Below are 51,420 nucleotides of genomic sequence, written 5' to 3'. Positions count from 1 at the left end.
CTGCTCGCGAATGCGGTATCTCAGTCACTATTGTGGCGACTGATTCACCGCATTCGCGAGCAGGCTCGCTCCCACATTTTTTTGTCTTGCGTAAAGGCTCAACCCGCCGAGCGACTGATCCGAATACGCTTGCGCGCACTGCGCGTCAGTCGGATCGACAGCATCAGTGCCGCACAGCTCAGGCCAACGATCAGCCCCTGCCACAAGCCGCTCGGGCCACGTGGTTCACCGAGCCAGTCAGTCAGGCCGAGGGCATAACCCACCGGCAAACCAATGCCCCAGTAGGCGAACAGGGTCAGGATCATGGTCACCCGCGTGTCCTGATAACCGCGCAGTGCGCCGGCAGCGGTTACCTGAATCGCGTCGGAAAACTGGAACAGCGCCGAGTACACAATCAGCATCGCCGCGATGTGAATCACCGTCGGGTCAGCGGTGTAGATCGCCGCAATCGGCTCACGCAGCATCAGCATCATGCTCGCCGACAGGCAGGCGTAGGCCAGCGCGGTGCCCATGCCGACGCCCGCAGCAAATCGTGCCTCGCGCGGTTCTTCACGGCCCAGTGCCTGACCGACGCGTACGGTAACGGCCATGCCCAGCGAGTAGGGAATCATGAACACCAGCGAGCTGACGTTGAGCGCAATCTGGTGCCCGGCCACTACGGTGGCGCCAAGGCTGCCGATCAGCAGGGCGATCACGGCAAAAATGCTCGACTCGGCAAACACGGCGATGCCGATTGGCAGACCAATCGCCAACAGACGCTTGATCACCGCCCATTGCGGCCAATCGAAGCGGCTGAAGATTTCACTCGAACGATACGCTGGCGCCCAGCGTTCATAACCGGCCAGCCCCAGTGCCATCACCCACATCACGATGGCCGTGGCCCATCCGCAGCCAACGCCGCCCATCGCCGGCACACCGAAGTGGCCATAGATGAAGATGTAGTTCAGCGGTATGTTCAGCGCCAGACCGCACAGGCCCAGCACCATGGCCGGGCGGGTACGGCCGATGCCGTCACTGGTGCAGCGCAGCACGTGATAGAACGCCACCGCCGGCAGACCGCTGGCGATACCGTGCAGGTACTGCATGCATGGGCCGATCAGCTCGGGATCGACTTTCATCAGGTGCAGCACCGGTTCGGCGGCCATCAGCATTGCCGTCGCGATCAGTCCGACCACCAGTGCCAGCCACAGCGCCTGCCGTACGAGCGGGCCGATCTCACTGTGGGTCCCGGCGCCAAAACGCTGGGCGACTTTCGGCGTAGTTGCCAGCAGGGTGCCGGTCATCAGCAGAAACACCGGCACCCAGATCGAGTTGCCCAGTGCCACGGCTGCCAGATCCTTTGGCCCGACGCGACCAGCCATCACCGCATCGACGAAGCCCATGGCCGTGGTCGCCAGTTGCGCGATGATGATCGGCAACGCCAAAGCGAGCAGGTTCTTGAACTCCAGGCGAATCCGCGCGGGGCGGGTGAGGGAGACGGCGACAGGTTGATCAGTTACAGAATTCACGGGCAAAACGTCCACAGGTGTTGATGCGCAAGGCGCCGCATTCTACGCCGCTGACGCCTTGGTCAGGAAAAATCCTCTGTTGCGGATTTGTAAGCGCAAAGCTTGCTGGCCCGGCGACCGATCTGCACCTAAACTGCCGATCCGCCAAAGGAGCCCGCCATGCTGATTGTTGCCGACGAAAATATCCCGCTGCTCGATGCCTTTTTTGCCGGTTTCGGCGAGATCCGCCGGGTGTCGGGCCGTTCCATCGACCGTGCGACGGTCGAGCAGGCCGATGTATTACTCGTGCGTTCGGTGACCAACGTCAACCACGCGTTGCTTGAGGGCAGCAAGGTGCGCTTTGTCGGTACCTGCACGATCGGCACCGATCATCTGGATCTCGACTACTTCAATGAGGCCGGCATCACCTGGTCGAGTGCCCCCGGCTGCAATGCCCGGGGCGTGGTCGATTATGTGTTGGGCAGCCTGATGACCCTCGCCGAAATCGAAGGTGTCGATCTCACTCAGCGGACCTACGGTGTCGTCGGCGCCGGTGAGGTGGGGGGGCGCCTGATCGAGGTTCTGAAAGGGTTGGGCTGGAACGTCAAAGTCTGCGATCCGCCGTGTCAGGCTGCCGAGGGCGGCGATTACGTGAGCCTCGAGCAAATCATCGAGCAATGTGACGTGATCAGTTTGCACACACCGCTGACACGCAGCGGCGCTGGTGCGACCTGGCATCTGTTCGATCAGCAGCGTTTGCAGCAACTCAAGCCTGGTGCATGGCTGATCAACGCGGCGCGTGGTCCGGTGGTGGATAACGCCGCGCTGCGCGAAGTGCTGCTGGAGCGTGAAGACCTGCAGGCCGTTCTCGATGTCTGGGAGGCCGAGCCCGAGGTTGACGTGGCACTGGCCGAACTCTGCGTGCTGGCCACCCCGCACATTGCCGGTTACAGCCTTGACGGTAAACAGCGCGGAACGGCGCAGATTTATCAGGCTTACTGCGCATTCATCGGCCAGCCATCAAGCATTCAACTCAGTGAGCTGCTACCAGCGCCGTGGTTGTCGCAAGTGACCTTGCATGGCGACAGCGATCCGGCCTGGGCGCTGGCGATGTTGTGCCGTGGCGTGTACGACCCGCGCCGTGATGATGCGGATTTTCGCCGCAGCCTTGTAGGTAATGTCGGTGAGCAGCGCGCGGCGTTCGATGTGTTGCGCAAGCAGTATCCGGTGCGGCGCGAGATTGAAGGGTTGAAGGTGCGGATTGAAGGGGAGTCGCCGGCGTTGCGGCAGATTGTGGCTGCACTCGGGGCGGTGGCTGTTTAGAGACCGAGATGGATTCATCGCTGGCAAGCCAGCTCCCACAGGTTTCTCGGGTGTACTCAAGTTTTGAGTACGACGAAAATTTTGTGGGAGCTGGCTTGCCAGCGATTGTTTCAACACGAATTTTAATTGTTTAGGCAGAAAAAACCCGGCCAAAGGGGCCGGGTCAGGAAGACGGTGGCTATATCACTTTTGTTCGGCAGGCTTGACCAATCGCTTGTCCAGCTCGCGGCACGCGTCCTGGATCATGTCTTCAGTGATCGGTACTTCACGCCCATCCTTATCGATAATCGAGCAACCCAGAGGTTGGCCGGGCTTGGTGCGGATCACTTCAATCTTGTCTTCGCTGCGGTGTTGCAAGGACATGGCCTGTCTCCTCATCAGGTTGTTTACCCAGATTAAAACCGCCACGTGACCAGGCTGTGACAGCGCCTTTCGATCCGTCATGAGCGGCCATTCCAGTCCAACAGAAATGACCGTTCGTCTCAACCTTGACGTTAGACCGATAGCAACTATGGCCTAGTCTTTGGGGGCATATTTAACCTGACTCATTGTGATTTACAGAGTTCCACCCCAAAGAAGGTTTACGCTAGCCCTTTCATCAACACGGATGTGTACCTGAATGACCCCGAAGCTTTCTTCACGACACCGTCGCGCGCTGCGTCTGACCAGTCGATTTCTGGCCCCTTACCGCTGGCAAGTGATCGCTGCGCTGCTGGCGTTGATCGTCACCGCCGCCGTCACGTTGTCGATGGGGCAGGGGATCAAGCTGTTGGTCGACCGGGGCTTCATGACTCAGTCGCCGCATCAGCTCAACCAGAGCATCGGCATCTTCATGCTGATGGTGCTGGGGCTGGCGGTCGGTACGTTTGCCCGGTTCTACTGGGTGTCGTGGATCGGCGAGCGCTGCGTGGCCGACATCCGCCGTGAGGTGTTCAACCATCTGGTTTATCTGCATCCCGGCTTCTATGAGAACAACCGCAGCTCGGAGATCCAGTCGCGGCTGACCGCCGACACGACGCTGCTGCAATCGGTGATCGGCTCGTCGCTGTCGATGTTCCTGCGCAACCTGTTGATGGTGATTGGCGGTGTCATCCTGCTGTTTGTCACCAATGCCAAACTCACCAGCATCGTGGTGATTGCCTTGCCGTTCGTGGTCGCGCCGATCCTGATTTTCGGCCGGCGCGTGCGCAATCTGTCACGGCTGAGCCAGGATCGGGTCGCCGATATCGGTAGCTACGTGTCGGAAACCCTCGGCCAGATCAAAACCGTGCAGGCCTACAACCACCAGGTCCAGGATGAGCGCCGTTTTGCGACAACGGTCGAAGACGCGTTCGACACCGCACGCAAACGCATCTTTCAGCGCTCATGGATGATCACCCTGGTGATCGTGCTGGTGCTCGGCGCGGTGGCAGTGATGTTGTGGGTCGGTGGCATGGACGTGATCGCCGGGCGCATCACCGGGGGCGAACTGGCGGCGTTTGTCTTTTACAGCCTGATCGTCGGCAGTGCCATTGGCACCTTGAGCGAAGTGATTGGCGAACTGCAGCGCGCGGCCGGGGCCGCCGAGCGCATCGCTGAATTGTTGGGCTCGGAAAATATCATCCAGCCGCCGGTCACCGGGCTGGTGACCTTGCCGGAGCGCGTGCGGGGTGAATTGCAATTGCAAGACGTGCGTTTTTCCTACCCTTCGCGTCCTGAAAACTACGCGGTCAATGGCTTGAATCTGACCATTCGCGCCGGCGAGACGCTGGCGCTGGTGGGGCCGTCCGGCGCCGGCAAGTCCACGGTGTATGACTTGCTGTTGCGCTTTTATGACCCGCTGGAAGGACAGATCCTCATCGATGGTGTGCCGCTGACCAGCCTCGATCCGCTGGACCTGCGTCGTCACTTTGCTCTGGTATCACAATCGCCGGCGCTGTTTTTCGGCAGTGTTGAAGAGAACATTCGTTACGGCAATCCGGGGGCGACGCTTGCGCAAGTCAAGGACGCGGCAAAAATTGCTCACGCCCACGACTTCATCGAAAAAATGCCCAACGGTTACCAGACCCATCTCGGCGACGGTGGTCTCGGTCTTTCCGGTGGTCAGCGTCAACGTCTGGCGATCGCCCGGGCGTTGCTGGTCGACGCGCCGATCCTGCTGCTGGACGAAGCCACCAGTGCCCTTGATGCGCAGAGTGAGCATCTGATTCAGGAAGCGCTGCCGAGCCTGATGCAGAACCGTACCACGCTGGTGATCGCGCATCGACTGGCCACGGTGAAAAACGCTGACCGGATTGCGGTGATGGATCAGGGCAAGCTTGTGGCCATTGGTACCCATCAGGAACTGATTGCCAGCAATCCGCTGTATGCGCGGTTGGCGGCGTTGCAGTTCAATGATGGTCACGCGGTGGCTGTGTAGGAGCTGCCGGAGGCTGCGATCTTTTGATGTAAAAATGCCCGCATGAAAATGCGGGCATTTTTGTTTGAATCAGAATCAAAAGATCGTCCGAACGCGGCCCGAACCTTCGGCAGCTCCTACTTAACCGGCGTTACCGGTTACTGATCATCAAAATACCGCTCATGCCAATCCACCAGCGGCTGTGGCGAGTTGAGCTTCTGGCCGTAGATCACCGAGTACGACAGCACGTTCTGCACGTACTGACGGGTTTCGTCGAAGGGGATGCTTTCCACCCAGACGTCGAAGCTCAGGTGATCGGCGCCACGCAGCCATTGACGCACGCGTCCCGGGCCGGCGTTGTAGGCGGCGGAGGCGAGAACGCGGTTGCCGTTGAACTGGCTGTGCACCTGGCTCAGGTAAGCGGCGCCGAGCTGGATGTTCTTGTCCGGATCGAGCACCTGCTGCGGTGAAGCCAACGGGATGCTGAACTTGCGTGCGGTTTCCTTGGCGGTGCCGGGCATCAATTGCATCAGGCCACTGGCGCCGACGCCGGAGCGGGCGTCGTCCATGAAGGCACTTTCCTGGCGAGTAATGGCAAACACCCAGCTCGAATGCAGGCCACGCACCTTGGCTTCACGCACGAGCGTATCGCGATGGGCCATCGGGAAGCGGATATCCAGATCGTCCCAGTACTGCGCCTGACTGATGGTGCGAATGGCCGGGAAGTACCATTTCAGGTCGTAAGCGAGTTTGGCCTGGGCAACCATTTCATCGCGATTGAAATGGCGGCTGACGTGATACCACTCGCGGCGACCGTCGACGATCTGCCCACGGGCATGGAATTCCAGCGCGCGGCGCACGCCCGGCGTGTTGCGCACTTTGTTGATCAGCGCTTGGCTCAGCATCAATGGCTTGTTGTTCAGCGAGTAAGGCGATTGCGAGCGATCGGCGGCGAGGAAACCGTAGAAATCGCGCTCGCGGGCGAGGTTTTTGTACAGGGTTTGCGCTTGCGGGTTCTGCGGCTGGGCCAGTTCAAGGCTACGCGCCTGCCAGTAGCGCCAGCGGTTGGTGGTGGCCAGGTCTTGCGGGAGACGCTTGGTCAGTTCGTATGCGTCGTCCCAGCGAGCGAGGCGCAGCAATAGGCGCAAACGCCATTCCGAGACGGTGTTGTCGCGCAACTCCGGGTCGTATTTGGTCATCACGTCCAGCGCGCGGCTGTCGAAACGGCGAGCGAGGGTCAGACCGATTTCCCGGGCAATCGCGACTTTTTCATCGCGGGAGAAATGCATGCTGCTGGCATAACCGTCGAGCAACGCCATGGCCTTGTCCGGATCCTGACGGGCCAGTCGGCGCAAGCCGAGGCTGACCACATCGGCCATCGGCTCATCGGCCGGGGAGAAGCGCGAAGGCTGATTGAGCAGCTCCGGTTTCTGTGCCACATCCACCAGTAAACGGCCGCGCGGGGCGAGGGTGGTCAGGCCGTTGACCAGACTGTTGGCCAGTGGATAGTTGCGTGCCTGGGCGGCGAGCTTGGTGCGCTCCCAGCGTTTCTGTTCGGTGAGCTGGCCGTCGGCGGCCCAGATGCCGAACAGCGCGTCACATGCCGCAGGTTGCGATTTTCCGGTTAGCCAGAGCTTGTCGGCGTTGGCGTAACCCTCGGCTTTCTTTCCGTGAGTGATCTGGTATTGCGCATTGAGGCAATCCAGTTCGGTGAAGTTGAGTTTCGGGTCGTAATATTTGACGAAGGTTGCCCAGTCGCCACGGTCGGCGAGCCAACGCAACCAGCGCAGTTTCATCCAGTTGGCCTGGGGCAGGTCACCGTGTTCGGCGAGGAACTTCTCGATTTCCGCGTTGCTCGCGGTTTTCAGCCGCGCGGTGAGTTCGTCGTAGGCCAGGTACGGTTCCAGCGGGTAATCGGCCAAGGCCTGGCTGTAACGGAAATACGGGCCGGTATCGCCTTTGGCCAGGGCGCGCTTGGCTTCATCGTAATACTGGCGTTGGGTGGACAGGTCCACCGCCTGGGCGGATTGAGCGGCAGCGGCGGTAAGTAGCAAACAGGACAAGACACTGAAAAGGCGACTGCGCATGAGACATCCGGGCAGAGAAATCATGACAAGTGCCGACATCAATCAGCACTGAATTGTCTGTAGCTTAGCCTTTTGCCAGCAAGCGGCGAAAGCTTTGCGGGCCTCGCAGCACAAGTTCGCAACAAATGTTGTGCAGAGTGCTTCGACAGACAAATTGCCGGCCTGTTGAAGCCCTAACTCAGGTAGAATGCGCGCCCGGTTTTTGGAGAAGCTCATGACCCTGCTCAAATTCAGCGATGTGTCCCTTGCGTTCGGCGCTATGCCGTTGTTGGACAAGGTGTCCTGGCAGATCGCCCGTGGTGAGCGGGTGTGCATCATCGGCCGCAACGGCACTGGCAAGTCCAGCATGATGAAACTGGTCAAGGGCGACCAGAAGCCCGATGACGGCTCGGTGTGGCGTGCCCCCGGTCTGAAAATCGGCGAATTGCCGCAAGAACTGCCGGTGGCCGACGAGCGGACCGTGTTCGACGTGGTGGCTGAAGGCCTCGACGGCGTCGGTGCCTTGCTCGCCGAATACCATCACCTGAGCCAGAACATCGTCACCGATGCCGATCTGGACAAGCTGATGCACGTTCAGCACGACCTCGAAGCCCGTGACGGCTGGCGCTTGCAGACCCTCGTCGACAGCACTCTGAGCCGTCTGCAACTGCCGGCAGACAAGACCCTCGCCGAACTGTCCGGCGGCTGGCGTCGTCGCGTCCTGCTGGCGCAGGCGCTGGTGTCAGAGCCGGATCTGCTGCTGCTCGACGAACCGACCAACCACCTGGACATCGGTGCAATTGCCTGGCTCGAAGAAGCCCTGAAAGATTTCCAGGGCGCCGTGCTGTTCATCACGCACGACCGTTCTTTCCTGCAAAACCTGGCCACGCGCATCCTTGAGCTGGATCGCGGCGGCCTGATCGACTGGAACGGCGACTACGCCAGTTTCCTTGTGCACAAAGAAGCCGCGCTGGCCGCTGAAGAGACCGCCAACGCGCTGTTCGACAAGCGTCTGGCCCAGGAAGAAGTGTGGATCCGCCAGGGCATCAAGGCACGTCGTACCCGTAACGAGGGCCGCGTCCGCGCCCTGAAAGCCCTGCGCGTTGAGCGCAGCGAGCGTCGCGAGCGCACCGGCAAGGCCAACATTCAGCTGGAAACCGCTGACAAGTCCGGCAAGCAGGTGATGGTCCTCGAAAATGTCAGCTTTGCGCATCCGGGCGGGCCGTTCCTGATCAAGGACTTCTCGATGGTCCTGCAGCGAGGCGACCGTATCGGCCTGCTTGGCGCCAACGGTACCGGCAAGACCACCCTGCTGAAACTGATGCTCAGCGGTCTGCAACCGACCAGCGGCAAAGTGGAAGAGGGCACGCGGATCGACGTGGCGTACTTCGACCAGTTGCGCCATCAGCTGGATCTGGAAAAGACCGTGATCGACAACGTCGCCGAAGGTCGCGATTTCATCGATATCGATGGTCAGAGCCGTCACGTGCTGAGTTACCTCGGCGACTTCCTGTTCAGCCCGCAGCGTGCTCGTACGCCGGTCAAGGCGCTGTCGGGTGGTGAGCGGGCGCGTCTGTTGCTGGCCAAGCTGTTCAGCAAGCCGGCGAACCTGCTGGTCCTCGACGAACCGACCAACGACCTCGACGTGGAAACCCTCGAGCTGCTCGAAGAAGTGCTGCTGACCTTCAACGGCACCGTGCTGATGGTCAGTCACGACCGGGCATTCCTCGACAACGTGGTCACCAGCACCCTGGTCTTCGAAGGTGAAGGCAAGGTGCGTGAATACGTCGGCGGCTATCAGGACTGGATCCGTCAGGGCGGCTCGCCGCGCCTGTTGGGCGTGACTGAAAGCAAATCGGGCAAGGCTGACCTGAATTCGGCGGTAGTCACCGCTGAGCCTGCTGTGGTTGCTGCGCCTGCCGCTGCAGCCCCGGCGGCCAGGAAAAAGCTGAGTTACAAGCTGCAGCGTGAGCTGGAAGCGTTGCCGGGCGATATCGACGCCAAGGAACAGCAGATCGCTGCGGTAGAAGCCGAAATGGCTGAAGGCGGTTTCTATCAGCGACCGCCGGCAGAAACGGCCAAGGTGATTGCTTCGCTGGAGCAGTTGCAGGCTGAGCTGGATGCGCTGGTGGAGCGTTGGGCCGAGCTGGATGCCTGATTGATCCGGTAACAAAAAAGCCCGGCCTCATTTGCGTGAGGCCGGGCTTTTTGCAGGAGCTGCCGGAGGATCAGCGTTTGACCAGGTGTACCGCCAATACATCGCATGGTGCACCGTGGAGTACGTCGTTGGCGGTCGAGCCGAGCAACAGTGCCAGACCATGACGGCCATGGCTGCCGACCACGATCAGATCGCACGTGTTTTCCTTGGCGAAATGATGAATTTCCTGGCGTGGCTGGCCATAGGTCAGGTGGCAGTTGGCACCTTCAAGTTCTGCATATTTGGCTTTCAAGCGCTCAAGTCGCTCCTTGGCCTGATCAAACTGCTGTTGTTGCAGTTGTGACAGATCCATTGGCACGTCACCGCCGAACGCCATGGCCATCGGCTCAACGATGTGCACCAGCGATAGCTTGGCGCCATTGCTCACCGACAGCTCTCGGGCGCGGTGAATCACAGGGTCGCACTCTTCGGTCAGGTCTACGGCGACCAGGATGTGGTGGTAGGGCATGAGGTGCTCCTCGTGAGGTTTCAATATTGTTAAGTATGGCTGGTTTCAGGCGCATTGGTTCCAAAGTGACAGAATGCGCTCATCAAGAATTGGGAATAGAGATATGACGGTCTGGTTAGTGGTGTCAATCCTGCTGGTGGTTTTAAGTCCGCTGGCGTGGTTGCGCCCATCGCGCGCGCAAAGCGGTCGCATCGCCCTGCGCATGGAAGCTCGACGCATGGGGCTGGCCATGCAACTGGCGCCTCAGGAATGGCCGCACTGGCTGGCGCAGGAGCCGCCCAATCCGTGTGCGCAGTATCATCGGCCGCGCCGGGGCAAAGAGCCTGCGTGCTGGACTTACTGGCAGAAAACACCGGGTGTGTGGGTCAATCAGTGGCAGGAAGTCTGTGAGGACCGTGCGCTGCTCAATCATTTCGAAAAGTTGCCGGGCAACGTTTTCAAAGTCGAGGCAGACAAACAGATGATCGCCTTGTATTGGGGCGAGAAGGGCGAAGCCTCGGTTTTGCAGGACATTGACGCCACTCTGAAAGCACTGGCGTGAGGCGCGGACTTTTCCCACTGCAACGGTGGGGAACGTCCGGCAGACGCGCAATAAAAAGCCCGACATGATTCGTCGGGCGGGGTGGCCAGGCAGGCCGGAAACTTCTTTTTGATGCTGACAGGGTCAGCATATCTCTCCGTAGTCCACCCAGCGTAGCCCTTTAAACAAGGGCCGCCGCGAATTAGGGCGACTTTTCTAACTATTGATTCTATGAATGGCTTCACATGCAGACGCGTGTTGCGGGTCTTCGTCTTACAGAAATGACCGCAAAGTCGCATTTCAACCCGTATTTTGGGCGATTGACAATTGTCGGAAATTCCGTGAAGGTGACGTACCCAAATCAAACGGGCGTATGAATTGAGCGTTTGTCTTACAGACTGCTCCTACAGAATCCCGACTATCGCGTTGGCGGGTGTGCCGGGTGGATTGGCGTTAGCATCGACGAAAAAGCGTCCTGCCGAGCCATTCGCCTGCGTCCGACGTGTACTGTTCAGCTTCCATATCGTGGAGATCAGTTGATGATTTACGAAGGTAAAGCCATCACGGTTAAAGCTCTTGAAAGTGGCATCGTCGAATTGAAATTCGACCTCAAGGGTGAGTCCGTCAACAAGTTCAACCGTCTAACCCTGAACGAACTGCGTCAGGCCGTAGACACCATCAAGGCAGATGCTTCGATCAAGGGCGTGATCGTCAGCAGTGGCAAGGACGTGTTCATCGTCGGCGCCGACATCACCGAATTTGTCGACAACTTCAAGCTGCCGGATGCCGAGCTGGTTGCTGGCAATCTCGAAGCCAACAAGATCTTCAGCGATTTCGAAGACCTCAACGTTCCGACCGTAGCGGCCATCAACGGCATCGCGCTGGGCGGCGGTCTGGAAATGTGCCTGGCGGCTGACTATCGCGTCATGTCGACCAAGGCCAAGATCGGTCTGCCGGAAGTCAAACTGGGCATCTACCCAGGCTTCGGCGGCACCGTGCGTCTGCCGCGTCTGATCGGTGTCGACAACGCCATCGAGTGGATTGCCGCCGGCAAGGAAAACCGCCCTGAAGACGCTCTGAAAGTCAGCGCCGTCGATGCCGTGGTTGCTCCTGAGAAACTGCAGGAAGCTGCCCTTGAGCTGATCAAGCGCGCCATCTCCGGCGAGTTCGATTTCAAGGCCAAGCGTCAGCCGAAACTTGAAAAACTCAAGTTGAACGCCATTGAGCAAATGATGGCTTTCGAAACCGCCAAAGGTTTTGTCGCCGGTCAAGCTGGCCCGAACTACCCGGCGCCGGTTGAAGCGATCAAGACCATCCAGAAAGCCGCGAACTTCGGTCGTGACAAAGCGCTGGAAGTCGAAGCCGCCGGTTTCGTCAAACTGGCAAAGACCTCTGCCGCGCAGAGCTTGATCGGTCTGTTCCTGAACGATCAGGAGCTGAAGAAAAAGGCCAAGGCCTACGACGAAATCGCCAAAGACGTGAAGCAGGCCGCTGTACTCGGCGCGGGCATCATGGGTGGCGGTATCGCCTATCAGTCGGCTTCCAAAGGTACGCCGATCCTGATGAAGGACATCAACGAGCACGGTATCGAGCAGGGTCTGGCCGAAGCCGCCAAACTGCTGGTTGGCCGCGTTGATAAAGGTCGCATGACCGCTGCGAAAATGGCTGAAGTGCTCAACGCCATTCGTCCAACCCTGTCCTACGGCGACTTCGGTCACGTCGATCTGGTGGTCGAAGCTGTGGTCGAGAACCCGAAGGTCAAGCAAGCCGTACTGGCTGAAGTTGAAGCTCAGGTCAAAGAGGACACCATCCTCGCGTCCAACACCTCTACCATTTCCATCAGCCTGCTGGCGAAAGCCCTCAAGCGTCCGGAAAACTTCGTCGGCATGCACTTCTTCAACCCGGTGCACATGATGCCGCTGGTGGAAGTGATCCGTGGCGAGAAGTCCAGCGAACTGGCTGTTGCCACCACCGTTGCCTACGCCAAGAAAATGGGCAAGAACCCGATCGTGGTCAATGACTGCCCGGGCTTCCTCGTTAACCGTGTACTGTTCCCGTACTTCGGCGGTTTCGCCAAGCTGGTCAGCGCCGGTGTGGACTTTGTCCGTATCGATAAGGTCATGGAAAAATTCGGCTGGCCGATGGGCCCGGCCTACCTGATGGACGTGGTCGGCATCGACACCGGTCACCACGGTCGTGACGTCATGGCTGAAGGTTTCCCGGACCGCATGAAGGATGACCGTCGTTCGGCCATCGACGTGCTGTACGAAGCCAAGCGCCTGGGCCAGAAGAACGGCAAGGGCTTCTACGCCTACGAGGCCGACAAGAAAGGCAAGCAGAAGAAAGTTGCCGATCCATCGGTGCTGGAAGTGCTCAAGCCGATCGTTTACGAGCAGCGCGAAGTCACTGACGAAGACATCATCAACTGGATGATGATCCCGCTGTGCCTGGAAACCGTGCGTTGCCTGGAAGACGGCATCGTTGAAACCGCCGCCGAAGCCGACATGGGTCTGGTCTACGGTATCGGTTTCCCTCCATTCCGTGGCGGTGCGCTGCGCTACATCGATTCGATCGGTGTTGCCGAGTTCGTTGCCCTGGCTGACCAGTACGCTGATTTGGGCGCGCTGTACCACCCGACCGCGAAGCTGCGCGAAATGGCCAAAAACGGCCAGAGCTTCTTCGGTTAAGCGCCCCCAACTAGAGTGAGAGTGAACTTATGAGCTTGAATCCTAGAGACGTCGTGATTGTCGACTTCGGTCGTACTCCGATGGGCCGCTCCAAGGGCGGCATGCACCGCAACACCCGCGCCGAAGACATGTCGGCGCACCTGATCAGCAAATTGCTGGAACGCAACGCCAAGGTCGATCCGGCAGAAGTCGAGGACGTGATCTGGGGCTGCGTCAACCAGACCCTGGAGCAGGGCTGGAACATCGCGCGCATGGCGTCGCTGATGACCCAGATCCCGCACACCTCGGCCGGTCAGACCGTCAGCCGTCTGTGCGGCTCGTCGATGAGCGCGCTGCACACCGCTGCGCAAGCGATCATGACCGGCAACGGTGACGTGTTCGTGGTTGGCGGCGTCGAGCATATGGGCCACGTGAGCATGATGCACGGTGTCGATCCGAACCCGCACATGTCGCTGTACGCGGCAAAAGCCTCGGGCATGATGGGCCTGACCGCAGAAATGCTCGGCAAAATGCACGGCATCACTCGCGAACAACAGGACGCTTTCGGCGTGCGTTCCCACCAGTTGGCCCACAAGGCAACCGTGGAAGGCAAGTTCAAAGACGAAATCATCCCGATGCAGGGCTACGACGAGAACGGTTTCCTGAAACTGTTCGACTACGACGAAACCATTCGTCCGGAAACCACCCTGGAAAGTCTGGCGGCCCTCAAGCCTGCCTTCAATCCAAAGGGCGGCACCGTGACTGCCGGTACTTCGTCGCAGATCACCGATGGTGCTTCGTGCATGATCGTGATGTCGGCGCAGCGTGCACAGGATCTGGGTATCCAGCCAATGGCGGTTATCCGTTCGATGGCAGTGGCGGGTGTGGATCCGGCGATCATGGGCTATGGTCCAGTTCCGGCAACACAAAAAGCCCTGAAGCGTGCGGGCCTTGGCATCAACGATATCGACTTCTTCGAACTCAACGAAGCTTTCGCTGCACAGGCCCTGCCAGTGCTGAAAGATCTGAAAGTGCTCGACAAGATGAACGAGAAGGTTAACCTGCACGGCGGTGCAATCGCCCTGGGTCACCCGTTCGGTTGCTCCGGTGCCCGTATTTCCGGCACCTTGCTGAACGTGATGAAGCAGAATAGCGGCACCTTCGGGGTGGCCACTATGTGCATTGGTCTCGGCCAAGGCATCTCCACCGTCTTCGAACGCGTTTAAGCGTCTCGTCGATGGAAGCCGGGGCCAAGTGCCCCGGTTTTTGTTTTTGAGGATTTATTTTGTTTTTATTTTTGAAAAAATTTGAGTGAGGGCCGAAGCATGCCGATACAACCTGGGCTCTACCAACATTACAAAGGTCCGCAGTACCGCGTATTCAGTGTTGCGCGGCATTCCGAGACCGAAGAAGAAGTGGTCTTTTACCAAGCCCTGTATGGCGATTACGGCTTTTGGGTGCGCCCTCTGAGCATGTTTCTCGAGTCAGTCGAGGTTGACGGCGAGCAGGTGCCACGCTTTGCTTTGGTGCAAGCCGAACCGAGCCTTTTTTCCAAGGCATGAGGCGAGTGCGCACAGAACCCTGTGCTTGACCTCACCTTGTATCAACTATATATAGCGGTGCCGCGTCAGGCGCCAACCGCCTTTCACTTCTAGAATTCAGGAATTTTCTGATCCATGGGCAAATCGCTGGTCATTGTGGAATCCCCGGCTAAGGCCAAGACCATCAACAAGTATCTGGGTAACCAATACGTGGTGAAGTCGAGTATCGGCCATATCCGAGACCTGCCCACCAGCGGTTCGGCTAGCGCCAGCAAAGAGCCAGCCGCCAAGCGCGGCAAGGCTGCCGCGGGCGAAGGTCCGGTGCTCTCGCCGAAAGAGAAAGCGCGCAAGCAGCTCGTTTCGCGTATGGGTGTCGATCCCGATCATGGCTGGAAGGCCCAGTACGAGATCCTTCCGGGTAAAGAGAAGGTCATCGAAGAGCTGCGCCGGCTCGCCAAGGATGCTGACACCATCTATCTCGCAACCGACTTGGATCGCGAGGGGGAAGCCATTGCCTGGCACCTGCGCGAAGCCATCGGTGGTGACGACAGCCGCTACAAGCGCGTGGTGTTCAACGAAATTACCAAGAAAGCGATTCAGGAAGCTTTCTCGGAGCCGGGTGAGCTGGATATCGATCGTGTTAACGCTCAACAGGCGCGTCGCTTCCTCGACCGCGTCGTTGGCTACATGGTCTCGCCACTGTTGTGGGCGAAGATCGCGCGTGGCCTGTCCGCCGGTCGTGTGCAATCGGTTGCCGTGAAGCTGGTCGTTGAGCGTGAGCGCGAAATCCGTGCGTTCAACCCCGAAGAATATTGGGAAGTGCACGCCGATCTCGGCACCACCAAAGGCTCCACGGTGCGTTTTGAAGTGGCCCGCGAGAAAGGCGAAGCCTTCAAACCGCTCAACGAAGCCCAGGCCATGGCCGCGCTGGAGAAGCTCAAGTCTTCCAGCTACAGCATCGTCAAGCGCGAAGACAAGCCGACCAGCAGCAAGCCTTCGGCTCCGTTCATCACGTCCACCCTGCAACAGGCTGCGAGTAACCGCCTGGGCTTCGGCGTGAAGAAAACCATGATGATGGCCCAGCGTCTGTACGAAGCCGGCTACATCACTTATATGCGTACCGACTCGACCAACCTCTCGGCTGATGCCGTGGCGATGGCGCGTACTTACATCGAAGACGAGTTCGGCAAGAAGTACCTGCCGGAAACGCCGAACGTCTACAGCAGCAAGGAAGGCGCACAAGAGGCTCACGAAGCGATTCGTCCGTCCGACGCCAACACCATTCCGAGCAAGCTGGCGGGTATGGAACGTGATGCTGAGCGTCTCTACGAGCTGATCTGGCGCCAGTTCCTCGCTTGCCAGATGCTGCCGGCGCAATACCTCTCGACTACCGTCAGCGTCGGCGCTGGTGACTTCGAGCTGCGCGCCAAAGGCCGTATCCTCAAGTTTGACGGTTACACCCGCGTCATGCCGCAGATTGCCAAGCCGGGTGACGACGACGTTCTGCCCGATATGGCGCAGGGCGACGTGATGAAGCTGATCAAGCTCGATCCATCGCAGCACTTCACCAAACCGCCGGCCCGTTACTCGGAAGCCAGTCTGGTTAAAGAAATGGAAAAACGCGGCATCGGTCGTCCTTCAACGTACGCCGCGATCATTTCGACCATTCAGGATCGCGGTTATGTGACCTTGCACAACCGTCGTTTCTACTCGGAAAAGATGGGCGACATCGTCACCGAGCGCCTCTCGGAAAGCTTCTCCAACCTCATGGACTACGGCTTCACAGCCGGCATGGAAGAGAACCTCGATGACGTGGCGCAAGGTGAGCGCGACTGGAAAAATGTGCTGGACGAGTTCTACGGCGACTTCAAAAAGAAACTCGAAGTGGCCGAAAACCCGGACAGCGGCATGCGTGCCAACCAGCCGGTCATGACCGACATTCCGTGCACCACTTGCGGTCGTCCAATGCAGATCCGTACCGCGTCGACCGGTGTGTTCCTCGGTTGCTCGGGCTACAGCCTGCCGCCGAAAGAACGCTGCAAGGCCACGGTCAACCTGGTGCCGGGTGACGAAATCGCAGCGGACGACGAGGGTGAGTCGGAATCGCTGGTCCTGCGCGGCAAGCATCGCTGCCCGATCTGCAGCACGGCGATGGACGCTTATCTGCTGGACGAGAAGCGCAAGCTGCACATCTGCGGTAACAACCCGGATTGCGCCGGCTACGAAATCGAAGAAGGCAGCTATCGCATCAAGGGCTACGAAGGTCCGAGCCTGGAATGCGACAAGTGCGGCAGCGAGATGCAGCTCAAGACCGGCCGTTTCGGCAAGTTCTTCGGTTGCACCAACCCGACGTGCAAAAATACTCGCAAACTGCTGAAGAGCGGTGACGCGGCGCCGCCGAAGATGGACCCGGTGAAGATGCCTGAGCTGAAATGCGAAAAGGTCAACGACACCTACATCCTGCGTGACGGTGCGTCCGGTCTGTTCCTGGCTGCGAGTCAGTTCCCGAAAAACCGCGAGACCCGTGCTCCGCTGGTGATCGAGATTCTGCCGCACAAGGACGAAATTGATCCGAAGTACCACTTCCTGTGCGAAGCGCCGCAGAAAGATCCTGATGGTCTGCCGGCGGTGATCCGCTACAGCCGCAAGACCAAGGAGCAATACGTACAGACCGAAGTCGACGGCAAGCCTACCGGTTGGAAGGCTTACTACGACGGTGGCAAGTGGACGGTTGAAGACAAGCGTACGAAGGCCAAAGCTGAATAAGCGTTAGCCTGATACTGAAAGGCCGCATGACAACCCACGGGTTTTCATGCGGCCTTTTTGTTTTGTGCTTGCGGTAGGATCGACGGATCCACGACACTGTCCGGCCTGTGTGAAGCAATTATTTCGTTGTGGAGAGCGCCGTCATGGCTCACGAACTCTATACCCGTACCAATCAGAAGATCTATTTCGCCGGCCTGTCGCTCGAAGCCCTGGCTCGCGCTGAAGAAGGGCGGGCGATGAATTCTCTGGCGTTGATTCAGGCTGGTCGAGAATCGGCGTTGTTTCACCTGTACGGCGCTTTGCTCGGTCTCTGTCATGAGATCGCTGGTTTCTATCGTCTGCCGCAGGCCAATGCACCGCGCGCCGAGCTGCTGTTGACCCGCGAAGTCCTGGAGTCGATCGCGATTCCAGAGTTGGCCGAGATGGTCGAGCTGGCGGGTAACTCTGAAACCTGGCTGGCAAAACTGCTGGCCGCGCATTCGGCGCTGTTTCAGCCGCCGCGGGTGCCACACAAGCCCAAAGGAGACGTGACTCAGCCGCTGATTCAGGCGATCAATCTGGATGAAGAAGAATCGCCCGAAGAGTTGAGTCGAGACGAGCTGGAGAGCTGGCGGCAGAATCTGAAAGGCTTGGCGATTCGCTTTCGCGAAGGCTTGAACGAGTGCTGAGTGCGATTGACACGGTGGCAATCTGAAACATGCTGCTGGTCAAGATCCCGAGCGAAGCCTGAATGATGTCTATATAATCCCTGCCTTTCGTGGAGAACAGACCTTTATGCCAACGTCCTTTCTAGAAATTGTCGAGTTACCAGACGGCCGAATCGAGCTGCGCAGGGCTGAGGACGAGGGTTCTTTGGTGACGCTGGATTTCTCCGAGGATGCCAAGGCGTTCCTGCAAGGTCAGCATGTGGAAATCGCCAAGGCGATGCTAAGCGTCGGCGTGCAGATGGCCGGTCGTATGGTCGAAGGCGAGTTTGATAAGGAAGAGGGGCCGCGGGTTCTTCATTGATCCCCTGCCTTTTTATTGTTTGACGTTACTGCTTCAGATCGGCTTCTCTGTCCCTGGAGAAGCCCTGCGCTTCACACAGCGCTTGTTGCCCGTAAATCAACCCAAACGAATATTCAGGCTCTGCGCCTCGCCCGTGCGTGCGGCGCTGATCAGTTGTTGCCGCGAGTTGGTGTTTAACGGGTTGAGCCAGGTCACCACAGTGTGACTGCGACCTAGGCGCAGCGCTTCGCACGCCAGTTGTTGAGCGCTTTGGGCGCCCCGTGGTTGCAGTAGCAGAATACGCTCGCGGTTCAGGCCGGCATCACGCAGCCAGGTTTGGGTCAGGCTGGCTGGTGGTGCGATCAGTGTCAGCCAGCGCGCGTCCTGATCGTCACTGAGTTCACGAAGAATCGGGGCGAGCAGGTTCAGGCAGTTCCCGGCAGCACCACGCAGTGACAGCTCACTGAATACTTCAGGTTCGGCATTCCAGGGGCGTTCGACCACGTCTTTCAGGATCGGCGCCATCGGTTGCGCCAGAAACGCTTCGAATAAAGGCAGTTGTGTTTGCTGGGGGGTGTGTGGGAACTGCATAAAGCCTCCAATTAGCGGCGGATGACGCCGACACTCAAGCCTTCGATCACCAGTTCCTGATCTTTCAGGTCGACTTCGATAGGGGCGAACTCGGGGTTTTCGGCAATCAGCCAGACCTTGCTGCCTTCACGCTTGAAGCGTTTGACCGTCACTTCGTCGCCGATGCGGGCAACGACGACCTGGCCATTACGTGCTTCGCGGGTGGTGTGTACGGCGAGGAGGTCACCGTCGAAAATGCCGATGTCCTTCATGCTCATGCCGTGCACCCGCAGCAGATAGTCGGCGCGCGGATGAAAGAAGGCCGGATTGATGTTGCAGGACTCTTCGATGTGCTGCTGGGCAAGTATCGGCGCGCCGGCAGCGACCCGGCCAATGATCGGCAGGGTGGAATCGTCAGCCTTGGCTTCGAAGCCAGGGATGCGAATGCCGCGAGAGGCGCCGGGGGTCATCTCGATGGCACCTTTTCGGGCCAGAGCCTTGAGATGCTCTTCAGCCGCGTTTGGCGACTTGAAGCCCAGTTCCTGAGCGATTTCCGCACGGGTTGGCGGGTAGCCGTTGTCTTCGAGGCAGCGTTTGATAAAGGCCAGAATCTCGGCTTGGCGTGGCGTCAGCTTTAGCATATTGATCGCTCTGTCTTTTTATACAGTGACTGGGATTATATACAGTGAAGCGCCCTTGGCAATGCCCGTTTTTTTGCACGCCGCCGGACGGTCGACAGGCCGACTTATTAATGCATGGGTCTTGTGTGGTTAAATAGCTGACCGACCATTCCCAAAACGAACCGGCAGGCTTGACAAGGCACAGGCTGAAACGTATGTTTCAAACAAGTGTTTGTCAGGCGGAGTAGCCATGGCCCAGTCGGAAACCGTTGAACGCATTCTTGATGCTGCCGAGCAGTTGTTCGCGGAGAAAGGTTTCGCTGAAACCTCATTGCGTTTGATCACCAGCAAGGCTGGCGTCAACCTGGCAGCGGTGAACTATCACTTCGGCTCGAAAAAAGCGCTGATTCAAGCGGTTTTCTCGCGCTTCCTCGGGCCGTTCTGCATCAGCCTCGATAAAGAGCTGGAGCGGCGTCAGGCCAAGCCTGAAAACAAGCCGACGCTTGAAGAGCTGCTGGAAATTCTCGTCGAGCAAGCCCTCGTGGTTCAGCCACGCAGCGGCAACGATCTGTCGATCTTCATGCGTCTGCTCGGCCTCGCGTTCAGCCAGAGCCAGGGCCACTTGCGCCGTTATCTGGAAGACATGTACGGCAAGGTGTTCCGTCGCTACATGCTGCTGGTCAACGAAGCCGCGCCACGCATTCCGCCGATCGAGCTGTTCTGGCGCGTGCACTTCATGCTCGGCGCCGCGGCGTTCAGCATGTCCGGCATCAAGGCGTTGCGCGCGATCGCCGAGACCGATTTCGGCGTCAACACCTCCATCGAGCAAGTGATGCGCCTGATGGTGCCGTTCCTCGCTGCGGGCATGCGTGCCGAAACCGGTGTCACCGACGCCGCCATGGCCACCGCGCAGTTGCGTCCGCGCAGCAAATCAACGCCGGTCGCCGCCAAGGTTTAACCGCGCACGGGTGGGCGCGGCAGCTTGTATCCGCTAAGCTAGCCGCCCATGCCGACTCTCGCTCTGAACCTGAAATCCATAGAAATTGCCGACCTGCCGAGCATTGCTCACGGTAGCGATTTGCTGTGGGTCGGGTTTTTCGTTTTCAAGGAATCTCTATGACTGCTGGCCTGCAAGGCTCGTTGATGGTGGACGTCGCCGGTACCTGGCTGACGGCCGAAGATCGCCAATTGTTGCGTCAGCCCGAAGTGGGTGGCCTGATCATTTTCGCGCGTAACATCGAGCACCCGCGTCAGGTGCGTGAACTCAGCGCGGCGATCCGCGCGATTCGCCCGGACCTGCTGCTGGCGGTGGATCAAGAAGGGGGGCGTGTACAGCGTCTGCGCCAAGGTTTTGTTCGTCTGCCGGCCATGCGTGCCATCGCCGACAACCCGAACGCCGAATATCTCGCCGAGCAATGCGGCTGGATCATGGCCACTGAAGTGCTGGCGGTCGGGCTCGACCTGAGTTTCGCCCCGGTGCTGGATCTGGATTACCAGCGCAGCGCTGTGGTCGGCACCCGTTCATTCGAAGGCGATCCCGAGCGCGCTGCCATGCTCGCCGGAGCGTTCATTCGCGGCATGAACAGCGCGGGGATGGCGGCCACCGGCAAGCATTTTCCTGGCCACGGCTGGGCCGAAGCCGATTCCCACGTGGCGATCCCGAATGACGAGCGCAGCCTCGACGAGATCCGTGCCAATGACCTCGTGCCCTTCGCCAGACTCAGCAAACAACTGGCCGCTGTGATGCCAGCCCACGTTATCTACCCGCAAGTCGATTCGCAGCCTGCCGGCTTTTCGCGGCGCTGGTTGCAGGACATCCTGCGCGGCGAATTGCAGTTCGACGGCGTGATCTTCAGCGACGATCTGTCGATGGCCGGCGCCCACGTGGTCGGTGATGCTGCCAGTCGTATCGAAGCGGCGTTGACTGCCGGTTGCGACATGGGCCTGGTGTGCAACGACCGCGCCGCCGCCGAGCTGGCCCTCAGTGCCGCGCAACGCATGAAGGTCAAGCCGTCCGCGCGCATCGCGCGTATGCGCAGCCAGGCGTTCGCCAGCACTGATTACCGTCAGGATCCGCGCTGGCTCACCGCTATCGGCGCGCTCAAAGACGCTCAACTGATCGATTGAGGAGAGTGCTATGACGGTTTACGCAATCATCGGTGGCACCGGACTGACTCAGCTTGATGGCTTGACCATTCGCCAATCGCTGGCGGTGGACACGCCCTACGGCGCGCCATCGGCCGAGGTGCAGATCGGCGAATACGCCGGCAAGGAGGTACTGTTCCTCGCCCGTCACGGCCACCCGCATCGCTTTGCGCCGCACAAGGTCAACTACCGCGCCAACCTGTGGGCGTTGAAACAGGCCGGTGCCGAAGCGATCATCGCGGTAAATGCCGTCGGCGGTATTCATCCGGCCATGGGCACCGGGCATTTTTGCGTGCCGCACCAGATCGTCGATTACACCAGCGGGCGTGAGCACACGTTTTTCGCCGACGATCTGGAGCACGTCACCCACATCGACTTCAGCTTTCCCTACAGCGAGCCGCTGCGTCAGCAATTGATTGCGGCGGTGGCTGCCGAAGGTTGCGAGTACAGCGATCAAGGCGTGTATGCCTGCACTCAGGGCCCGCGTCTGGAAACCGTTGCCGAGATCTTGCGTCTGGAGCGCGATGGCTGCGACATCGTTGGCATGACCGGCATGCCGGAAGCGGCGCTGGCGCGTGAGCTGGATCTGGATTACGCCTGCCTGGCATTAGTGGTTAATGCGGCGGCGGGCAAGACCACCGAAGTGATCACCATGGCCGAAATCGAGCAGGCGCTGCATGACGGGATGGGTAAGGTGAAATCGACGTTGACGCGGGTGTTGGCGAACTAAAGGACTGATCAGAGCCATGACGATCATCATCGATCAGCTTCGTTCGCTGCCATGGACTGAGTCATTTAGCCGTAATGCTTTGGCCAAGGCTCGCGATTACGCCGTGGAGGATCGGATAGACATCCATTCAGTCGATGACGAGATGATTGAGGCGGCCTGCGCCGGATCTGAAAATTACGTCTATCTACAGGAAATCTATCTGGTCAAAGATCATCAGGAGCAATTCGGTCTGCGTTGCTTTTGCTCCTGCCCGGTCGAGATCAACTGCAAACACTGCGCTGCGGTGCTCTATCACTTGCTCGATCGCGCCGATAGAACGCCTGAAAGTGACGCTCCTGTTCAACTGAGTCGAACACTGGAGCACTGGCTCTCCACTATTCCTGTGACGTCTCCGACTGCTGATCAAACCTCGCAAGCGGCCAGTACGCGGCTCTTTTACAAACTCAAAGCAACGCCGTTGACCGGCAAGTGGCTGGTAGAAATCTTCAAGGTCTACCAGCTCAAGAGTGGCGAGCTGCGCGACGTCAAACCGCTGTTCTCGCTATCCGACATGTTGATGCGTCAGCCCGGTTATCTGACCGAGCTCGATCTGCGGATTGCCCGGTTGCTGGTGGCCATGCACTCGCATCATGCCTATTACAGCGGCTATCCGCTGGACGGCAGCAGCGGCGCCGAGCTGCTTGAAATGCTGTTGCGAACGTCGCGACTGTATCTGGATTTTGAAGCGTTGGAGCCGCTGACTGCGGGCCCAGGAAGAAGCGCGCAGTTTGCCTGGGCCGAACAAGCCAACGGCAGTTTTCGCCCGCACTGGAGCAGCCAGGAAGCACCGGTGGAAACCGTTCTCGCGTTGGAGCCGCTGCATTATCTGGATCGCCAACGGCAGCAAATCGGCCCGCTGTTCAACGAGTTTGATGAGAAACTCGCCTGTCATTTAGCGTTGGCTCCGGAGATTCCCGCCCGTCAGGCAATGCAGTTCAGCCATCGGATGAGTGCGGCAACGCAAGTGGCTCCGCCGCACCAGCTCACGGAGCGGATCGTCGATAATGTGTTGCCCAAGGCGCAGCTGACCCTCGACAGTGGCAAACGCTACACGCGCTGGCAGTACGAACCCGAGCACCGTGCCGCTTTACTGTTCACCTACGATGGTCATCCTGTGCAGGATCGCAACCCGGAGGTGATGGTTCTTTCGGGCGTTGAAACCCTGCGAATTCAGCGTCAGCCGACCGCCGAGAAAGCGCTGCGTCAGCAGTTGCAGAAGCACGGATTCAAAAAGGCGACGCGCAAAAGCAGTGTTGATCATCCGGGGGAGAAATTTGATCTGCCCGATGATTCGGCGTGGCTCGCATTTGCTCAAAACGGGATTCCCGTACTGCGCGAGGCAGGCTGGCAGGTTGACGTCAGCAAGAACTTTCATTTCAACGTCGAGCCAGTCGAACACTGGTTCGCTGAGGTTGAGGAAGAGTCGGGGCGCCAGTGGTTTGATCTGCAATTAGGGATTGTCGTTAACGGCGTGCGTCATAGCTTGTTGCCGATTTTTTTGCATCTGTTACGCACTCAGCCGCTACTTCTCGACCCTGCGAAACTCGCTCAGCGCGACGATGATGAACTGCTGTTGGTCGAGCTGGGTGCCGGACGCTTGAGCAATAACATCAGTGGCAAAGTCGCGCTGCCCTTCGGTCGGATCAAACCGTTGATGGCCACGCTTGGCGAGTTGTATCTGGGTAACCATCAGGGCAATAAGTTGCGCTTGAGTGCCCCCGATGCAGCACGCCTTGATTTGCTTGACGGTGTAGCCCTCGATTGGCAGGGTGGCGAGCGCCTGCGCAACTTTGCCAAACGCCTGCGTGAATCAACCTATACGCCAGTCGCTGCGCCGATCGGACTCAACGCACAGATGCGGCCCTACCAGCTCGAAGGCCTGAACTGGATGCAAACCCTGCGCGAGCTTCAGGTGGGCGGCATTCTTGGCGATGACATGGGGCTGGGTAAAACTCTGCAAACACTCGCCCATCTTCTTACGGAAAAGCAGTCAGGGAGGCTTGATCGCCCGGCACTGGCCGTGATGCCTACCAGCCTGATCCCCAACTGGCTGGACGAAGCGCAGCGTTTCACACCGCAGTTGAAAGTGCTGGCGCTACACGGTATGGGCCGGAAAAAAGACTTCGACAATTTTGCTGAATACGATTTGGTGTTGACCACTTACGCCTTGCTGCCGAGGGATCTTGAGGTTCTGCAGCCGCAGCTGTGGAGCGTGCTGATTCTCGATGAAGCGCAGAACATCAAGAATCCGATCAGCAAGGCTGCTCAAGCCGCGTGTGATTTGCAGGCCCGTCAGCGCTTGTGCTTGAGCGGTACGCCAATGGAAAACCACTTGGGCGAGTTGTGGTCGCAGTTTCACTTCTTGATGCCCGGTTGGCTGGGTGACAGCAAATCCTTCAATCGTGATTACCGCACCCCCATCGAAAAACACGGCAATGCCGAGCGCATGCAGCATCTGACGGCACGGATAAAACCGTTTCTGCTGCGCCGCAAAAAGGACCAGGTCGCGACCGAGTTACCGCCGAAAACCGAAATTGTGCATTGGGTCGATCTCAGCGACGGCCAGCGCGATGTGTATGAAACGGTTCGCGTGGCGATGGACAAAAAAGTGCGCGACGAGATTGCCCGCAGTGGCGTGGCGCGCAGCCAGATCATCATTCTTGATGCCTTGCTCAAACTGCGACAGGTCTGTTGCGACCTGCGCCTGATCAATATGCCGCTGACAGCGAAGGCGCTGCGTTCGGGGAGTGGCAAGCTGCTCAGTTTGATGGAGATGCTTGAAGAACTGCTGGGCGAGGGTCGCCGGATTCTGCTGTTCTCACAGTTCACGTCGATGCTGGCCTTGATCGAGCAAGAACTGCAGCAACGTCAAGTTACCTATTCGCTGCTGACCGGTGAAACCACGGACCGGCGCACACCGGTAAAGGACTTTCAGAGCGGCAAGGTGTCGCTGTTTCTGATCAGTCTGAAGGCTGGGGGAACCGGTTTGAATCTGACTGCGGCGGACACGGTGATCCACTTCGACCCTTGGTGGAACCCGGCAGTGCAGAATCAGGCAACCGATCGTGCGTATCGAATCGGGCAAAACAACCCGGTGTTCGTTTACAAGCTGATTGCTCGTGGCACGGTAGAGGAAAAAATCCAGGCACTGCAGCAGGAAAAAGCAGCGCTGGCCGGGGCGGTGCTTGAAGGCGGGACGACGGGTGGCTGGAAACTGGAGCAGGGTGACATTGAGGCGCTGTTTGCGCCGTTGCCTGTTGCCAAGGGTTGAGCCCTAAGTAATAGAGCAATATCTGATGGCCCCATCGCTGGCAAGCCAGCTCCCACAGGGTTTTGAGTCGTACACAAAACTGTGTTCCAACTCGATACCTGTGAGAGCTGGCTTGCCAGCGATAGCTATCTAACAGGCGACGCAGGTCTCAACGCTTGTCGGACTTATCCGGCAACGGCGCAAACAACGCCTCAATATCATCACTCTGCAACTTCCAGTCCCCGGCCTTGCGCCCATCCAGAACGCTTGCCGCCAAGTCGGATTTTTCTTTTTGCAGGTGCTGAATCTTCTCTTCCACCGTGCCCCTGGCAATCATCTTGTAGACGAACACCGGCTTCTCCTGACCGATCCGATAGGCGCGATCCGTCGCCTGATTTTCGGTGGCCGGGTTCCACCACGGGTCGTAGTGAATCACTGTGTCCGCCTCCGTCAGGTTCAAACCGACACCGCCAGCCTTCAGGCTGATCAGAAAGATCTGACGCTTGCCACTCTGGAATTCCTTCACCGGCGTACGCCGATCGCGGGTCTGGCCGGTCAGCAGCGCATAGGCGACATTGCGTTTTTTCAGTTCGTCTTCGATCAATGACAGCATCGAGGTGAACTGCGAAAACAGCAGAATCCGCCGGCCTTCCTCGAACAGCTCTTCGAGCATTTCCATCAAGCTGTCGAGTTTGCCGGAGGTGCTGCCACGAGCGGGCAGGGTGGCGTCATTGACCAGGCGCAGATCACAGCAGACCTGGCGCAGCTTGAGCAACGCCTCAAGAATGATGATCTGGCTGCGTGCCACGCCTTTGCGGGTGATCTCGTCGCGGACTTTCTTGTCCATCGCCAAGCGCATGGTTTCATACACATCGCGCTGCGCTTCGTTGAGATCGACCCAGTGGATGATCTCGGTTTTCGGCGGCAGTTCGGTGGCCACCTGTTCCTTGGTGCGGCGCAGCAGAAACGGTTTTATCCGGCCGTTCAGGTGCTGAAGTCTGACTTCGCTGCCACGCTTTTCAATCGGCACGCGGTAATCGGCGTTGAAGCTTTTCACATCGCCGAGCCAGCCCGGCAGCAGGAAGTGAAACAGTGACCACAACTCGCCCAAGTGGTTTTCCAGCGGCGTACCGCTGAGGCACAGACGCTGACGCGCATTCAGCTCGCGCGCCGCTTGTGCAGCTTTGCTGTTCGGGTTCTTGATGTACTGCGCTTCGTCCAGCACCAATACATGCAGCGGCTGCCTGGCCAGACGTTCGACGTCTTTGGGCAGCAGTGCGTAGGTGGTGAGGATCAGGTCGAAATCCGCCAGATTGTCGAAGTGTTTTTTACGGCTGGCACCGTACAGCGCCACGACTTTCAGTTGCGGGGTAAAGTGTGCCGCTTCATCGAGCCAGTTAGGGATCAGGCTGGTCGGCATCACCACCATGCACGGGCAATCGAGGCGTCCGGCGTTTTTCTCGCTGAGAATATGCGCCAGGGTCTGTAGGGTTTTACCCAGGCCCATGTCATCCGCGAGAATCCCGCCGACTTCCAGTTGCCGTAGCGACTGCATCCAGCTCAGACCTTCGAGTTGATAAGGACGCAGCGTCGCATTCAAGCCCTCTGGAGCTTCTGCGCTGAAATCACGAATATCCCGCAGGCGCTGAGCGAACGTGCGGATCTGCTCGCCGCCCTCCCACAGCAACGGCAGGCCTTCCAGCGAATTCAGGCGGGTGGCATCGGCCTTGCTCAGGCGCAGCGTGGTTTCACCTGGTTCCTGCAGATAAAACTCGCCAAGCGTCATCAACACCGGTTTCAAGCGCCCGAGCGGCAAAGCCACCTGCAATGGCCCGTGCTCGCTGTTGCGTTGCGGAATATTCACCAGAATCAGCTCGTCATCGCGGCGGCGCGCCAGGCGTTCCGGGTTGAGGATTTCCGCATGCGAGCGCATCAGGTTGAGCAGGATCGGCAACAGACTCAGGCGCTCACCGTTGACGATGATCCCCAGTTCCAGATCAAACCAATCGCGTTCCGGCACCTGTTCGACGGTGGCGTACCAGTCATCCACGGCGGTCAGGTCGAAGCCGAATTCCTCATCGATCTGCAGCTCCCAGCCTTGGCTGCGCAGTTTCGGCAAGTCGTTGAGGGTGAACGTCAGCCAGGCGCTGTCATTGACCATCTCGTACAGCTCGCCGGCGCTTTCCGGCAGGGCTTTGCTCTGGCGGGTGGCGATGCGAAAACCGAGGATGCGCAACTGTTCGCGGTAGGACTGCTCGACATCCGGATGGCGTTTGACCCGCAGCGTCTGGTTTTCCTGACGAATCAGGATGTCGCTGTTCTTCTGCCCGCTGACGTACTCGTCCAGATAACTGAACGACAGCGCCGCGCGATGCTGAATGTAGCGCTGCATTTTGCCGTTGCGCGGTTCGAAGGCACTGAACTCGACACTGGCCAGCCACAGGCGTGGCAGTGGCTGCACATTGTCGACCAGCACTTGCGGTGGCGCTTTCGGGCTGCGGTTTTCCAGCACGGCTTGCAGCTTTTCCAAGAGTTCGGCGTCTTTGGCGGCGGCCGGGTAATCGAGGGTTTCCTGCACTTTCAGCAGCACCGCTGCGCAATGCTTGCAGTTGCTGCGAACCGGACAGGTGCAACTCGCATCGACCAGCAGCAAGGTGTTTTTGGCGGATTCGCGCAGCTGGATGGTCTGGCGGTAAACGTTGCCGCCAGAGCCTTCGCAACTGGCGGTGATGGTCGCATCGCCGACCTGGGCGATGCGTACCCGGTTTTCCAGGGCGTAGCGGCGGCCACGCTCCAGGCTCTGTTCCTTGAATCGGCTGACCCAGGAGGGTGCCAACGGTTTACTCAGGGGCGGGGACATAAGGACTTCGATCAGTCCGGAATGGCTTCAGGCGCTTCCCGTGGCGCTGGCGCGGTCAGGGAAGTGATCTTGATCAGCAGGGCCAGATGGCCGTTGTCCAGGTAGTTGAGTTGGCCGTTCTTGGTGTGGCTGTCCTGTTTCAGGCGCTCACTGGCGGTGACCAGGCCATTGGCGTCGATCTGATTGACCCAGAAGTCGGCGTTCACATCGGTGAAGCGCCCCAGTTTCATTTCCAGCGTACCCTCGATCGGGAATTGACCGAATTGCTCCTGGCCGTCGCTGACCGCAACTTTTGCAGGTGCTTCGCCAAGGGTTTGCTGCCAGGCCTTGTGCATCAGCACGGTGTAGTCGCCGCTGGCGGTGAGCCTGGTGACAACGTCATTCAACGCAGGCGTGCGCTTGCTGTCGTCGCCCAAACGCTGGGCGCCAGCGGCCCAGTCTTCCGGTGCGGCACGGCTGACGATAGCCGGCACGGCGTTCTGCCGCACCAGAATCATTTCGACCTGATACAGGTCATCGGCGAAAACCGAAGGGGCTACCAAAGCAAGTAGCAAAGTCACTGAGCGGAACAGGCGCATTGGGCGTCCTTCAGACAGATTTCGGGAGGAGGCGCTCAAACAGCGCCTCTACAGTATTAAAGCGCTCTTCCGGACGTTCCATTGGAACCTGGAACTTGAACATCGTGGCGCCTTCGAATTTGTAGCGTTTTGGCTGGCTCTGGATCAGCTTGATCAGCGTCATCGGGTCGACCGGTGTCTGCGCCTCGAACTCGATGCGCCCGCCTTGCGGTCCGCCATCGACTTTCTTGATGCCGAGTTTCTCTGCTTGCAGTTTCAGCGCGGTAATGCGCACCAGGTTCTTGGTCGGCTCCGGCAACAAGCCGAAACGGTCGATCATCTCGACTTGCAGATCCTTCAGGCCTTCCTCGTCGGTGGCCGACGCGATGCGTTTGTACAGAATCAGGCGGGCGTGGACATCCGGCAGATAGTCTTCCGGAATCAGCGCCGGCACCCGCAGGTTGACTTCCGGGCCACCGCCCAGCGGTTGATCGAGGTTCGGTTGCTCGCCCTTGCGGATCGATTTCACCGCGCGCTCAAGCATCTCCATGTACAGGGTGAAACCCACGGCCTGAATCTGCCCGCTCTGGCCATCGCCGAGCAGTTCGCCGGCGCCACGGATTTCCAGGTCGTTGGTCGCCAGCACGAAACCGGCACCGAGATCCTGGGTATTGGCGATTGCTTCCAGACGCTTTTCCGCGTCCGAAGTGATTTGCTGGCGCGGCGGTGTCAGCAGGTAGGCGTAAGCCTGGTGGTGACTGCGGCCGACGCGACCACGCAACTGGTGCAGTTGCGCCAGGCCGAACTTGTCGGCGCGCTCGATGATGATGGTGTTGGCGCTCGGCACGTCGATGCCGGTCTCGATGATGGTCGAGGCAATCAACACGTTGAAGCGCTTGTGATAAAAGTCGCTCATCACCTGTTCGAGTTCGCGCTCGCGCATCTGTCCGTGACCGATGCCGATGCGGGCTTCCGGCACCAGTTCGGCGAGATCGGCAGCGCATTTCTCGATGGTTTTCACATCGTTGTGCAGGTAGTAAACCTGACCACCGCGCAGCAGTTCGCGGAGCAGGGCCTCTTTGACCGTGCTCTTGTTCTGCTCCATGACGAAGGTGCGCACCGACAGGCGTCGCGCCGGCGGCGTGGCGATGATCGACAGATCGCGCATGCCCGACACCGCCATGTTCAGCGTGCGCGGAATCGGCGTGGCGGTCAGGGTGAGAATGTCGACTTCACTGCGCAGGGCTTTGAGCTGTTCTTTCTGGCGGACACCGAAGCGGTGTTCTTCGTCGATGATCACCAGACCGAGGTTTTTGATCTTCACGTCGTCGGACAGCAGCTTGTGCGTGCCGATGACGATGTCGATTTTGCCTTCGGCCAGATCGGCGATCGCCGCGTTGACTTCCTTGGCCGACTTGAAGCGGCTCATCACTTCCACGGTCACCGGCCAGTCGGCGAAGCGGTCGCGGAAGCTGTTGTAGTGCTGCTGGGCGAGCAGGGTGGTCGGTACGAGAATCGCCACCTGACGACCGCCGTGCACGGCGATGAATGCCGCGCGCATGGCCACTTCGGTCTTGCCGAAACCGACGTCGCCGCAGACCAGGCGATCCATCGGCTTCGGCGCGAGCATGTCTTCGCGCACGGCTTCGATGGTCGATTGCTGATCCGGGGTTTCTTCGAACGGGAAACCGGCGCTGAACGTCGCGTAATCGGCTTTCGGGTCGGCGAATGCGTAGCCTTCGCGAGCAGCGCGACGGGCATAGATGTCGAGCAATTCAGCGGCGACATCGCGCACCTGTTCGGCGGCTTTGCGCTTGGCTTTCTGCCAGGTTTCCGAGCCGAGACGGTGCAGCGGGGCCAGCGCATCGTCGCTGCCGGTGTAACGGGCGATCAAATGCAGGTTGGCTACCGGTACGTAGAGCTTGGCGTTCTCGGCATATTCGAGGGTGAGAAATTCGGCGGCCTGATTGTCGATTTCCAGAATCGTCAGGCCCAGATAACGCCCGACACCGTGATCGATGTGCACCACCGGCGCGCCTTCGCGCAGCTCGGTGAGGTTCTTGATCACCGCGTCATTGCTGACGTCGCTGCGCTTCTCGCGACGACGACGTTGCATCACGCGCTGACCGAACAGCGGACTTTCCGCGACCAAGGCCAGCGCCGGATCATCCAGCATCAAGCCTTCGTCGAGCGGGGCAATGGTGATTGCCAGGCGGTCCTTGCTCGCGACAAAGTCCGGCCAGCTGTCGACGGTCTTCGGCCGCAGCTTCAGGCGCTCAAGCAATTCCAGCAATACTTCACGACGGCCCGCAGATTCGGCGGTAAACAGCACGCGACCGGGGAATTCGTCGAGGAACGCCGACAGCGCAGCCAACGGTTGTGTGGCTTTGGCTTCGATCGCCAGATTCGGCAGTGCCTGCGCCGGGAAGCGCTCGCGGCCGACGCCGCTTTCCAAGTCTTGCTGGCTGGCAACCACACGTGGCCAGCTCTTGAGGCGGGCGAAACAGTCTTCCACTGGCAGGAACAATTCCGCTGGCGGCAATAAAGGACGCGAAGGATCGACGCGACGCTCTTCATAACGATTGCGCACGTCGTTCCAGAAATTTTCCGCCGCTTGCTCGATGCCCGGCAGCGAGAACACCTGGGTGTCCTGCGGCAGGTAATCGAACAGGGTCGAGGTTTCGTCGAAGAACAGCGGCAGGTAGTACTCGATGCCGGCCGGAGTGATGCCGCTGCTCAGATCCTGAAAGATTGGACAGCGACGGAAGTCGACGTCGAAGCGCTCGCGAAAGCGTGCTTTGAAGCGGGTAACCGCGTCTTTCTGCAGCGGGAATTCGCGGGCCGGCAGCAGCTTGACCGATTCGACTTTGTCGATGGAGCGCTGGTTTTCCGGATCGAAGGTGCGCAGGGTTTCGATTTCATCGTCGAACAGGTCGATGCGGTAGGGCAGTTTGCTGCCCATCGGGAACAGGTCGATCAGCGCACCGCGCACGGTGAACTCGCCGTGCTCATAAACCGTATCAACGTAGCGATAACCGCTGGCTTCGAGCCGCGAACGCATCTGTTCAACATCGAGCTTCTGCCCGACATCCAGCACCAGGCTGCTGCCGAGCAGGAATTTGGTCGGCGCCAAGCGGTGCAACGCCGTGGTGATCGGCACCACCAGCACGCCATGCGCCAGTTCCGGCAGCCTATAGAGGCTGGCGATGCGCTGGGAAATGATGTCCTGGTGCGGCGAGAACAGGTCGTACGGCAGGGTTTCCCAGTCGGGAAAATGCAGCACGGGCAAATCCGGGGCGAAGAAACTCAGCTCCTGTTCCAGCCGTTCAGCGCTCTGGCTGTCGGCGGTCAGTAGCAGGGTGAAGCGCTTGGCAGCGCTGGCAGCCTCGGCAATCGCCAGGCTGAGGGCAGCACCGGGCAGATTGCCCCAATGCTGTTTACCTGCCTCGGCAGGGAGTAGCGGTAGACGCAGAACGGGCACGGAAGGTTGAGCTCCAGGCTTTGCGACAAAGTCGGTAATTGTAGCGGCGTCCGGTGCCGCCTGTCAGTTGCAGACTGCGTCTATCTTCGATGTTTGCGCGAAATGTAGTGGTAACCATAAAAACCAGCGGTTTTTTAGCGATTATGTAGTGCCGAAAGTGGGTGGTGTTACGGAGGGTTACAGACATCGTCTAACAGTCGTCGAAAAATTGACTGCGCTGAAAGCCCCGGTTTTACTGGGCTTGAGAGAGGCGTAATTTTTTTGAACGGGATTTTGTTACCGATTTCGCGACAAGCGCGCATTGCTGAATGAGGTTGTCGGCGGCATAATGTAGCCCCTTTTTTCTGCCCCTACATGTGGAAGGTTACCGTGACTCAGAAGCCCGACCAGTGTCTTGGTGAATGGATCGACCGTGAAGCACTCGCAGAAGCGATGATTCCGCTTATCGGTCAGCTCTACCGCAATAACAACGTGGTGAGCTCGATCTATGGCCGCAGCCTGATCAACCAGTCTGTCATCGCGATTCTCAAAGCTCACCGCTTTGCTCGCCACCGTTCTTCCGACGACAGCGAACTCTCCGTCCACGAAACATTCCCACTGCTCAAAGCCATGAGCGAGCTCAAGCTCGGCGCGGCTTCGGTAGATCTGGGCAAGTTGGCGTTCAAATTCCGTAACGAAGGCAATGGCCGCAGCGCCGAGCAGTTCGTTCGTGAAGAAATGGCTGACGTGGTTGGCCAGCAAAACGCTTCCGCACGTAAAGGCACCGACGTTGTGCTGTACGGCTTCGGTCGTATCGGCCGTCTGCTGGCGCGCATCCTGATCGAAAAAACCGGTGGTGGCGACGGTCTGCGTCTGCGTGCCATCGTGGTGCGCAAAGGCGCCGAAAACGACCTGACCAAGCGCGCCAGCCTGCTGCGTCGCGATTCGGTACACGGTTCGTTCAACGGCACCATCACCATCGATGAAGAAAACAACACCATCACCGCCAACGGTAACCTGATCCAGGTGATCTACGCGAAGAACCCGACCGAGGTGGATTACACCCAGTACGGCATCAAAGACGCGCTGCTGGTGGACAACACCGGTGTATGGCGTGACGCCGATGGCCTGGGTCAGCACCTGGCCTGCCCGGGTATCGACCGCGTTGTTCTGACTGCGCCTGGCAAAGGCAAGCTGAAGAACATCGTTCACGGTATCAACCACAACGAAATCACCGCTGACGACAAGATCGTGTCCGCCGCTTCCTGCACCACCAACGCCATCGTGCCGGTGCTCAAAGCGGTGAATGACAAGTTCGGCATCATCAACGGTCACGTCGAAACCGTTCACTCGTACACCAACGACCAGAACCTGATCGACAACTTCCACAAAGGCGATCGCCGTGGCCGTAGCGCCGCGCTGAACATGGTCATCACCGAGACCGGTGCTGCCACCGCTGCTGCCAAGGCCCTGCCTGAGCTGGCCGGCAAGCTGACCGGTAACGCGATCCGCGTTCCGACGCCAAACGTGTCGATGGCCATTCTCAACCTCAACCTTGAGAAAGCCGCCACCCGTGAAGAGATGAACGAGTACCTGCGCTACATGGCGCTGCACTCCGATCTGCACAAGCAAATCGACTTCGTCAACTCGCAGGAAGTGGTTTCGACTGACTTCGTGGGCTCGCGCCACGCCGGTGTGGTCGACGCTGAAGCGACCATCGTTCAGGACAACCGCGTTGTTCTGTACGTCTGGTACGACAACGAGTTCGGCTACAGCTGCCAGGTGGTTCGCGTGATGGAAGACATGGCCGGTGTAAACCCACCAGCGTTCCCGCGCTAAGCACTCGTTGCAAACAAAAACGCCCCGACTTTTGGTCGGGGCGTTTTTGTTTGTGTGGCTGGTCAATATCTATTGCCTGTGCCGGCCTCATCGCTGGCAAGCCAGCTCCCACAGGTTCTTGGGAGGTTGCACAATTGTGTTCACACCCGAAGTCCCTGTGGGTGCTGGCTTGCCAGCGATAGCGTCTTATCTGGCGCCGCCGACGATCGAGGCCTGCGCAGTACGCAGCTCATGCCGGTTACCGCGGAACAACACCAGCGTCGCAATCAAACCCAACACCGCCGCACCACTGAGCCAGATCCCCGGCGCAGCCTTGTTATCCAGCACATGAATCAGGTAAGTGCACGCCGCCGGGGTAAACCCGCCGAATGTCGCTGTCGCCAGGCTGTAGGCCAGCGAGAAACCGGTCGTACGCACTTCCACTGGCATGATCTCGGTCAGCGCCACCACCATCGCGCCGTTATACGAGCCGTACAGGAATGACAGCCACAGCTCGACGATCAGCAAATGGCTGAAGCTCGGGTTCGCCACCAGCCATGACAGCGCCGGGTAAGCCGTCAGGATTGCCAGAATCGTCGCGGCCAGCAGTAGGGGTTTGCGGCCGATCCTGTCAGACACCGAGCCCATCACCGGCAACCAGAAGAAGTTCGAAAGGCCGATGCACACCGTCACCAGCAACGCGTCGAGATCTGACAAGTGCAACTCAGCCTTGCCGAACGTCGGGGTGTACGCGGTGATCAGGTAGAACGACACCGTGGTCATCACCACCAGCGCCATGCCGGCGATGACGATGCCGAAGTTCTGACCGATCGAGCGGACGATTTCCTGCAGGGTAGGGCGGTGCTTTCTGGCCTGAAACTCCGGCGTTTCCTCCAGCGAACGACGAATGACGAAGATCACCGGCACAATCATGCAGCCGATCAGGAACGGCACGCGCCAGCCCCAATCACCCATTTGTTCCGGGCTCAGCCAATGATTGAGACCGACGCCGAGCAATCCGGCGAAGACCACCGCTGCCTGCTGGCTGGCGGACTGCCAACTGACGAAAAAGCCTTTGCGTCCGGGTGTGGAAATTTCCGCCAGATACACCGACACCCCGCCCAGTTCGACGCCGGCCGAGAAGCCTTGCAGCAGGCGTCCGAACAGCACCAGCAGGGGAGCCGCCACGCCGAGCGTCGCGTAGCCTGGCACGCAGGCAATCAGCACCGTGCCGGCAGCCATCATTGCCAAGGTGATGATCAAGCCTTTGCGGCGTCCATGCCGGTCAATGTAGGCACCGAGAAAGATCGCGCCCAACGGACGCATCAGGAAACCTGCGCCGAAAGTGGCCAGGGAAAGCATCAGGGAGGCGAAGGCGCTGTCGGCCGGGAAGAAGGTCTTGGCGATGGCTGTGGCGTAGAAGCCATAAACCATAAAGTCGAACATTTCGAGGAAATTGCCGCTGACAACGCGAAAAATCGCTTTGCCGTTACCGGTCGTGGAAGACATTTCTGGATACTCACTTTAAATCTTGTAAGAAAGCGTTTCGCTCGTATCCCATAATGGCCGGCGCGGTTTTGCGGAGAGATGAAGAATTGTTAACTGGACGAGGGTTGGTGGTTATGGTGCTCGGGGGCATTTTGTCCGGCTGTGGCAATGGCGATTCCATGGAGAACTTCGCCGGTCCGACCATGGGCAGCACCTATTCGATCAAATACGTGCGTCACGCCGGCCTGGCAGATTCCATGCAAGTTCGCCGGGAAGTGGAAGACATCCTCGGCGAACTCGATCGACAACTGTCCACTTACCGCCAGGATTCGGACATTGAGCGCTTCAACGCCTTGCCGGCCAACAGCTGTCAGACAATGCCCGCGCCGGTGCTTGAACTGGTCCGCACAGGCGAACAACTCTCAGTGCAAAGCGAAGGTTCCTACGACCTGACTGTCGAGCCGTTGATGAATCTCTGGGGCTTCGGCCCGCAAGGCCGCGAAGAGAAAGTCCCTGACGCCATGGCGCTCGCCGACGTCATGCAGCGGGTTGGCCACCAGCATCTGCACATCAATGGCGATCAGTTGTGCAAAGACGCCGCCGTCGAAGTCGACTTCAACAGCATCGCCGCCGGTTATGCCGTCGATACTATAGCGGCCAGGCTCGACGCCATGGGCATCCATGATTACCTCGCTGAAGCCACGGGTGAATTAAAGGCCAAAGGCAAAAAACTCGACGGCTCGCCCTGGCGTATTGCTCTGGAAGAGCCGCGGGATGATCAGCAGGTCGCCGAGCGCATCATCAATGTCGACGGCTACGGCGTCTCGACTTCCGGCGACTACCGTAACTATTTCCTGCAGAACGGTCGGCGTTATTCCCACACCTTCGATGCGCGTACCGGTGCACCCGTCCTACACGACCTGGCGTCAGTCACGGTGATTCATCCTTCAGCGTTGATGGCCGATGGACTATCGACGCTGTTGCTGATTCTCGGCGCGGAAAGGGCGTGGGACTATGCCGAAAAACATGACATTGGTGCATTCTTTGTGATTCGTGCCGATACAGGTTTTGTCGTCCGTACCAACCCGGCTTTTGAACGCCTCAGTGGCGCAAAAACTGACTGAGAACAATACGAAAGCTGGCGTTGTAGTGCAGGCAAAAGTAGCCTACGACGCGACCAAGGGTTAATGTGCGCGGCGTTGACGCTTCTATAGACTGTGTCCGGGTTCTTGATTGACCCCCAATTGTTCCTTCGCGCCGCCGTTCGGCGTGATTTAGCCGCCGGTGCTGCTGGCACCGCGGCCTGTTCTGAGGAGTACGCATGGCTGTCTACAACTACGACGTGGTGGTGCTGGGTTCCGGCCCGGCGGGAGAAGGCGCGGCAATGAACGCCGCCAAAGCAGGGCGCAAGGTCGCGATGGTCGACAGCCGTCGCCAGGTCGGCGGCAACTGCACCCACCTCGGCACCATCCCGTCCAAGGCACTGCGTCACTCGGTGCGGCAGATCATGCAGTTCAACACCAACCCGATGTTCCGGGCGATCGGCGAGCCGCGCTGGTTCTCCTTCCCGGACGTGTTGAAAAGCGCAGAGAAAGTCATTTCCAAACAAGTCGCTTCGCGTACCGGCTACTACGCTCGTAACCGCGTCGACGTGTTCTTCGGTACCGGCAGCTTCGCCGACGAGCAAACCATCGAAGTGGTGTGCGGCAACGGCGTAGTCGAAAAACTCGTGGCCAAGCACATCATCATCGCCACCGGTTCGCGCCCGTATCGCCCGGCGGACATCGATTTCCATCACCCGCGTATCTACGATAGCGACACCATCCTCAGCCTCGGCCACACCCCGCGCAAACTGATCGTTTACGGCGCGGGCGTGATCGGTTGCGAATACGCGTCGATCTTCAGTGGCCTGGGTGTGCTGGTTGAGCTGGTCGACAACCGTGGCCAGTTGCTGAGCTTCCTCGACTCGGAAATCTCCCAGGCGTTGAGCTACCACTTCAGCAACAACAACATCACCGTGCGTCACAACGAAGAGTACGACCGCGTTGAAGGCGTCGACAACGGCGTGATCCTGCACCTCAAGTCCGGCAAGAAGATCAAGGCCGACGCCTTGCTCTGGTGCAACGGCCGTACCGGTAACACCGACACGCTGGGTCTGGAAAACATCGGGGTCAAGGTCAACAGTCGTGGCCAGATCGAAGTCGACCAGAACTACCGCACCTGCGTCGAGAATATCTACGGTGCCGGTGACGTGATCGGCTGGCCGAGCCTGGCCAGTGCCGCCCATGACCAGGGCCGTTCGGCCGCTGGCAGCATCGTTGATAACGGTAGCTGGCGCTTTGTGAATGACGTGCCGACCGGCATCTACACCATTCCGGAGATCAGCTCGATCGGCAAGAACGAGCAGGAGCTGACCCAGGCCAAAGTGCCGTACGAAGTCGGCAAGGCGTTCTTCAAGAGCATGGCGCGTGCGCAGATCGCCGGTGAGCCGCAAGGCATGCTGAAGATCCTGTTCCACCGCGAAACCCTGGAAGTGCTGGGCGTTCACTGCTTCGGTTATCAGGCGTCGGAGATCGTTCACATCGGTCAGGCGATCATGAACCAGCCGGGTGAGTTGAATACCCTGAAGTATTTCGTCAACACCACGTTCAACTACCCGACCATGGCTGAAGCCTATCGGGTAGCGGCGTACGACGGCCTCAACCGGCTTTTTTGACGGGCTCCGGCCGGTGGCCTGAGCCGGCCGGGGAGACCGATTTCAGCAATTCTCGAGAGTGGCAGTGGCCAAACCGGGAAAGTCTGTAATCAGGCTGTCAACGCCGAAGTCGGCGAGTCTGCGCATCAGCGCAGGCTCGTTGACGGTCCACACCGACACATGCAGCCCCTGACGCTGCGCCTTCTGCAGGCGTTCCGGCGTACACAGCGTCCAGTTCAGCGCCAGAATTTCACAGCCATAGCTGGCCGCGACCTTCAACGGGTCGAGCCAGGCGTATTCGGCGACCAGTCCGCGCGATACGTCCGGCACCAGATCCAGCGCCGCTTTCAGCACTTCCCGCGAACTCGAGGTGATCGTCACCTTGTCGAGCAGGCCGTGACGCTGCGCCATTTCACGAATCGCCAGCACCGTGGTTGCCGCGCGAGTGCGTGAAGCGCTTTTGACTTCCAGTTGCCAGTGCTCGAAATCGCATTTTTCGAACAACTCTTCCAGCGTCGGAATCGGGCAAGGCTTGATCCAGCCCGGACCGCCCTTGCGCGCGTCGTAAGTCACCAGTTCGGCCGCGGTGTGCTCGACGACCTTGCCACGCCGTTCCGTGGTGCGTTTGAGGGTCGGGTCGTGGATGACCATCAACTCGCCGTCCTTGGACAGGTGCAGATCCAGTTCGCAGCGGCGCACGCCGTGCTTGAGACATTCCTGAAAACTGCTCAGGGTGTTTTCCGGTGCTTCGCCCTTGGCGCCGCGGTGGCCGTAGATGAGGGTCACGGTTCTTCCTTAAATTAAATGCCTGATTCGTTCTGTTCGCGGGCCAGACGTCGTTCCTGGGCCTGCTTCTGCAAGATATAGCGGGCGAGCAACTGGCGCTGGGCATCGGTCAGGTGTTCGAACTCGGTACCAATGTCATACCCTTCGCCCTTGCGGTCGCAATGGGTGACGCGGGCGCGCAGCAGCAGGCCCAGCGCTTGCGGCATCAGCACCAGTTTCACCGACAGGTGTGCACCGGTGGCAATCGGCGTCGGGTACTGAAAGTCGATCCCGCCTTCGGAGATGATCACCGGTTGCGGCTCGCCGATATGGCCGAGCACGGTCAGGGCGACCACCTGGCTGAGCAGGTCGATGCGTTTGTTCTGGGATTTCAGGAACGCGGCGATGGCCCGGTCGCGCTCGCTGATCTGGCGCAACAGGTGTTGCGACTCGAATTCGCTCAGGTGCAGTTCGCTGAGCAGGTTGAAGAGCGGGGAAGCATCCTGCAACACTTCCTGGCCTGCGGCTTCGGGAGCAGACAGGGGCCGAATTTCCAGTGCGATCGTGTCCTCGATACGGTAGTATTCGCGGCGATCTTCTTCATCTAATGTCGACATGGCGAACCCATGGTAGCGGCGGTGGTCTGAGTGTAAAGCTGGTTATCGACCCCCGCCACAAGGACGTTCCTTTTCCCTCCGAACAAGCCCCGACATGTTCAGACCTCTCTTCGTATTTATCGGCACGCGTTATACCCGTGCAAAGCGTCGCAATCATTTTGTGTCATTCATTTCCCTGACTTCGATGATCGGGCTCGCCCTTGGCGTGGTCGTGATGATCGTCGTGCTGTCGGTGATGAACGGCTTCGATCATGAGATGCGCACCCGCGTGCTTGGCATGGTGCCCCACGCGACCATTGAATCCACTGAGCCGATCAACGATTGGCAAAGCCTGGCCACTCAGGTCAAGCAGAACCCGCAGGTGACGGCGGTTGCGCCGTTCACGCAGATGCAGGGCCTGCTGACCAATAACGGTCAGGTGTCCAAGGTGTTGCTCAACGCCATCGACCCTGCGCTCGAACGCAATGTGTCGATCATCGACAACTTCATGAAGCAGGGCAAACTCGACGATCTGACGCCGGGCAGCTTCGGCATCGTCATCGGCGACAAGGCTGCGACCAAGCTCGGTGTGGGCATCGGTGACAAGGTCACCTTCGTCGCGCCGGAAGTCAGCGTGACCCCGGCCGGGATGTTTCCGCGTATGAAGCGCTTCACCGTTGTCGGCATTTTCCATGTCGGCGCTGGCGAACTCGATGGCTATCTTGGCGTGACCAACCTGCAGGATCTGGCGAAGATGCACCGCTGGAAGCCTGATCAGGTGCAGGGCATCCGCCTGAAGTTCGACGACCTGTTCCAGGCGCCGCGAGTGGCCTGGAACATCGCCCAGCAGCTTGGCGAAGACCACTACTACGCCCGCGACTGGACCCGCACCCATGGCAATCTGTATCAGGCGATCCGCATGGAAAAAGCCATGATCGGCCTGCTGTTGTTGCTGATCGTCGCCGTGGCTGCGTTCAACATCATTTCCACGCTGGTGATGGTGGTCAACGACAAGAAGGGCGACATCGCCATTCTGCGCACATTGGGCGCGACGCCGGGCACGATCATGCGCACGTTCATGGTGCAGGGCACGGTGATCGGTGTGGTCGGCACGGCGATTGGCGCAGTGGTCGGCATTTTCGCTGCGCTTAACGTCAGCGCGGCGATCTCGGCACTGGAAGGCCTGATCGGCCACAAATTCCTTAATGCTGACGTGTATTTCATTGATTATCTTCCGTCGCAGGTGCAGAGCCAGGATGTGGTCATGGTCTGCGCCGCTGCGTTGGTCCTGAGTTTCCTCGCCACCCTGTATCCAGCCTGGCGTGCCGCGCGCACCCAGCCGGCGGAGGCGCTACGTTATGAGTGAGTCGGGCATGAGTGAACAAGCAATCTTGAGCTGCCGCAACCTGGGCAAATCCTACGAGGAAGGCCCGGAATCGGTAGAAGTACTGGCCGGCCTGCAACTGGAGTTGCACCCGGGCGAGCGTGTCGCGATCGTCGGCACCTCGGGTTCGGGCAAAAGTACTTTGCTCAACCTGCTCGGCGGCCTCGATACGCCAACCAAGGGCAGCGTCTGGCTCGACGGCGAAGAGTTGTCGGCGCTTAGCGAGAAGAAGCGTGGCCTGCTGCGTAACCGTGCGCTCGGTTTCGTTTACCAGTTCCACCACTTGCTGCCGGAATTCACTGCGCTGGAAAACGTCTGCATGCCGCTGCTGATCGGCAAGACGCCGATCCCGGAAGCCCGTCAGCGCGCCACGGCATTGCTGGAACGCGTCGGCCTCGGCCATCGTCTGGAGCACAAACCGGCGGAACTGTCCGGTGGCGAACGTCAGCGTGTGGCCATCGCCCGCGCCCTGGTGAACAAGCCGGGCCTGGTGATGCTCGACGAGCCAACCGGCAACCTCGACTCCCACACCGCCCAAGGCATTCAGGATTTGATGCTGGAACTCAGCACCTCCATGCGCACGGCGTTCCTGGTGGTGACTCACGACATGAACCTGGCCCGTCAGATGGACCGCGTTTTGCACCTGCAGGAAGGTTGCCTGACGCCCATCTGATAGGCTGAAACCTGGCGCCTGCAAAGGCGTCGGGTCTTTTATTTTTATACGGTGCCCCAGCGAATGTTCAGACCGTTATCGATCTTTATCGGCACGCGCTATACCCGCGCCAAGCGCCGCAATCGCTTTGTTTCGTTCATTTCGATGACCTCGATGATCGGCCTCGCCCTCGGCGTGCTGGCGATGATCGTGGTGTTGTCGGTCATGAACGGCTTCCAGCGCGAAATGAGCTCGCGCATCCTCGGCATGGTGCCGCACGCGACCATCGTTGGCGTCAAGCCAATCGATGACTGGCAGCCGGTTGCCGCCGCCGCGATGAAAAATCCTGAAGTGACCGCCGCCGTGCCGTTCACCGAGATGGAAGGCATGCTCTCCTACAAGGGTTTGATGCAGCCGATCCAGATCAGCGGCGTCGATCCGGCGCAGGAAGGCAAGGTCTCCATCGTTGCCCAACACATTGTGCAGGGCCGTCTCGATGCCTTGAAGCCGGGCGAGTTCGGCGTTGTGATCGGTGAAATCACCGCGCGGCGCTTCCGCCTTAACGTCGGCGACAAGATCACCCTGATCGTCCCGGAAGTCAGTACTGCGCCGGGTGGCATCACTCCGCGTATGCAGCGTCTGAATGTGGTCGGCGTGTTCAAGGTCGGTGCCGAGCTGGACGGTTCGATGGGCCTGATCCACGTGGCTGACGCGGCGACCATGCAGCATTGGCAACCGAATCAGGTGCAGAGCGTGCGTCTGGCGGTCAAAGATCTGTACGCCGCGCCGAAAGTCTCCTCGGACATCGCCGCCGGTTTGGGTGCGGAGTTCAAGGCTGACGACTGGACCCACACCCAGGGCAGCCTGTTCAGCGCGATGAAAATGGAAAAAACCATGATCGGCCTGCTGTTGCTGATGATCGTCGCGGTGGCGGCGTTCAACATCATTGCGACCCTGATTATGGTGGTGAACGACAAGGGCGCGGACATCGCGATCCTGCGCACCATCGGCGCCACGCCACGGCAGATCATGGCGATCTTCATGGTCCAGGGCACGGTGATCGGGATTGTCGGCACGATCATTGGCGGCGTTTTGGGCGTGATCGCCGCGCTGAATGTCAGTCAGATCGTGGGCTGGATCGAGCGAGTCAGCGGGCAGCACATCTTCAGTTCTGATGTGTATTTCGTCAGCAATCTGCCCTCGGAATTGCAGGGCGGGGATGTGCTGTTGATCTGCTCGGCGGGCTTTATCCTGAGCTTCCTGGCGACGGTGTATCCGGCCTGGCGGGCGGCGAAGATCGAGCCGGCTCACGCCCTGAGATATTCGTAAGCGACTCCATGCTCGTTCCCACGCTCTGCGTGGGAACGCCTCAACGGACGCTCCGCGTTCGGCTCTGGAAGGGACGCGGAGCGTCCCGGGCTGCATTCCCACGCAGAGCGTGGGAACGATCAGGTTCGAGGCAACTCAATCACAAACCGCGTCCAGCCCGCCTCTGATTCGCAATGAATCTGCCCGCCGTGGGCGCGGACGATCGACTGAGTGATCGCCAACCCCAGCCCCGCATGCTCACTGCTGCCTTCCTGCCGCGCCGGATCCGCCCGATAAAACCGATCAAACAGGCGTGGCAATAACTCCGCGGAAATGCCTTCACCGCTGTTCTCGACTGAAATACGCACAGCGCTCGCTTGATCAACGATCCGCAAGCTCACATAGCCCTCAGCCGGGGTAAACCGCAGCGCGTTATCCAGCAAATTCGACAGGGCCCGGCGCAACATGCTGCGATCACCCTCGATCCGCGCATTGCCCTCGCGGCTCAGCTTGACCCCGGCGTCCTCCGCCAGCGGCGCAAAAAACTCCAGTAACACATCAGTTTCATCCGCCAGCTCCAGCGGTTCACGCTTGGGCATCAGCAAGCCGTGGTCCGCTTTGGCCAGGTACAACATGTCGTTGACCAATTGCGCCATCCATTGCAGCTCTTCGAGGTTGCTGTGCAGCGCTTCGCGGTAATCCTCGATCGGCCGAGGGCGGGTGAGGGTGACTTGAGTGTGGGTCAGCAGGTTCGACAGCGGCGTGCGCAGTTCATGGGCGATGTCGGCGGAAAACGCCGAGAGCCGCTGAAACGAGTCGTCGAGGCGTGCGAGCATGGCGTTGAAGCTGTGGGCCATTTCTGCAAGCTCGGGCGGCATTTGCGCTTCCGGCAGTCGGGCATTCAGCGATTGTGCGGAAATCCCACGGGCGACCGCGCTCATGCGCCGCAACGGACGCAAGCCGCTGCGTGCGGCCCAGGCACCGAGCAAAGCGGTGGCCAGCGCTGACAGCCCGACTGTTAGCCAGATCAGATGCTGCATACGTTGCAGGAAGTGTTGGTGATGAGTGATGTCCAGCAGCAAGGTCAATTGCGGTGAATCAGCTTTTTCCGGGTAGAGCGGGGCGTTGAGCACGCGATAATCGGTGCCGGCGTGACTCACGGTCGACAGACCGGATTGTGGCGGCAAATCCGTGGGGATCTGTGTCGAACTGTCGTACCAGCGTTGGCCGTCGCTGCCGGTGATGCGCAGCGACAGATCAGCCTGACGGCTCAGTTCATCCGCCAGCCGTGCCTCGCGTTGAGCGGGTTGAACATCCTGCAGGGCGCGGCGCAGGCCGATCAGCTTGGCGTCCAGTTGTTGCTGGTCGAGTTCGATGAAGTGCGCCTCGCTGGCGCGGTTGAACAACACCCCGGCGAACAGCGACACCACGGCGGTGCAAGCGGCAAACAACAAGGCCAGGCGTGAACTCAGGGACAACCGGCGCATCAGGCGCTACGCTCTTCGAGCACGTAACCCATGCCGCGCACGGTGTGGATCAGTTTGTTGGGGAACTCGTCGTCGATTTTCAGGCGCAAACGGCGGATCGCCACTTCGATGACATTGGTGTCGCTGTCGAAATTCATGTCCCAGACCTGTGAGGCGATCAGCGATTTTGGCAGCACTTCACCCTGACGGCGCAGGAGCATTTCCAGCAGCGCAAATTCCTTGGCGGTCAGGTCGATGCGCTGGCCAGAGCGCTCTACCCGGCGGCGAATCAGATCGAGGCGCAGATCGGCCAGTTGCAGGCTGGTTTCCTGCGGTGTAGCGCTGCCGCGACGCAACAGGCTGCGTACCCGCGCCAGCAGTTCGGAGAAAGCAAACGGTTTGACCAGATAGTCGTCGGCGCCCAGTTCCAGGCCGTGAACCCTGTCCTCCACGGCGTCTTTGGCCGTCAGAAAAAGTACCGGCGTATCCAGCCCGGCGTTACGCACCGCTTGCAGAATCTGCCAGCCACTGCGCCCCGGCAGCATGACGTCAAGGATCAGCAGCGCGTAATCACCGCTCAGTGCCAGATGCTGACCGCTGTTGCCGTCGGCCACCAGTTCCGTGTTGAACCCGGCCTCGGTCAGGCCCTGGCGCAGGTATTGGCCGGTTTTTACTTGGTCTTCGACGATCAACAGTTTCATGGGCGACTCGGGTTGTAGTAACTAAGGCTTTATACCGTGAGAGCCTGCGACAAGCGCCAACCTGACAAAGTTGTAATCTGTCTGTCAGGTAGTTGCCAGCGCAGGCCGGCTAGAGTTTCCCACAGGCTGAACCTTATCCAGTTGGAGAACGACCATGTTTTTACGCCAATCCCTGACGTTGGCTGTCTGCCTGTTGGCGCTGAGCTCGCCAGTGTGGGCCGCACCAGCCCATACCTTCGACTTTGGTCAGCCAGCACCGGCTGCCAAAGCCACGCGCAGCATTGAGGTGGTGATGGGCGATATGTCCTTCGATCCCAAGACCATTCAGATCAAGGCCGGTGAGACCGTTCGTTTTGTCCTGGTGAATAAAGGCCAGTTGTTGCACGAATTCAACCTGGGGGATGCGGCGATGCATGCCAGACACCAGCAGGAAATGTTGCAGATGCAGCAAAGCGGCGTGCTTACGCCTACCGGCATGAAGGAAATGTCCCACGATATGGCCGGCATGGATCACGCGGCGATGGGCCACGGCATGAAGCACGACGACCCGAACAGTGTGCTGGTCGAGCCGGGCAAGACTGCCGAGCTGACCTGGACCTTCAGCAAAGCGACGAGCCTGGAATTTGCCTGCAATATTCCCGGGCATTATCAGGCGGGCATGGTCGGCAAACTGACGGTCAGTCAGTAAGCACTCAAAGGCGCGGGCAAAGGCTGGTAGAATCCGCTGATTATTCAGTCAGGTTTCCGCCATGCATCCCGCAGCCGAACATTCGCCGCTGGGCAAATCCAGCGAATACATCGCCACGTACACGCCGTCCCTGCTGTTCCCGATTCCGCGCACCGCGAAATGGGCCGAGCTGGGTCTGACCGCCGAAACCCTGCCGTATAAAGGTGTGGATTTCTGGAACTGCTTCGAGCTGTCGTGGCTGTTGCCGTCGGGCAAGCCGGTGGTGGCGATCGGCGAATTCAGCATCCCGGCGGACTCGCCGAACATCATCGAATCGAAGTCGTTCAAGCTGTATCTGAACTCGCTGAACCAGACGCCGTTTACCGACATCGCGACTCTTGAAGCGACGCTGGTCAAGGATCTGTCGGCCGCTGCCGGCAAACCGGTGGGTGTGCGGGTTCGCAGCTTGAAGGACGTTGAAGCGGAAGGCATCGTCGCTTTGCCGGGTGTGTGCATCGATGATCTGGACATCAGCGTCAGCAACTACGAGCATCCGCGCCCGGAATTGCTGCGTTGCGATGAGTCGCGGGTCGTTGAAGAGAGCGTGCACAGCCATCTGCTCAAATCCAACTGCCCGGTGACCAGTCAGCCGGACTGGGGCAGTGTGGTGGTGGAGTACCGTGGTTCGGCGCTGGATCATGCCAGTCTGCTGGAATACATCGTCAGCTTCCGTCAGCACTCGGACTTCCATGAGCAGTGTGTGGAGCGGATTTTCCTCGACCTGCAGCGTTTGCTGAAACCAGAAAAACTGACGGTATTTGCACGTTATGTGCGTCGCGGTGGACTGGACATCAACCCGTACCGCAGCACCGAAAGCGTACAACTGCCGAACCATCGGTTGGTACGTCAGTAAGATCAAAAGATCGCAGCCTGCGGCAGCTCCTACAGTTGATCAATGTAGGAGCTGCCGCAGGCTGCGATCTTTTGATTCTGGGGAATCAGATCCCCATGCTGCCCAGCGCATTGACGATGTTGCGCAGGGTGCCGGCAATGGCCGGGTGTTCGACTTCGAAACGTTCAACGGCCAGGTTCACGCCATCGGCGATGCTGGCGTTTTGAGTGGCAGTCTCCAGTTCGATTTCGGATTCAATCTGCGCCATCAGCGTGCGCAAATCCTCACGCTCGACTTCCGACAGTGGCGGATTCTGCTCCAGCTGCTCGCGCAGGGTATCGAGCTGTTTTTGCAGTTCTTGGGCGGGCATGGTGTTTTCCTTTTATCAATAGGCACTGGCATTGACCGCAGCCGCGCGCCAAAGGTCTATGGCTGACCTTTAGATTAATCCACTCCCGGCAAACCTGCATGATCCCGATCAGGGCTTTTCGCCTTTGAGGCGGCGCAGGCTGATGTCCGCCAGGCAAGTGTCGAGTTCGCCCAGATGATCGATCACCGAGTGCACGCCCAGCCCGAATAACTGCACGGTGGCCTTGCCACGCAAGTGTTCGCGCTCCTTCTGGCTCAAGGCTTGCCATTCGTGGGGTGTCAGGCCGCACAGCGAGCCGCAGGAGGCGAGGCCGATGGTCCACAGTCCGGCATTCAGACCCGCTTCCAGCAGGCGCGGTTCGCCACTGACCAGCACGCAGCCGTCCAGAGTTCCAACGTTCAAGTCCATTAACGCTTGCCAACAGGCATTCGGGGCTGGCCACGGACTGATTGTTGCCGAATGTTGCACAGGTTTGATCCACGCCGGCAGCGAGGCCGACAACGCCTGCGCGAGCGGCGGGGGCAATTCATCCAGCCAGGCGCAGGGAATCTGCTGACGCTGCAAACTGTGCAGGCTGTCGAGGGCGCCTGGTGTCGCCTCGGCATGTTCGGGCAGGGCGTTCGTTTGTAGCCGGGCACGGGCACCGAAATCCACCAGACAACCGCTGAGTCCAAACAGTACGGCGGTCAGGCCGGGCGCGGCGACGGGCAAGGTTTCGGCGTGTGTCATGGCAACGTCCCTGAAATAACGATCAGGCTAGGGCGTATCAGTGACAGTTGGATGACAACCGTGTGAAGGGCAGCGCGGGAAACGTCCTACGGACTGCTTCATTGCGCAGACTGTCCAAACGGGCTTTTGCGCTTATACTAGCGACCTGAATACCCGGACCCAGAGGTCCGCGACAGTACCATTCCAAGGAGTTTTTCTATGCGCTGGAGCAATCCGCTCGCTCAGCTTTGTGTTTGTGCCGGCCTGTTGCTGGCCCCGTTTGCCTCTCAGGCGGCAACGGAAGAAGACCCTTGGGAAAGCGTCAACCGTCCGATCTTCCAGTTCAACGACTTCGTCGACACCTACGCGCTCAAGCCATTGGCGCAGGGCTATGAGTTCGTTACACCGCAGTTTCTCGAAGACGGCATTCACAACATGTTCCGCAACGTCGGTGACGTCACCAACCTTGCCAACAACATCCTGCAGGCCAAACCGGCTGCGGCGGGTGTCGACACGGCACGTCTGATCTTCAACACCACCTTCGGTCTGCTCGGCTTCTTCGACGTCGGCACCAAAATGGGCCTCAACCGCAGCGACGAAGACTTCGGTCAGACCCTCGGTTACTGGGGCGTGGGCAGCGGTCCGTACGTGATGCTGCCATTGCTCGGCCCAAGCACCCTGCGTGATGCGCCTTCCAGGTATGTTGACAGCTACACCGGTATGTATCGCTACATGGACCATGTGCCTACGCGTAACTCGATCTTCGGTCTGAACATCGTTGACACCCGTGCCAGCCTGCTGTCGAGCGAGAAGCTGATCAGCGGCGACAAGTACACCTTCATCCGCAATGCCTACTTGCAGAACCGCGAGTTCAAGGTGAAGGATGGCCAGGTCGAAGACGATTTTTAATCTCGACCGGTAAAAACAAAGGCGACCTTCGAGGTCGCCTTTTTTGTGTGCAGCTATTTCATCTTCAGAATGGTCAGGCCGAGCTTCTGGCCGCCGCCATCCTGTGATCTGACCCAGACCACTTCCGTGTCGGCTTCAAGGCCGCTGAGTGCCGCGTGTTCGGAATCGATACGTACGCTCAAACGGTCGCCGACCGCGAACGGCTGCGGCGCCTGGACCTGCATGCCGCTGCTGGAGAGGTCGATGCACACGCCTGAAACCTCATCCCCTTCATGAATCAGCACGACATCGGCATCGACCCGCATGCGGATGAAATCGCGCTTTTCGCTGTAGTCCCGACCGGTTTGACTCATAGGTTCGTCCTTCCATTGGGTTACGGTTTGAACGGTTCTTATAACTCTCGGTGATTTGACAAGTAAAGTCGTCAAGCGACCATCGGCGCATGCTTGAAACGCTCTGCGGATGGGAGTACCGTCTGCGCCTTAGAAGGGCACCTCTGGTGCAACCGCGTTAGCAGCCAATGCTCGAAAGCGGTGCAGCAGAGAGGCTAGAAAGCGAATCCAGTAGTCTGCGCAGGGCCAAATGCCTCGCCAACTACGCCAACCTAATTCTGGCGCCGTTTGCCCACATGCCAAAAACCAGTGCCACGCTGCTGATAATCGATGATGACGAAGTAGTGCGCGCGAGCCTCGCGGCCTATTTGGAAGACAGTGGTTTCAGCGTCCTGCAGGCCAGCAACGGCCAACAGGGTCTTCAGGTATTCGAGCAAGAACAGCCCGACTTGGTCATCTGCGATCTGCGCATGCCGCAGATGGGCGGTCTCGAACTGATCCGTCAGGTCACCGAGCGGTCACCGCAGACGCCGGTGATCGTGGTGTCGGGTGCCGGCGTGATGAACGACGCGGTCGAGGCCCTGCGCCTGGGCGCGGCGGATTACCTGATCAAGCCTCTCGAAGATCTGGCTGTGCTCGAGCACTCTGTGCGCCGGGCCCTGGATCGTGCGCGCCTGCTGGTGGAAAACCAGCGCTACCGCGAGAAGCTGGAGAAGGCCAATCGCGAGCTTGAAGCCAGCCTGAACCTGCTCCAGGAAGACCAGAACGCCGGTCGCCAGGTGCAGATGAACATGCTGCCGGAAAGCCCGTGGAGCATCGACGAGTTCAAGTTCGCGCACCAGATCATTCCGTCGTTGTACCTGTCGGGTGATTTTGTCGACTATTTCCGCGTCGACGAGCGCCGGGTTGCGTTTTACCTGGCCGATGTATCCGGTCATGGCGCCTCTTCAGCCTTCGTCACCGTGCTGCTGAAGTTCATGACCACGCGCTTGCTGTTCGAATCCAAGCGCAACGGCACATTGCCGGAATTCAAGCCTTCGGAAGTCCTTGGTCATATCAACCGGGGGCTGATCAGTTGTAAGCTGGGTAAACACGTCACAATGGTCGGTGGAGTCATCGACGAGGAGACCGGTTTGTTGACCTATAGCATCGGCGGCCATCTGCCGTTGCCTGTGTTGTACACGCCTGACAGTGTTCGTTATCTCGAAGGGCGTGGTCTGCCGGTGGGCCTCTTCAATGAAGCCACCTACGAAGATCACGTGCTTGAGCTGCCGCCGACGTTCAGCCTGACGCTGATGTCGGATGGCATTCTGGATCTTTTGCCAGAACCTACGCTCAAAGAAAAAGAAGCCGCTTTGCCTCAACGGGTGAAGTCGGCAGGCGGCAGCCTGGATGGTCTGCGGCAAGTGTTTGGATTGGCCACGCTAGGGGAGATGCCGGATGATATCGCCCTGTTGGTGTTGAGCAGGAATCTTTAATGAGTACCGGTAGAATCCAGTTCGCCGAGCAGGACGGCACCTTTGTCCTGAAGTTCGTCGGTGAAGTTCGCCTGACCCTGTGTTCGGCGTTGGATGCGACTATTGAGAAAATCTTCACCGCGCTGAATTTCAACGCGATCGTGATCGATTTGACCGAAACCCGCAGCATCGACAGCACGACGTTGGGCCTGCTGGCCAAACTGTCGATCCTGTCGCGGCAGAAGGTCGGCCTGTTGCCGACCGTCGTCACCACCCACGAAGACATCACCCGTCTGCTGCAGTCGATGGGGTTCGAGCAGGTGTTCAACATCGTCAACCACCCGGTGCCATGCCCGGAGTGCCTGGACGACCTGCCGGATCAGGACCAGTCGGAAGAAGTGGTGCGGATCAAGGTGCTCGAAGCGCACAAGATCCTCATGGGCCTGAACGATTCCAACCGTGAAGCGTTTCATGACCTGGTCAATGCCCTCGAGCGGCATTAAGTGATGCCGACCGGACGGGCCTCTTCGCGAGCAGGCTCGCTCCCACACTGACGCGGCGTCGATCACAGATACCCCTTGT

The 51,420-nt window shown here is 59.3% G+C and carries 42 protein-coding genes; 25 read left to right on the top strand and 17 right to left on the bottom strand.

The window, feature by feature from the left end; genetic code table 11:
- Window positions 1-98 precede the first annotated feature (98 nt).
- Window positions 99-1,508: an MATE family efflux transporter gene (locus M9827_RS21160; RefSeq protein ID WP_250607000.1), complete on the bottom strand. Its 1,410-nt coding sequence runs from the start codon at window positions 1,506-1,508 to the stop codon at window positions 99-101.
- A 159-nt stretch (window positions 1,509-1,667) separates the two neighbouring features.
- Between M9827_RS21160 and pdxB the strand changes: the two genes are divergently transcribed.
- Window positions 1,668-2,810, top strand: coding sequence for a 4-phosphoerythronate dehydrogenase PdxB (pdxB, locus tag M9827_RS21155; RefSeq protein ID WP_250606999.1), 1,143 nt, complete (start codon window positions 1,668-1,670; stop codon window positions 2,808-2,810).
- Window positions 2,811-2,993: 183 nt separating this feature from the next.
- Here pdxB and M9827_RS21150 read toward each other — a convergent pair whose 3' ends face one another.
- A complete protein-coding gene (locus tag M9827_RS21150) occupies window positions 2,994-3,173 on the bottom strand; it encodes a PA1571 family protein (RefSeq protein ID WP_250606998.1) in 180 nt (59 codons plus the stop codon).
- Window positions 3,174-3,429: 256 nt separating this feature from the next.
- Here M9827_RS21150 and M9827_RS21145 point away from each other — a divergent pair, with 256 nt between their 5' ends.
- Entirely contained in the window at window positions 3,430-5,208 is a 1,779-nt protein-coding gene (locus M9827_RS21145) for an ABC transporter transmembrane domain-containing protein (protein WP_250606997.1), read from the top strand.
- Window positions 5,209-5,345: 137 nt separating this feature from the next.
- On the opposite strand, the gene M9827_RS21140 is transcribed toward M9827_RS21145, so the two are convergent.
- Window positions 5,346-7,274: a transglycosylase SLT domain-containing protein gene (locus M9827_RS21140; RefSeq protein ID WP_250606996.1), complete on the bottom strand. Its 1,929-nt coding sequence runs from the start codon at window positions 7,272-7,274 to the stop codon at window positions 5,346-5,348.
- A 214-nt stretch (window positions 7,275-7,488) separates the two neighbouring features.
- Here M9827_RS21140 and M9827_RS21135 point away from each other — a divergent pair, with 214 nt between their 5' ends.
- Window positions 7,489-9,411, top strand: coding sequence for an ATP-binding cassette domain-containing protein (locus tag M9827_RS21135; RefSeq protein ID WP_250606995.1), 1,923 nt, complete (start codon window positions 7,489-7,491; stop codon window positions 9,409-9,411).
- Window positions 9,412-9,481: 70 nt separating this feature from the next.
- Here the strand turns inward: M9827_RS21135 and M9827_RS21130 are convergent, their stop codons facing one another.
- Window positions 9,482-9,919, bottom strand: a complete 438-nt coding sequence (locus tag M9827_RS21130; protein ID WP_250606994.1) for a universal stress protein — start codon at window positions 9,917-9,919, stop codon at window positions 9,482-9,484.
- A 103-nt stretch (window positions 9,920-10,022) separates the two neighbouring features.
- Between M9827_RS21130 and M9827_RS21125 the strand changes: the two genes are divergently transcribed.
- The 7 genes from M9827_RS21125 to M9827_RS21095 all read left to right on the top strand — a co-directional run bounded on the left by M9827_RS21125 (window position 10,023) and on the right by M9827_RS21095 (window position 18,420).
- Window positions 10,023-10,460 (top strand): hypothetical protein, encoded by a 438-nt coding sequence (locus M9827_RS21125; RefSeq protein ID WP_250606993.1) that lies wholly within the window; start codon window positions 10,023-10,025, stop codon window positions 10,458-10,460.
- 518 nt (window positions 10,461-10,978) lie between these two features.
- Window positions 10,979-13,126, top strand: a complete 2,148-nt coding sequence (gene fadB, locus M9827_RS21120; RefSeq protein ID WP_250606992.1) for a fatty acid oxidation complex subunit alpha FadB — start codon at window positions 10,979-10,981, stop codon at window positions 13,124-13,126.
- 29 nt (window positions 13,127-13,155) lie between these two features.
- Complete coding sequence (gene fadA, locus M9827_RS21115) at window positions 13,156-14,331, top strand: acetyl-CoA C-acyltransferase FadA (protein WP_007910465.1); 1,176 nt, start codon at window positions 13,156-13,158, stop codon at window positions 14,329-14,331.
- Window positions 14,332-14,430: 99 nt separating this feature from the next.
- Window positions 14,431-14,667 carry a DUF1653 domain-containing protein gene (locus M9827_RS21110; RefSeq protein WP_007910467.1) on the top strand — a complete coding sequence of 79 codons (237 nt, stop codon included), beginning with the start codon at window positions 14,431-14,433 and terminating at the stop codon, window positions 14,665-14,667.
- 114 nt (window positions 14,668-14,781) lie between these two features.
- Entirely contained in the window at window positions 14,782-17,412 is a 2,631-nt protein-coding gene (gene topA, locus M9827_RS21105) for a type I DNA topoisomerase (protein WP_250606991.1), read from the top strand.
- 143 nt (window positions 17,413-17,555) lie between these two features.
- Complete coding sequence (locus tag M9827_RS21100) at window positions 17,556-18,080, top strand: DUF6586 family protein (protein ID WP_250606990.1); 525 nt, start codon at window positions 17,556-17,558, stop codon at window positions 18,078-18,080.
- Window positions 18,081-18,186: 106 nt separating this feature from the next.
- Window positions 18,187-18,420, top strand: coding sequence for a hypothetical protein (locus M9827_RS21095; protein ID WP_003226592.1), 234 nt, complete (start codon window positions 18,187-18,189; stop codon window positions 18,418-18,420).
- A gap of 96 nt (window positions 18,421-18,516) precedes the next feature.
- Here the strand turns inward: M9827_RS21095 and sulA are convergent, their stop codons facing one another.
- Window positions 18,517-18,990, bottom strand: coding sequence for an SOS-induced cell division inhibitor SulA (sulA, locus tag M9827_RS21090; protein WP_250606989.1), 474 nt, complete (start codon window positions 18,988-18,990; stop codon window positions 18,517-18,519).
- 11 nt (window positions 18,991-19,001) lie between these two features.
- Window positions 19,002-19,610, bottom strand: a complete 609-nt coding sequence (lexA, locus tag M9827_RS21085) for a transcriptional repressor LexA (RefSeq protein WP_003226590.1) — start codon at window positions 19,608-19,610, stop codon at window positions 19,002-19,004.
- Window positions 19,611-19,839: 229 nt separating this feature from the next.
- Here lexA and M9827_RS21080 point away from each other — a divergent pair, with 229 nt between their 5' ends.
- The 4 genes from M9827_RS21080 (at window position 19,840) to M9827_RS21065 (ending at window position 25,774) form a co-directional block, all read left to right on the top strand.
- Window positions 19,840-20,547, top strand: coding sequence for a TetR/AcrR family transcriptional regulator (locus M9827_RS21080; protein ID WP_007910473.1), 708 nt, complete (start codon window positions 19,840-19,842; stop codon window positions 20,545-20,547).
- A 158-nt stretch (window positions 20,548-20,705) separates the two neighbouring features.
- On the top strand, window positions 20,706-21,716 hold the full coding sequence (gene nagZ, locus M9827_RS21075) for a beta-N-acetylhexosaminidase (RefSeq protein WP_250606988.1): 1,011 nt from the start codon (window positions 20,706-20,708) through the stop codon (window positions 21,714-21,716).
- A 10-nt stretch (window positions 21,717-21,726) separates the two neighbouring features.
- Window positions 21,727-22,464 carry an S-methyl-5'-thioinosine phosphorylase gene (locus M9827_RS21070; protein WP_250606986.1) on the top strand — a complete coding sequence of 246 codons (738 nt, stop codon included), beginning with the start codon at window positions 21,727-21,729 and terminating at the stop codon, window positions 22,462-22,464.
- A gap of 16 nt (window positions 22,465-22,480) precedes the next feature.
- Window positions 22,481-25,774: a DEAD/DEAH box helicase gene (locus M9827_RS21065; RefSeq protein WP_250606984.1), complete on the top strand. Its 3,294-nt coding sequence runs from the start codon at window positions 22,481-22,483 to the stop codon at window positions 25,772-25,774.
- A gap of 148 nt (window positions 25,775-25,922) precedes the next feature.
- On the opposite strand, the gene M9827_RS21060 is transcribed toward M9827_RS21065, so the two are convergent.
- The 3 genes from M9827_RS21060 to mfd are packed head-to-tail and all read right to left on the bottom strand — an operon-like array spanning window position 25,923 to window position 32,651.
- Window positions 25,923-28,613 (bottom strand): DEAD/DEAH box helicase, encoded by a 2,691-nt coding sequence (locus tag M9827_RS21060; protein WP_250606982.1) that lies wholly within the window; start codon window positions 28,611-28,613, stop codon window positions 25,923-25,925.
- 11 nt (window positions 28,614-28,624) lie between these two features.
- Window positions 28,625-29,191, bottom strand: a complete 567-nt coding sequence (locus tag M9827_RS21055) for a CsiV family protein (RefSeq protein WP_250606981.1) — start codon at window positions 29,189-29,191, stop codon at window positions 28,625-28,627.
- Between the two features lie 10 nt (window positions 29,192-29,201).
- Entirely contained in the window at window positions 29,202-32,651 is a 3,450-nt protein-coding gene (gene mfd / locus M9827_RS21050; RefSeq protein WP_250606980.1) for a transcription-repair coupling factor, read from the bottom strand.
- A 354-nt stretch (window positions 32,652-33,005) separates the two neighbouring features.
- Here mfd and M9827_RS21045 point away from each other — a divergent pair, with 354 nt between their 5' ends.
- Window positions 33,006-34,469, top strand: a complete 1,464-nt coding sequence (locus tag M9827_RS21045; protein WP_250606978.1) for a glyceraldehyde-3-phosphate dehydrogenase — start codon at window positions 33,006-33,008, stop codon at window positions 34,467-34,469.
- Between the two features lie 186 nt (window positions 34,470-34,655).
- Here the strand turns inward: M9827_RS21045 and M9827_RS21040 are convergent, their stop codons facing one another.
- Window positions 34,656-35,957: an MFS transporter gene (locus M9827_RS21040; protein ID WP_250606976.1), complete on the bottom strand. Its 1,302-nt coding sequence runs from the start codon at window positions 35,955-35,957 to the stop codon at window positions 34,656-34,658.
- A 113-nt stretch (window positions 35,958-36,070) separates the two neighbouring features.
- Here M9827_RS21040 and M9827_RS21035 point away from each other — a divergent pair, with 113 nt between their 5' ends.
- Both M9827_RS21035 and sthA read left to right on the top strand, forming a co-directional pair.
- The gene (locus M9827_RS21035) at window positions 36,071-37,060 is read left to right on the top strand and encodes an FAD:protein FMN transferase (RefSeq protein ID WP_250607019.1); all 990 of its coding nucleotides are present in this window, start codon (window positions 36,071-36,073) and stop codon (window positions 37,058-37,060) included.
- A gap of 197 nt (window positions 37,061-37,257) precedes the next feature.
- Window positions 37,258-38,652, top strand: coding sequence for a Si-specific NAD(P)(+) transhydrogenase (gene sthA / locus M9827_RS21030; protein ID WP_016775479.1), 1,395 nt, complete (start codon window positions 37,258-37,260; stop codon window positions 38,650-38,652).
- 42 nt (window positions 38,653-38,694) lie between these two features.
- Here the strand turns inward: sthA and M9827_RS21025 are convergent, their stop codons facing one another.
- Window positions 38,695-39,417: a glycerophosphodiester phosphodiesterase gene (locus M9827_RS21025; RefSeq protein ID WP_007910500.1), complete on the bottom strand. Its 723-nt coding sequence runs from the start codon at window positions 39,415-39,417 to the stop codon at window positions 38,695-38,697.
- A 14-nt stretch (window positions 39,418-39,431) separates the two neighbouring features.
- A complete protein-coding gene (locus tag M9827_RS21020; RefSeq protein ID WP_038362242.1) occupies window positions 39,432-40,013 on the bottom strand; it encodes a PilZ domain-containing protein in 582 nt (193 codons plus the stop codon).
- A gap of 94 nt (window positions 40,014-40,107) precedes the next feature.
- Here M9827_RS21020 and M9827_RS21015 point away from each other — a divergent pair, with 94 nt between their 5' ends.
- From M9827_RS21015 to M9827_RS21005, 3 genes are all read left to right on the top strand, one after another.
- Window positions 40,108-41,358 carry a lipoprotein-releasing ABC transporter permease subunit gene (locus M9827_RS21015; protein ID WP_034156426.1) on the top strand — a complete coding sequence of 417 codons (1,251 nt, stop codon included), beginning with the start codon at window positions 40,108-40,110 and terminating at the stop codon, window positions 41,356-41,358.
- A complete protein-coding gene (lolD, locus tag M9827_RS21010) occupies window positions 41,351-42,049 on the top strand; it encodes a lipoprotein-releasing ABC transporter ATP-binding protein LolD (protein ID WP_007910506.1) in 699 nt (232 codons plus the stop codon). The genes M9827_RS21015 and lolD overlap by 8 nt, the downstream gene beginning before the upstream one ends.
- A gap of 63 nt (window positions 42,050-42,112) precedes the next feature.
- Complete coding sequence (locus tag M9827_RS21005; protein ID WP_093433700.1) at window positions 42,113-43,357, top strand: lipoprotein-releasing ABC transporter permease subunit; 1,245 nt, start codon at window positions 42,113-42,115, stop codon at window positions 43,355-43,357.
- Between the two features lie 119 nt (window positions 43,358-43,476).
- Here M9827_RS21005 and M9827_RS21000 read toward each other — a convergent pair whose 3' ends face one another.
- Both M9827_RS21000 and M9827_RS20995 read right to left on the bottom strand, forming a co-directional pair.
- Window positions 43,477-44,823 carry a heavy metal sensor histidine kinase gene (locus M9827_RS21000; protein WP_250606975.1) on the bottom strand — a complete coding sequence of 449 codons (1,347 nt, stop codon included), beginning with the start codon at window positions 44,821-44,823 and terminating at the stop codon, window positions 43,477-43,479.
- Complete coding sequence (locus M9827_RS20995) at window positions 44,823-45,503, bottom strand: heavy metal response regulator transcription factor (RefSeq protein ID WP_250606974.1); 681 nt, start codon at window positions 45,501-45,503, stop codon at window positions 44,823-44,825. The genes M9827_RS21000 and M9827_RS20995 overlap by 1 nt, the downstream gene beginning before the upstream one ends.
- 154 nt (window positions 45,504-45,657) lie before the next feature.
- Here M9827_RS20995 and copI point away from each other — a divergent pair, with 154 nt between their 5' ends.
- Together copI and queF are read left to right on the top strand one after the other, a co-directional pair.
- Window positions 45,658-46,191 carry a copper-resistant cuproprotein CopI gene (gene copI / locus M9827_RS20990; protein ID WP_250606973.1) on the top strand — a complete coding sequence of 178 codons (534 nt, stop codon included), beginning with the start codon at window positions 45,658-45,660 and terminating at the stop codon, window positions 46,189-46,191.
- A 61-nt stretch (window positions 46,192-46,252) separates the two neighbouring features.
- Window positions 46,253-47,083, top strand: coding sequence for an NADPH-dependent 7-cyano-7-deazaguanine reductase QueF (gene queF / locus M9827_RS20985; protein WP_250606972.1), 831 nt, complete (start codon window positions 46,253-46,255; stop codon window positions 47,081-47,083).
- Between the two features lie 85 nt (window positions 47,084-47,168).
- Here queF and M9827_RS20980 read toward each other — a convergent pair whose 3' ends face one another.
- Window positions 47,169-47,432, bottom strand: coding sequence for a DUF4404 family protein (locus M9827_RS20980; RefSeq protein WP_250606970.1), 264 nt, complete (start codon window positions 47,430-47,432; stop codon window positions 47,169-47,171).
- A 108-nt stretch (window positions 47,433-47,540) separates the two neighbouring features.
- Entirely contained in the window at window positions 47,541-48,161 is a 621-nt protein-coding gene (pcrP, locus tag M9827_RS20975) for an HAD superfamily inactivated hydrolase PcrP (RefSeq protein WP_250606968.1), read from the bottom strand.
- Between the two features lie 198 nt (window positions 48,162-48,359).
- Between pcrP and M9827_RS20970 the strand changes: the two genes are divergently transcribed.
- Window positions 48,360-49,049 carry an MlaA family lipoprotein gene (locus tag M9827_RS20970; RefSeq protein WP_250606966.1) on the top strand — a complete coding sequence of 230 codons (690 nt, stop codon included), beginning with the start codon at window positions 48,360-48,362 and terminating at the stop codon, window positions 49,047-49,049.
- A gap of 53 nt (window positions 49,050-49,102) precedes the next feature.
- Here M9827_RS20970 and M9827_RS20965 read toward each other — a convergent pair whose 3' ends face one another.
- On the bottom strand, window positions 49,103-49,402 hold the full coding sequence (locus tag M9827_RS20965) for a PilZ domain-containing protein (RefSeq protein WP_250606965.1): 300 nt from the start codon (window positions 49,400-49,402) through the stop codon (window positions 49,103-49,105).
- A gap of 275 nt (window positions 49,403-49,677) precedes the next feature.
- On the opposite strand from M9827_RS20965, the gene rssB reads away from it, so the two are divergent.
- Entirely contained in the window at window positions 49,678-50,859 is a 1,182-nt protein-coding gene (rssB, locus tag M9827_RS20960) for a two-component system response regulator RssB (RefSeq protein WP_042705031.1), read from the top strand.
- Window positions 50,859-51,341 (top strand): anti-sigma factor antagonist RssC, encoded by a 483-nt coding sequence (rssC, locus tag M9827_RS20955; protein ID WP_003226553.1) that lies wholly within the window; start codon window positions 50,859-50,861, stop codon window positions 51,339-51,341. The genes rssB and rssC overlap by 1 nt, the downstream gene beginning before the upstream one ends.
- Window positions 51,342-51,420 lie beyond the last annotated feature (79 nt).

Source organism: Pseudomonas sp. AKS31 (genome assembly GCF_023634765.1).
Lineage (GTDB): Bacteria > Pseudomonadota > Gammaproteobacteria > Pseudomonadales > Pseudomonadaceae > Aquipseudomonas.
The sequence above is the reverse complement of the archived record's forward strand: the minus strand, read 5'-3'. Positions and strand labels throughout refer to the sequence as shown.

What these genes read in the sequence shown, in the direction of transcription:
- pdxB (WP_250606999.1), top strand. Translation starts at nt 1,668, where the DNA reads ATGCTGATTGTTGCCGACGAAAATATCCCGCTGCTCGATGCCTTTTTT.
- M9827_RS21150 (WP_250606998.1), bottom strand. Translation starts at nt 3,173, where the DNA reads ATGTCCTTGCAACACCGCAGCGAAGACAAGATTGAAGTGATCCGCACC.
- M9827_RS21145 (WP_250606997.1), top strand. Translation starts at nt 3,430, where the DNA reads ATGACCCCGAAGCTTTCTTCACGACACCGTCGCGCGCTGCGTCTGACC.
- M9827_RS21140 (WP_250606996.1), bottom strand. Translation starts at nt 7,274, where the DNA reads ATGCGCAGTCGCCTTTTCAGTGTCTTGTCCTGTTTGCTACTTACCGCC.
- M9827_RS21135 (WP_250606995.1), top strand. Translation starts at nt 7,489, where the DNA reads ATGACCCTGCTCAAATTCAGCGATGTGTCCCTTGCGTTCGGCGCTATG.
- M9827_RS21130 (WP_250606994.1), bottom strand. Translation starts at nt 9,919, where the DNA reads ATGCCCTACCACCACATCCTGGTCGCCGTAGACCTGACCGAAGAGTGC.
- M9827_RS21125 (WP_250606993.1), top strand. Translation starts at nt 10,023, where the DNA reads ATGACGGTCTGGTTAGTGGTGTCAATCCTGCTGGTGGTTTTAAGTCCG.
- fadB (WP_250606992.1), top strand. Translation starts at nt 10,979, where the DNA reads ATGATTTACGAAGGTAAAGCCATCACGGTTAAAGCTCTTGAAAGTGGC.
- fadA (WP_007910465.1), top strand. Translation starts at nt 13,156, where the DNA reads ATGAGCTTGAATCCTAGAGACGTCGTGATTGTCGACTTCGGTCGTACT.
- M9827_RS21110 (WP_007910467.1), top strand. Translation starts at nt 14,431, where the DNA reads ATGCCGATACAACCTGGGCTCTACCAACATTACAAAGGTCCGCAGTAC.
- topA (WP_250606991.1), top strand. Translation starts at nt 14,782, where the DNA reads ATGGGCAAATCGCTGGTCATTGTGGAATCCCCGGCTAAGGCCAAGACC.
- M9827_RS21100 (WP_250606990.1), top strand. Translation starts at nt 17,556, where the DNA reads ATGGCTCACGAACTCTATACCCGTACCAATCAGAAGATCTATTTCGCC.
- M9827_RS21095 (WP_003226592.1), top strand. Translation starts at nt 18,187, where the DNA reads ATGCCAACGTCCTTTCTAGAAATTGTCGAGTTACCAGACGGCCGAATC.
- sulA (WP_250606989.1), bottom strand. Translation starts at nt 18,990, where the DNA reads ATGCAGTTCCCACACACCCCCCAGCAAACACAACTGCCTTTATTCGAA.
- lexA (WP_003226590.1), bottom strand. Translation starts at nt 19,610, where the DNA reads ATGCTAAAGCTGACGCCACGCCAAGCCGAGATTCTGGCCTTTATCAAA.
- M9827_RS21080 (WP_007910473.1), top strand. Translation starts at nt 19,840, where the DNA reads ATGGCCCAGTCGGAAACCGTTGAACGCATTCTTGATGCTGCCGAGCAG.
- nagZ (WP_250606988.1), top strand. Translation starts at nt 20,706, where the DNA reads ATGACTGCTGGCCTGCAAGGCTCGTTGATGGTGGACGTCGCCGGTACC.
- M9827_RS21070 (WP_250606986.1), top strand. Translation starts at nt 21,727, where the DNA reads ATGACGGTTTACGCAATCATCGGTGGCACCGGACTGACTCAGCTTGAT.
- M9827_RS21065 (WP_250606984.1), top strand. Translation starts at nt 22,481, where the DNA reads ATGACGATCATCATCGATCAGCTTCGTTCGCTGCCATGGACTGAGTCA.
- M9827_RS21060 (WP_250606982.1), bottom strand. Translation starts at nt 28,613, where the DNA reads ATGTCCCCGCCCCTGAGTAAACCGTTGGCACCCTCCTGGGTCAGCCGA.
- M9827_RS21055 (WP_250606981.1), bottom strand. Translation starts at nt 29,191, where the DNA reads ATGCGCCTGTTCCGCTCAGTGACTTTGCTACTTGCTTTGGTAGCCCCT.
- M9827_RS21045 (WP_250606978.1), top strand. Translation starts at nt 33,006, where the DNA reads ATGTGGAAGGTTACCGTGACTCAGAAGCCCGACCAGTGTCTTGGTGAA.
- M9827_RS21040 (WP_250606976.1), bottom strand. Translation starts at nt 35,957, where the DNA reads ATGTCTTCCACGACCGGTAACGGCAAAGCGATTTTTCGCGTTGTCAGC.
- M9827_RS21035 (WP_250607019.1), top strand. Translation starts at nt 36,071, where the DNA reads ATGGTGCTCGGGGGCATTTTGTCCGGCTGTGGCAATGGCGATTCCATG.
- sthA (WP_016775479.1), top strand. Translation starts at nt 37,258, where the DNA reads ATGGCTGTCTACAACTACGACGTGGTGGTGCTGGGTTCCGGCCCGGCG.
- M9827_RS21020 (WP_038362242.1), bottom strand. Translation starts at nt 40,013, where the DNA reads ATGTCGACATTAGATGAAGAAGATCGCCGCGAATACTACCGTATCGAG.
- M9827_RS21015 (WP_034156426.1), top strand. Translation starts at nt 40,108, where the DNA reads ATGTTCAGACCTCTCTTCGTATTTATCGGCACGCGTTATACCCGTGCA.
- lolD (WP_007910506.1), top strand. Translation starts at nt 41,351, where the DNA reads ATGAGTGAGTCGGGCATGAGTGAACAAGCAATCTTGAGCTGCCGCAAC.
- M9827_RS21005 (WP_093433700.1), top strand. Translation starts at nt 42,113, where the DNA reads ATGTTCAGACCGTTATCGATCTTTATCGGCACGCGCTATACCCGCGCC.
- M9827_RS21000 (WP_250606975.1), bottom strand. Translation starts at nt 44,823, where the DNA reads ATGCGCCGGTTGTCCCTGAGTTCACGCCTGGCCTTGTTGTTTGCCGCT.
- M9827_RS20995 (WP_250606974.1), bottom strand. Translation starts at nt 45,503, where the DNA reads ATGAAACTGTTGATCGTCGAAGACCAAGTAAAAACCGGCCAATACCTG.
- copI (WP_250606973.1), top strand. Translation starts at nt 45,658, where the DNA reads ATGTTTTTACGCCAATCCCTGACGTTGGCTGTCTGCCTGTTGGCGCTG.
- queF (WP_250606972.1), top strand. Translation starts at nt 46,253, where the DNA reads ATGCATCCCGCAGCCGAACATTCGCCGCTGGGCAAATCCAGCGAATAC.
- M9827_RS20980 (WP_250606970.1), bottom strand. Translation starts at nt 47,432, where the DNA reads ATGCCCGCCCAAGAACTGCAAAAACAGCTCGATACCCTGCGCGAGCAG.
- pcrP (WP_250606968.1), bottom strand. Translation starts at nt 48,161, where the DNA reads ATGACACACGCCGAAACCTTGCCCGTCGCCGCGCCCGGCCTGACCGCC.
- M9827_RS20970 (WP_250606966.1), top strand. Translation starts at nt 48,360, where the DNA reads ATGCGCTGGAGCAATCCGCTCGCTCAGCTTTGTGTTTGTGCCGGCCTG.
- M9827_RS20965 (WP_250606965.1), bottom strand. Translation starts at nt 49,402, where the DNA reads ATGAGTCAAACCGGTCGGGACTACAGCGAAAAGCGCGATTTCATCCGC.
- rssB (WP_042705031.1), top strand. Translation starts at nt 49,678, where the DNA reads ATGCCAAAAACCAGTGCCACGCTGCTGATAATCGATGATGACGAAGTA.
- rssC (WP_003226553.1), top strand. Translation starts at nt 50,859, where the DNA reads ATGAGTACCGGTAGAATCCAGTTCGCCGAGCAGGACGGCACCTTTGTC.